Source organism: Denitratimonas tolerans (genome assembly GCF_037203605.1).
Lineage (GTDB): Bacteria > Pseudomonadota > Gammaproteobacteria > Xanthomonadales > Xanthomonadaceae > Denitratimonas > Denitratimonas tolerans.
The window spans coordinates 1-56710 of the sequence record NZ_JBBDHC010000019.1; the positions used below are offsets into that span (position 1 = coordinate 1).

Genomic DNA, 56710 nt, shown 5'->3' on the forward strand with positions numbered 1-56710 from the left:
TGATGGTCAACAACATCAGTCTGGCTCATCGAAGCCGTGTGGGACGCGGGGGGAGTCCATTCGATCATTCAAGCCGACGCCGCTTCGCGGCGCGGCTTACTTCAAGCGTTAGGCCGCAAGGGGAAGCGCGTGGCAGGCCCAAAGAACAAACTCTTGATCGTTGGCGGCGCATTGAGTGGTCTTGCGGCCCTCCTGCACCTCGCATGCTTGTTGGTCGGCGCGCCGCTCTTCCGGCTCTTGGGTGCGGGGGAGCAAATAGCCCAGATGCATACCGCGGGTCATTGGTACCCCACAGTAGTTACGCTCGCGATCGCCGCAGTTCTGGCAGTTTGGGCAGCCTACGCCCTGTCCGCTGCGGGCGTGCTTCGCAAGCTTCCGCTGCGCCGGACGGTTCTCTCTGCCGTTACGGCCATTTACATCGTGCGCGGTGTGGCGTTCGTTCCAGTCATGGCGTACTTTCCAGGCAACAGCGTCACGTTCTGGGTCGTGAGCTCCTCGATCTGTCTCGCTATTGGTCTTGCGCACCTTGCTGGGCTTCGCCAGTCCTGGGGCAGGTTGTGAGGGTTTGCGGCCTAACAATGCGTGTATGGACTCCCTCGTCAACCCCTGACGGCCGGGTTTCATGAAGCGACCGCTTCACGGCGTTGAAACCCTGTTTTTCCTGCTGACATTTCTGCTTCAACTTCGGCAAGGCGGGAGCGGTTGGATTCGTGCATTCGGCTTTGTGCTGGGCTTTGCCCGAGCGGCGAATTCAACCCTCATTCGCAACACCGTTGATGGAATCCTCGAACACATCGAGGGGTGTTTTGAATCCGTGCTTCTTGCGTGGACGAGTGTGGAGGTGAGCCTCGATCCAGCTCAATTCATCCCCGCTGAGGGTGCTGAAGTCCCAATGCTCCCAACTTAAGCCCCCCGATATGCCCGATGCGCAGGCGGTTTGATGCGAGCGGGTCAGGTCGCCTGAGCCTCCTCACAACCGTGAGTGTTGCGAATCAGTATTGAATCCGCCGTGTTGCACTTCATGTCAGAGCCCGCCCGGCGATGGAAAGCTGGAACCACAGCCTCAAGGTCGAGGCGATCCACGGCGAGCGCTTCGCCATGCGCGAGCAGGCGCGTGCGCATGTGTTCGAGCACATCGAGGTTGACTACAATCGAAACCGCCTGCACTCGACACTGGGCTATCTCAGTCCCGAGCAGTTCGAGAAGGCAAACGCTGCTTAGGCGGGTGTCCGTGAAACGGGGGCAGGATCCGTTGGCACCGGGCAGGAGCAGGGCGAACGCCCAGTGATCGGCCTGCAACGGCGCATTGGCGCGGGGGCTGACCCTGATCCGGCTGGCATCGGCCGCGACCACGCGAAGCCCTGCCAGCGATGGCGTGGATGAGTGGTGCGGCCAGGTGCAGCAGATGCGCATTGACCTGATCGAACAGGCGCGCGGAGACCCGGAGGACAGCGCGGTGATTGCCTCATGAGTTACCTGATCATCTGTACCGTGGCATTGCTGGCATCGGCCCTGACGTTCTTCTCCGGCTTCGGTCTGGGCACGCTGCTGCTGCCGGCCTTCGCTCTGTTCTTTCCCATCGAGCAGGCCGTGGCGCTCACCGCGATCGTCCATTTCCTCAACAGTCTGTTCAAGCTTGCGCTGACCGGGCGGCACGCCGACCGGCGCGTGGTCGTCCGCTTCGGCCTGCCGGCCATCGTCATGTCGTTCCTTGGTGCCTGGGCCCTGATCTGGCTCGCCGGCATCACGCCGATGTTCTCCTACTCGGCGTTCGGGCGGGTGGTGTCGGTTACGCCGGTCAAGCTGGTGGTGGGATTGCTCCTGCTGCTCTTCGCCCTGCTGGAGTTCCTCCCGCGCTTTCGCAGCCTGTCGTTTGGGGCGCAGTACATGCCCCTGGGCGGCGCGCTCAGCGGGTTTTTTGGCGGTCTCTCCGGGATGCAGGGGGCGCTGCGCTCGGCCTTCCTGTCGCGGGCGGGGCTGACCAAGGAGGCGTTCATTGCCACGGGCGTGGTCATCGCCTGCCTGATCGATTTTTCCCGCCTCGCCATCTATTCCACCGCGCTCGCCCGCGAGAGCGCAGGCTTCGATTACGGCTTGCTGGCGGCGGCGGTAGTGGCGGCATTCGCCGGGGCGGCACTGGGCAACAGCTACCTCAGGAAGATGACCATGCCGGGCATTCAACGCCTGGTCGCGGTCATGCTGGTCGTGGTTGCGCTGGGCCTTGTTTCAGGGCTGCTGTAGTCGGGCACCTCGCGGGGGCGCCCGGACGATTCACGTGAGGGATCCCCGGCAAATCCGGGGTGCCATGGACGCGCCCGTAACCGGGCGGTACGCGGCTCCGCGTGAACCGCCCGGCGTTTCCGGCGTCGCGAACCGGCGCGCTATTGCCTGACTTCGCCGGCGTGGGTGGACAGGGCCTGCTCCAGGCCGGGCACCTGCGCCGCGCCGGCGGGAACCTGGATGCTGGAGCCGGCGAAGTCTTCGCCGATCGGCTGCACGCGCCCGCCGAGGCACTGCCCGAGGAAGCCTTCCGCGACGGCGTTGAATGCCTTGCCGTTCTCGGGGCGCTGGAAGCCGTGGCCTTCATCCGGGAAGAGCACATAGGTCACCGGAATGTTGCGCGCGGTCATGGCGTTGACGATCTGGTCGCTCTCGTCCTGCTTGACGCGCGGATCGTTGGCGCCCTGCCCGATCAGGAGCGGCTTGCGGATCTGATCGACCCGGGTCAGCGGCGAGCGCTCGGTGAGCCAGGCGCGCCCGGCCTCGGTGCGCGGATCGCCCATGCGTCGCGCCAGCTGCTCGAAGAAGCTGGCCCAGTAGGCGGGCACCGTGGCGAGCAGGGTATTGAGGTTGGAAGGGCCGACGATGTCCACGCCGCAGGCGAACGTCTCCGGCGTGAAGGTGAGGCCGACGAGGGTGGCGTAGCCGCCGTAGCTGCCGCCCATGATCGCGACCTGATCGCGGCGCGTGACGCCCTTCGCGATGGCCCACTCGACCGCATCGAGCAGGTCGTCATGCATCTTCGCCGCCCACTCGCCGTCGCCGGCGTTGGTGAAGGCCTTCCCGAAGCCGGTCGAACCGCGGTAGTTCACGCGCAGCACGGCGTAGCCGCGGTTGGCGAGCCACTGGTCGACGCCGCTGTAGCCGTAGAAATCCCGCGCCCAGGGGCCGCCGTGCACCAGCAGCACCATCGGCACTGCCGCATCGGGTTTGCCGTCTGCATCCGGATCGGCGGCGAGAGGCAGCGAGAGGTAGCTGACCAGGGTCAGACCATCGCGCGAGGGAATTTCCTGCGGCCACATCGGCACCAGCGGCGCGCCCTCCAGCGCCGGGCGCGCGGAAAACAGGCGGGTCAGCGTACCGGCACCGGCCCGCTCGTAGCGGTAGTACTGCGCCGGCGACTCGGCCGCGGAATAGGCCAGGATCCAGGTGCGGTCATCCAGGGTACGGCCGTTGACCGAGACTTCGCCCGGCCCGAGCGCCGCCAGGCGCTCCAGATCGGCGCGAACCGCCTCGTCCAGCGCGGTCCACTCGTCGCGCAGGTAGTTGACCGACACCGCCTGCACCCGGCGCGTCACCGGATCGGCGAGCCAGTCGCTCACGTCCGCGCGCGGATCCTGATGCAGCAGGGTGCGCGCGCCGCTCGCGACGTCGAGCGCGAACAGTGCGGAGGTGTCGCGTTCGCGGGAATCGCGCAGGTAGAGCGTCGCGCCATCGTCGCTCAGGCCGGCCGGACCAGTGGTCATCGAATCCTCGAATCCGATCGTGTCGAACGTCTCCCAGGCATCGCCCTTGCGCCGCAGCACGTCGCTGCCGCCGTCCGTGCGGCTGCGCATGGCAAAGCGCGGCTGCAGCTCGCCGTCGGCGAAGTACTGGCCGATCTGCTGCTCGTTCTTCTCCACCAGGGTGCGCGTACCGTCGCGCAGGTCGACGCGATAGAGGTCATGCCACTGCGGATCGCGGTCGTTCATGCCGACCAGCACGAGATCCGGATGGCGGTGGCTGAGCCCGACCACGCTCGCCGTGGTGGCGGCGAACGGCGTCAGGTCGCGGTTCTCGCCGCTGTCCAGATCCACCGAGAACAGGTGGAAGTCCTCGTCGCCGCCGCTGTCGCGCACGTACAGGAGGGTGCCGGGCCGGTAGGACCAGAAATGATTGCGGATGCCGCGCGCGGTGTCGGCGGTGACGGCGCGCGCGGCGTCCGGATCGCCGATCGGCGCGACCCAGACGTTCATCACGCCCTCGCGCGGCGCGACCCAGCTCAGGTAGGCGCCGTCCGGGCTGATCTGGACGCTGGCGCGCTCCGGGTTTCCGAACAGCACGTCGCGCGAAATCAGCTCGACCGCGGGCGGCGCGGCGGGCGCGGAAGACGACGCGGCGGGATCAGGGGCCTCGGCTTCCCGGCCGCAGCCGGGAAGCAGCATCGAAGCGGCGAGTAACAGGCAGGGGAGAAGAGCGGCTGGCTGGCGCATGAGGCTCGACCTCGGGAACTGGCGGACTACGTTACACCTACCCGCGCGCCCGTGGCGTCCCCGCGAGCCCAGACCGGCACCCCCGGTTCTGACGATACGTCCACGGGGCGTTTGACACGGCCTCGGGTTCGCGCTACTTGGTAGATCGTGCAGCGCACAAAACGACGCCGCGAACCGCCTCCGCAATCCCCCACAAGAAAAGGACATCCGCAATGCCACTCAAGCATACTTCCCTGTCGCTGGCCGTCGTGCTGGCGCTGGCGGTGCCCGCCCAGGCGCAGGAGGCCTCGCGCACCGACGGGGCCAAGGCGCTCGATACCGTCATCGTCACCGGCACGCGCGTCACCGACCGCACCGTGGCGCAATCGCAGTCGCCGATCGACATCATCACGCCCGAACTGCTGCAGGCCACCGGCACCACCGAGCTGGCCACGGCGCTGGCGCGCGCGCTGCCCTCGCTCAACTTCCCGCGTCCGGCGATTGCCGACGGCACCAGCGGCGTGCGTCCGGCGCAGCTGCGCGGCCTGGCACCCGACCAGGTGCTGATCCTGGTCAACGGCAAGCGCCGCCACGTCTCGGCGCTGGTGAACGTCAACGGCACCATCGGGCGCGGCTCCTCCGCGGTGGACCTCAATGCCATCCCGGTCAGCGCCATCGAGCGGGTCGAGGTCCTGCGCGACGGCGCTTCGGCGCAGTACGGCTCCGACGCCATCGCCGGCGTGGTCAACCTGGTGCTCAAGGGTGCGGGATCGGGCGGCAGCATCGCCGCGCGCTACGGCGAGTACTCGGAAGGCGACGGCCAGCAGTGGCAGCTTGCCGCCGACGGCGGAGTGGGCTTCGGCGAGGGTGCCGGCCGCATCCACCTCACCGCCGAAACCGGCCACCAGGACATCACCAACCGCTCCGGTGCCTACACCGGCACCGCGCCACACACCGGCAACTTTCCGGGCGTGGGCGAGGCCACGTTCAAGATCGGCGATCCAGAGGTGGACGCGACCGCGGTGGCGGCCAACGCCAGCCTGCAGGTGGCCGACGACACGCGCTTCTACGCCACCCTGATGGGCAGCAACCGCGACATCGACTCGTTCGCCTTCTACCGTTCGAAGAACCACAGCGGCCAGGGCGCGCTGCTGGCGCAGGTGTATCCGAACGGCTATGTGCCCGAGATCAACCAGAAGTCGCGCGACCGCAGCTTCGTGCTCGGTGCCACGGGCGGCTCGGACGGCGGCTGGAACTGGGACGTGAGCTATGACTACGGCCGCAACACCCTCGACTTCCGCACCCAGAACACCATCAACTACGCGCTGGGTGCCAACAGCCCGCGCAGCTTCCACGACGGCACCCTGACCTACACCCAGCAGGTGATCAACGCGGACTTCTCCCGCCCCGTGGGCATCGGGCTGGACTACCCGGCCACGTTCTCGGCCGGCACCGAATACCGCAAGGAGACCTGGGAACAGGCCGCCGGCGAACCGGATTCCTACTTCGGTTCGGGCGCGCAGGGCTTTGGCGGCTTCACCCCGCGCAATGCCGGCCGCCACGAACGCCACAACCTCGCCGCCTACGCCGGCCTGGAGGCGGACTTCGGCGACAGGTTCTCCGGCGGCGTGACCGGGCGCTACGAAAACTACTCCGACTTCGGCAGCGAATTTTCGGGCAAGCTGTCGAGCCGCTATGCCTTCACCGACGCGGCGGCGCTGCGCGCCACCGTGGCCAGCGGCTTCCGCGCGCCCTCGCTGGCGCAGCAGAACTACCAGGCGGTCACCACCAACATCACCAACGGTGTGGCCTACGAGGCCGGCACCTTCCCGGCGGCCGGGCCGGTGGCGCGCGCGCTTGGTGCCGAGCCGCTGCAGGCGGAAACCTCGCTCTCCTACAGCCTGGGCCTGGTGCTGCAGCCGACCGACGCGCTGTACTTCACCGTCGACGCCTACGAGATCGACATCGACGACCGCATCGTGCTGTCGTCCAATCTCCTGCTCGGAAGCAACCAGGCCGCGCAGGATCTCCTGGCCGGGCTGGGCATCAGCGGCGTCACCAGCGCGCGCTACTTCAACAATGCCATCGACACCCGTACCCGCGGCGTGGACGTGGTGGGCACCTGGTCGATCGCGCTGGATTCCAGCAACCTCGACCTGACCGCCAGCTACAACCGCAACAAGACCACGGTGACGCGCATCGCGCCCAATCCGTCCCAGCTCGATGCGCTGGGCGCCAACCTCGAACGCATGGGGCGCGACGAGCGCGGCCGCATCGAAGAGGGCTTCCCGCGCGACAAGTTCGCCCTGGGCGCGAACTGGACGCTGGACCAGTGGACCTTCAACCTCGGCTCGACCCGCTACGGCGAGTTCACCACGCGCCACGCCAGCGTTCCGGCGCAGGACCAGCGCTTTGGTGCCACGTGGGTGGTCGACCTTTCCGCCAGCTTCCGGCCGAACGCGAACTGGTCCTTCACCCTGGGCGCGGACAACGTCACCGACGCCTATCCGGACAAGGTGATCGCAGCCAACTCCACCTTCGGCCTGATCCCCTACAGCCTGCAGTCGCCGTTCGGCTTCAACGGCCGCTACTACTACGCACGCGCCGGCTACAGCTGGTAGCCACCGCCCGAATTCGTTCAGAAACGAGAACGCCCCGGCCATGCCGGGGCGTTCTGCGTTGCGCCTGCTGCGCTCGCCGCCGGGCGCAGGCGGACCTGCGCCCGGCGGGAAGGTCAGGGCGTGGCAGGCTCTTCGAAGCCGTCCGCGAAGATCGCGTCGGGCAGCGGCGGTACGCCGTCGAATACCACCGCGATGGTGCAGTTGCGCACGATCGGACGGGTGGTGAAGGTGCTGCCGGTGAGCGTGCCTTCGCAGCCTTCGGCCGAAGCGATCGTGCCGCCGGCGTCCGGCATGAGGGTGAAGCCCAGCACGTCCTCGTAGGCCGCCGTGACGGGCGAAGCCGACGGGCCCACCGTGCCCGGGCCGGTCACGTTCACCTGCACCTGGAAGCTCTGGCATTCGGCCGGAACGGTGAAGTCCTGGGTCTGGTCGGTGCGGCTGTTGACGCTGCCGCTGCTGGCAGCATTGCCCAGGCCGCGACGCGCGAAGGCGTGCCAGATGATGCACTTGTTGCTCAGGTACTGCGGATCCGCTGCAGCCAAGGCCGTGTCGGCGCCGAGGATGCCGTTGCGCCCCGCCACGAAGGTCGGTCGGCAACCCTGCAGCTTGAGGCCGTCGGTCACCAGCTGTAGCGCCAGGCCGTTGCCGCCAGCGCGGCTGTGGATGTCCTGCTCATAGCCGTAGCGGTCCACCAGCTTGCAGCTCATGTCCCAGAGCATGGTGGCCCAGACCGAACCCACGCCGTGCGGTACCGACTGCGCGGTATCGGCCACGTCTGCAAAGGTGAACGGATTGACGTTCATGTCCGGGCTGTACGGAAAGCGCCGGATGCCGCGTCCGTCGCCGGGCTCGAAGCTCGAGTAGGTGCCTATGCCGCGCGGCAGGTCGCAGACCGCGTCGGTCATGGTGAACATCAGGCCGTAGAAGTCGCTCCAGCCCTCGCCGGCCTGCTCGTCACCGGACAGGCAGCCGGTCTGGGTGCCGCCGGTCAGGCGGTTCGACACCCCGTGGCCGTACTCGTGCACGATGATGCCGGCATCGAAGTCGCTGTCGCGATCCGGGTAGAGCTTGGGACTCATCGTGACCATGACCGGCGCGCCCGCGGCGGCGGCCAGCAGGGCATCACCGTCCTGGTTGCCGAGCATACCGACCACCGGGATGGTGACGCTGGCACCGCTGGTACCGGCGGCCATGCCTGCGCCGGTGTTGGTGCCGTCGTTGTTGAAGATGATGACGCCGGCGGCACCGTTCTGCTGCGCAACGAGCGCCTTGAGGCCGAACTCGCAGGAGCCGCGCTTCACCAGGGCGATCTTGCCGCTGACCGCAGCGGCATTGGCATAGGGGCCTTCACAGCCCTGGATGCCGGTGGTCGGCCCCTGCACCGGCACCACCTCGCCGCTGAGCGAGGTGAAGGTGCCGCCCCAGTCGTCCGGTACCGGCGACTGGTAGGTGGCGGCGTAGGGCGCGGTGACCTCGACGCCGCCGGGCGATGTCCAGCGGAACATCTGCATCCGTCCCGGACTGCCGTCGCCGGGCGACGAGAAATTGGCGTTGTTGGTTCCCGAGCCGTCGAGCGCGTCGGCGCGCACCGCGTCGTTGCCCGCTCCGCCGCGACCGAAGTTGTTCTGCTGGAAGTTGCCGGACGGCTCATCGAAGCCGTACTGCCACAGCACGTCGTGGATGATGTTGTTCCAGTAAAAGAGATTCACCACCGAGGCCACGCGGTTGGTGGTGGTGGCCGGCTCCTCGCTTTCGACCCAGGGGAAATCGAAGCTCAGCGTCTGGCTGCCCGCGTTCCACACGCCGAGCGGACGGTTGGCATCAACGTCGGTATTGCTGCCACCGAGATCCCACTGCGCGCGCACGTTGTTGCCGCGGGTGTGCAGCGCCTCGGGCGCACCGGCCGGCGGGTTGGTGCGCGTGTCCTGCCAGCCCGAAGGCGAGGCGTTGGCTTCGGGCGGATTGGACACGAGGTCGTGCGAGGCACCGGGGTGACCGGGGCTTTCCACGCCCAGGCCGAAGACGCGGTACTCGGCGTTGTAGGCCGCCGCGGCCGGTGCCGCCGCGCCGTCGGCGATGTCATCGACCCAGTTGTCCTGCGCCAGCAATGCGCCGGTCAGCGCGTCGAAGCGCATGTCCAGATGCTCCTGCCGGGTCTGGTAATGGTCGATCACCACGCGCCAGGCCAGGCGCAGCTCGGTGCCGACGGGTTCGTACACCAGCTCCATGTCGATCGGGGATTCCGACAGCATGCCGCCGGGATAGCGGGCGTGCTGCTAGCGGCCGGTCGGCGCGCGCTCGGGCAGCGGCAGGTTGAAGCGATCGATGCCGAAATGCGCGGCCACCCGGGTGAGCATCTGCGCGGCCGTCAGCGCCGGCTCGCGCGCGGAGGTGCGCGCCTGCACGTTCACCTCGAAGGCGCTGCTCGCGCTCAGCACCCGTCCGTCGGGCAGCACGTTCACCTGTGCGATGGCCTTGTACACCGGGAGGCCATCGACGTACTGCTGGAAGAACTGGTGCGACACGCCGTTGTGGCGGGTGACGTAGCTGCTCTCCTGGTGCCGGTACTCCAGGTCGGAGTCCGCCAGGCCGCGCGCCGCAGCCGACTGGCGCAAATAGTCTTCGGCGATGGTTTCGGGCGCGGCGTCGCGCGCCGGGGTCAGCATCAGCTCGGGGGCCTGCGCGAAGGCGCTGCCGCAGGCAAACGCGACGGCCAGCCCGATGGCCAGCCGTGTCACTGGAAAGGGAAGAGGCATTGGCATGGAGTTCCGTGGAAGGATGAGGTCGGTGCCGAAACAACCGGATTGAGCACGTTCGCACCATCGGCGGCGGCGCGGCACGGGAGCAAGCTGCGCCCGACCCCTCGGCCGATCCGACGCCCTGGCAACAGGTCGCCCGACGTCGGGAATCCCGATGTCCTGCCGAATCCGTGTGCCCCACCCCTGAGTGCGCACCGGATTGTGTCAGCGAGCGGAAGGGCGCGCAAATGCCTCACGTCATGCAACGCCGCTGCGGCCACCCGCGCTTGCGCCATACTCGTGCCCCCGGGCGCAGGCGTCGCCCGTCTTGCGCGGTGTGCGATGCAGTGGATCATGGCGCTCGTCGGGTCGATTCTGGGCCTGGTGGCGGGCGACGGAAGCGCGGCGCTCCTCGGGTTCCTCGCAGGCGCGCTGCTGGGCTGGCAGTGGGGCCGCATTCGCGCGCTGGGCCGACGGCTGGACGCGGTGGAGGCGCGTCTGCGCGCGCTGCGTTCAAGCCAGGTGGCGCGTCAGGGCGCGCAACCGGTCGCGGAAGCGGCAGCGCCCGGTGCCGCGTCGCCCAAGGCTCCGGTCGCGACATCCGACGCCGGCATTCCGCCCGCGCACGAGGCGGGGAGCGGATCGCCGGCACGGCACGCCGAGGTGAATCCAGCCGCGCGCGAAGCCGGCTGCGTGGATTCGACCGGGATGGAAAGTGCGCCCGAACTGCTCGAATCGGTTGTCGCCCCGACGTCGCCTGCCCGCACCGAGCCGATCCGCGCGATGCCGCCGGCGGCCGTTTCCAACGCCCGCGTCCAGACCGGGGTCCCGGCCGGACCCTCTCCGCTGGAGCACGGGTTGCAGCGGGTGCGCGCATGGTTCTTCAGCGGCAACGTGCCGGTGAAGATCGGCATGCTGGTGCTGCTGTTCGGCGTGGCGGCGGCGCTCAAGTATTCAATCGACGCGGGCTGGGTCAGCCTGCCGCTGCCGCTGCGCCTGGCGCTGATCGCCGCCGGCGGCGTGGCGGCGGTGCTGTGGGGCTGGCGCAACCGCATCGAGCGGCCGGCGTTCGGCCTGAGCCTGCAGGGCGGCGGCATCGGCATCCTGCTGCTGACGACTTTCGCGGCGTACCGGCTTTACGCGCTGCTGCCTGCCGGCGTCGCCTTCTCCCTGGTGCTGGTGCTGGTGGCCGGCGCAGCGATGCTGGCGGTGCTGCAGAACGCGGTTGCGCTGGCGGTGCCGGGATTCCTCGGCGGTTACCTGGCACCGGTGCTGCTGTCGACCGGCAGCGGCAGCCACGTCGTGCTGTTTTCCTACTACGCGCTGCTCAACCTGGCGGTCTTCGCCATCGCCTGGGTGCGGCACTGGCGCGCGCTCAACCTCATCGGCTTCGCCTTCACCTTCCTGATCGGGCTGGGCTGGGGCATGCGCTACTACCGCCCCGAGCACTTCACCACGGTCGAGCCGTTCCTGATCCTGTTCTTCGGCTTCTATGTCGCCATCGCCGCGCTGCACGCGCTGCGCGCGCCCGGACGCCTGCGCGGACTGGTCGATGGGCCGATCGTGTTCGGCACGCCGCTGCTCGCCTTCGGGCTGCAGGCCGGGATGCTCCACGACCAGCCGATGCGCCTGGCCTGGAGCGCGATGGCGGTGGCGGTGATTTACGCCGGGCTGGCCGGGTGGCTGCTGCGGCGGCGCGACATGGCCCTCATCGGGCAGTCGTTCGGAATCCTGGCGGCGGGATTCGCGACGCTTGCCATCCCGCTCGCGTTCTCCTCGCGCTGGACCGCGATCACCTGGGCGCTGGAAGGTGCCGCGCTGGTCTGGCTCGGCCTGCGCCAGCGGCGCGCGCTGCCGCAGGCGTCGGGCCTGGCCCTGCAGATATTGGCGGGCGCAGCCTGTTTCATCAGCCTGTTCGACGGCGGCTGGGACGCCGCTGCCGGTGAATGGCCCGTCCTCAACGGCCACGCGCTGGCGGTATCGCTGCTGGCCGCCTCGGCCTTTGCGACCAGCTGGCTGTACGAGCGCGCCGGGGCCGGCCGCCTGGCGGTGTGGCCGGGATTCCTCGTGGGCACGGCCTGGTGGCATCTGGCCGGTGCGCGCGAAATCGACCAGCACGCGCACGGCGGCGGGCTGCTTTCGACGGGCGCAGGCACGCCGCTGGCCTGGCTCGCCTTCGCCGCGCTCACCCTGCTGGCGATGGGCGGCCTGCGCCACCTGCTGCGCTGGCCGCGCCTGGGCTGGAACGTGCTGCTGGCGCTGGCCCTGAGTGCGGCGCTGGCGCTGATCGGCCAGCACGAGGCCGCGCTCGCACTGCACTGGCCGCAGGGCACGCTGTGGCTGGCCTGGGTCGCGGCAGCACTCGCCGGGCTGGCGCTGCTGCGCCGACCCGCGCAGCGCGGGCTGGGCGTCGGGCACCTCCTGTTTCTGGCAACACTCGCACTGGTCTACGGCGGGGCCTTGGCGCAGGTGGCGCGTGCCGCGGCGCTGGGCGAGGACTGGGTGTTCGCGCTCGGGCTGGCACCGCTGATCGCACTGGCGCTGCTGACCTGGCGCCTGCCGGCGCTGGGCGCATTCCCGCTGGCGCGGGAGTTTCCAGGATATGCACGCATCTGGTTCGCGCTGTCGGGCATCGTGCTTGCGCTGGCCTGGGCCCAGTCGCTGCTGCTGTCCGGCGACACCGCACCCCTGCCCTTCCTGCCGCTCGTCAACCCGAGCGAACTGCTGCAGGCGATCGGGCTGATCGTCGCGGCGCGCTGGGCCTGGCAGCGCGTGCCGGAACCGGCACCGGCGCTGGCGGCAGGCGCGGCCCTCCTCGTGCTGAGCCTGGCGGGGCTGCGCGCGGTGCACCACTTCGCCGGGCTGGCGTGGAATCCGATGATCCTCAACCACGGCGTGGCGCAAACGACGCTGACGGTACTGTGGAGCATTCTGGGCGTGGGAGCCTGGCTGCTGGGCTCGCGCCGCCAGCGCTGGAGCCTCTGGCTTGCCGGGGCGATCACCATGGGTCTGGTGCTGCTCAAGCTGGTGCTGGTGGATCGCCAGTACGTCGGCAACATCGCCGGCATCGTTTCCTTCATGGCGGTGGGCCTGCTGCTGGTGCTGGTCGGGCGCATCGCCCCGACGCCGCCACGCCATGAACCCCGTCAGGAGTCCCGCCCATGATCGCGCGCATCCTCCCCTTCGCGCTGCTGCTGATCGCCTCGCTGGCACCGGCCCAGGAATTGCGCAACCTGCCGCCCGCGCCGCAGGACTTCGCCTGGCAGTGGCCGCTCACCGTGGCACCGCAGGAAGACCTCGTGCAGGTCGAGCTGACCCCGGAAGTCTACGCCCGGCTCTGGCGCGACGACGTGGCTGATCTGGTGGTGTTCAACGGCCACGACGAGGCCGTGCCGACCGCCCCGCTCGATGCCGTGCTGGCCCGTGCCGACCTCGCGCGTGCGCCCACGGCACCCGTGGAGGTGCCGATGTTCCGCATCCCGGTGAGCGGCGCGCGTACCGCCAGCGAGCGCCTGCGGCTGGTCGTGGCCCGGCGCACCGACGGGCACCTGGAACGGCTGGACGCGAACCTGGACATGGGCGGGGATGTCGTCACCGAATCCGCCTCCGAGATCCTGCTCGATCTTTCCGCCATGCCCGGCCGAACCCGCGGCCTCACGGTCGAGTTCAGCCCCGGGACCGAAGGTCTGGTGGCGCGGGTGGATGTGCTGGGAAGCCGCGACCTGTCCGCCTGGACGCGGCTGGCCACCGCGCAGGCGCTGGTGGCGCTGAACGACAACGGCCTGCGCCTTGAACGACGCCGGATCGAGTTCTCCGACACGGCGCTGCCCTATGTGCGGCTGGTGCGCACCGATGCGCCGCAGCCGCTTCCCGTCGTCGCCGTCCAGGCGCTGCGCAGCCGCACGCCCGATCCGGTCGCCCGCGCCACCGCCAGCATCGAATTGACCGGGCACACCGAGGCGCGCCTGCCCGGATTCCTGTACCAGGCCAATGGCCCGCTGCCGGTGGAACGCATCCTCGTGACCCTGGCCGAACGCAACGCCGCCGCCAGCGTCATCATCGAGAGCCGGCCGCGCAGCGACCTGCCCTGGCGCGAACGCGCGCGCGGCGCGGTGTTTCACCTGTCGGGGCGCGGCGGCGCGGTCGAATCCAGTCCGTTCGACATCGAGCCGGTGCGCGATCGCCAGTGGCGCGTGCGCACCGATCCGGTACAGCTCAAGACGCCGACGCTGACCCTGTCCTGGCGGCCGGACCGCTTCGCCTTCCTGACCCAGGGCGAGGGCCCGTTCCGCCTCGCCGCCGGCAGCGCGCGCAGCGAGCGCGGCAGTTTTCCGCTCAACGCGGTGCTGCTGGAGGCGCGCAGCGCGCGCGGTGCTGACTGGATGCCGACACAGGCGCGGCTGGGGCGCGGCGCGGAGCTGGGCGGCGGCGCGGCGCTGGCACCGCGACCGGATGCCTCCGGCTCGCCCACGCCCTGGCAGTGGCTGCTCTGGGCCCTGCTGCTGCTGGGCGCGTTCAGCGTGGTGTCGATGGTGCTGAAGCTGCTGCGCCAGTCCGGGGCCTGAGCGCGGGCGAGGCTTTCGCGGGGCGGGCCTCAGCCGGGCTGCGAGCCGCGGATCAGCTGCATGAACTCGGCGCGGGTGCGGGCGTCCTCGCGGAAGTCGCCCAGCATCTGGCTGGTGACCATGCTGACCCCGCGCTTGTGCACGCCGCGCGTGGTCATGCACTCGTGCGAGGCCTCGATCACCACGCCCACGCCGCGCGGCTTGAGCACCTGCTGGATGCAGTGCGCGATCTGCGCGGTGAGCTTTTCCTGCACCTGGAAGCGGCGCGCATAGGCATCCACCACGCGCGCCAGCTTGCTGATGCCCACCACCTTGTCGCTGGGCAGGTAGCCGACGTGCGCGTGGCCGATGATCGGGGCCAAGTGGTGTTCGCAGTGGCTCTCGAAGTGGATGTTGCGCAGGACCACCATGGCGTCGTAGCCGGCCACTTCCTCGAAGGTGCGGTGCAGGTACTCGGCCGGATCGATCTCGTAACCGGAAAACCAGTCGCGGTAGGCGCGCGCCACGCGCGTGGGCGTGTCGAGCAGGCCCTCGCGCGCGGGATCGTCGCCGGCCCAGCGCAGCAGGGTGCGTATCGCGCTTTCGGCCTGCGCCTGCGTGACCGGCGTGTCGTCGTGTTGGCTCATGGATAACTCTCCCCTCGGTGCGGATGCGCGCGTCAGTTTCGCAGCGTATCGAAATCCGGAATCTCGAACTCGTAATCCGGCAGCAGGTAATCGGGCATCTCGCCGCTGCAGTCGATGATCTGGCAGCGGCGGCGCTGCAGGTAGGCGTCGCGGATCAAGAGGTAGCGATCGGCCGCGCCCTCCATCATGGCTTCGTACGGCAGCACCGAGGCGCGCGCGTCGACACCGTACAGGAGACTGACCTCGGCGCCTTCGCGCCCCGCCAGCCAGGTGATCGGGCTGACCGAGGCGTTGACGCCCTTGCCGATGCCGTCGCGCACCGTGCTCGGGCCAAACAGCGGCAGCACGAGATAGCGCGAATCCAGCCACCCCCACTTCGCCAGCGTCTGTCCGAAGCCGCGGTCGCGCAGCGGGATGCCGACGTCGGTCGCCGGATCCAGGACGCCGCCAAGGCCCAGGAACGCGTTCAGCGCGAACCGTCCCAGCGCGCTGCCTGCCTGCCCCGGATGCCCCTGCAGCAGCAGGTTGATGCCGGTGAGGGGCTGCTGCAGGTTGGTGAAGAAGTTGCTGATGCCGGTGCGCAGCGGGCGCGGCGTCACGGTGGCGTAGCCCTTGGCGACCGGCCGCAGCAGGATGCGGTCGAAGGTGTCGTTGAAGGCGAACATGCCGCGGTTGAAGCGCTCCCAGGGATCCTCGGGAGCCAGTCCGTAATGCGGCTTTTCTTCCGCGCCCGCCAGCGCGGCCGAATCGGCGTCGGCGGCCGCCGCATCCCGTCCGGCGTCCGGCGGCGGCGTGCGCGTGCCGTTCCCGGCACACGCGGCCAGCGCCATGAGCAGTGCAACCATCACCAGAGCACGCAGCCCGTTCACGGCCTCATCCTGCCATGTCATCGAGTCGATGCGCGCGGCAGAGCGCGCGATAGCGCCCCGCCGCGTCCTCGCGCACCCGCGAGGGCGCGCGTCCGAGGGCGCGCTGGCGCCCGCGAAGCCAGTGCAGCAGCGCGACGCCGGCGCTGTCGATCTCATTCACGCCGGAAAGGTCCAGATCGCCGATTGCGGTTTCCTTGCCAAGCCACTGCGCATGGATGCCGCCGACGGTTTCGAGGGTGAGCCGCTCGGGAAGCGGCCAGGGGGCTGCGGCGTTCGTGTCCACGGTCAGTCCTCGAGCTGGATTTGCCCGCTGCGCAGGTCCTCGATCACCGCATCGAGGTTGCGCGTGCGCAGGATTTCGTCGAACTGGTTGCGGTAGGTCTGCACATAGGAAATGCCCTCGACGATCACGTCGAACACGAGCCAGGCATCGCCCTTGCGGCGGAACATGTAGTCCACCTGCACCGGCTCGCCGGCGCGGCGCACGATGCGGCTGGCGACGCGCACGATCTGGCCATCGCGCAGCGGCGTGGTCGCCGCGATGCGCACATCGGTGCCCGCGTCCACGTCGAGCAGGGCATCGGCGTAGCGGCGCAGGAGGTTGTCGGTGAGCGCGTCGGCAAACGCCTGGATCTGCTGCGCGCTGGCCCCGCGCGCGTGGCGCGCCAGCACCAGCTGGGCGGCATAGGGCCGGTCCATCACGTCGTTGAGCTGGGACTTGACGAAGCCGCGCAGCGCCGCCGGATCGGCGCGGAACTCCTCGCGCCGCGTGGCGATGGCGTCCAGCACCGCATGGCTGCGCTCGAGCACGAGCTCGCTCGGCTCCATGGAAAACGCCGCGGGCGCGGCACCAACGGTCAGCAGCAGGGCAAGAAAGAGGCGCAGGAGCATGGTTTCTTCTCGTTGTCGAAGGGATCAGCGCGCGGGCGCGCCGCCGCCAGCATCGTCGCTGCGGGCGGAATCGGCGTTGAACAGGAATTTCCCGATCAGCTGCTCCAGCACCACGGCCGGCTGGGTCAGGAGGATCTCGTCCCCGTCCTTGAGCGGCTCGGGATCGCCGCCGGGCGACAGGCCGATGTAGCGCTCGCCCAGCAGGCCGCTGGTGAAGATCGCGGCACCCGTGTCTGCCGGCAACTCGCCGGCAGACTGCTGCAGGCGCAGGGTGACCTTCGCATCGAAGTTCGGATCGAGCGAGATCGACTCGATCTCACCCACCTTCACCCCGGCGATCTTCACCGGCGCGCGCGCCTTGAGATCGCCGGCGTTGGTGAAGCTGGCGGTGACCCGATAGCTGGCACCGCCCATGCGATCGGCCGAGTTGGTCGAGGCGAACGCGAGCACCAGCGCACAGGCAAACCCCATCAGGATGAAGGCACCCACGCTCCACTCGGTCTTGGGACTGGCCATCAGCACACCCTCCGCATCAGTTCATCATCAACGCCGCGCACGCCTCAGTACAAGGTCGCGCTGAGCAGAAAGTCCAGGAACAGCACCATCAGCGAGCCGTACACCACCGCTTGGGTGGTGGCGATCGAGGTGCCTTCCGGGGTCGGTTTGGCGTGGTAGCCCACGTGGGTGGCGATCAGCGCGCAAAACGCACCGAACACGATCGCCTTCACGAAGGCTTGGCCATAGTCCTCGTACAGGTCCACGCTCGACTGCAGCGAGGCCCAGAAGTAGCCCGAATCCACGCCCAGGATGTAGACCGCCTGCAGCCAGCCGGCGAGGATCGAAAAGGCAATGAATACCGCGGTCAGCAGCGGCACGCTGATGAAGCCGGCGAGGAAGCGCGGCACCACCACCTTGCCGACCGGATCGATCGCCATCATCGAGAGCGAGGTGATCTGGTCGGTGGCGCGCATCAGGCCCAGCTCGGCCGCCATCGCGGAACCCGCGCGCCCGCAGAACAGGATCGCCGTGAGCACCGGCCCCAGCTCGCGGAACACGGTGAGCGAGAGCATCGTGCCCAGCGCGTTGCCGGCACCGAAGGTGACCAGGGTGCGGTAGCCCTGCAGCGTCATCACAAGTCCCACGAAGGCACCGCCCACCGCGATGATCGGCACCGAGCGCGCGCCGATGACGTAGATCTGCCGGATGGTGTCGCGCAGCTGCGGCCGCGTGAACCGGATCGCGCCCAGGATGCGCAGCAGGAACAGCCCGAAGGCGCCGAGCGCGGCGAGTTGGCTAGCCATGGTTCGCCTTCTTCGTGGCGCGGTAGTCGAAACCGATCGGTCCGTCCGGCAGGCCGTCCATGAACTGGCGCACCAGCGGATCATCGGTGGCGGCCAGCTCGTCCGGCGCGCCGGCAAAAACGATGCCGCGATTGGCCACGATCAGCACCTGGTCGGCAATGGCAACCACCTCGTGGATGTTGTGCGAGATCACCAGGCTGGTCATGCCGAGTGCCTCGTTGAGGCCGCGGATCAGCTCGACGATGACGCCGCAGGCGATGGGATCCAGGCCGGTCAGCGGTTCGTCGTAGAACATCAGCGGCGGACCCATCACCACCGCACGCGCCAGCGCCACGCGCCTGGCCATGCCGCCGGACAGCTCGTTGACCTCCAGCGCGCCGGCCTCGGCCAGCCCGACCGCGGCGAGCTTCATCCGCACCAGCTCGACGATCAGCGCCTCGGGCAGCCGGGTGTGGGTGCGCAGCGGCAGCGCCACGTTTTCGAACACGTCGAGGTCGCTCAGGAGGCCGTTGCCCTGCAGCATCACGCCCATGTGGCGGCGCAGCGCGAACAGGCTGCGCACGCTCGGGCGCGGCAAGGGCGCACCCAGCACGGTGATGCGCCCGGCGGAAGGATCCAGCTCGCCCACCGCGGCGCGCAGCAGGGTGGACTTGCCTGCGCCCGACGGCCCCAGCACGGCGGTGATGCTGCCGCGCGGCATCGCCATGTCCACGCCCGACAGGATCGTGCGCGGACCGTAGGCCAGCGTGACCCTGTCGAAAACGACGGCGGCATCTTCAGGTGGGGTCATGGATCTCGGAACGCCTCGCAGAACGGCCCGCAGCACCCCGCCGCACCTGTCGTGCGCGTACCGGGCGATTGCATGAAAGGACTGGCGATTATCGTTCGCCGGCGTTCTCCACGCCAGCGGACAGGCTCAGGCGCAATTCATGTGCGCGCCGTCACTCACGCACCGCATGGGCACCGTCGGCCGACGATCCCGGACGCCGCGCGGCCGGTGGTTCAACAGCAGCCGCTTCATCATGCTGCGGGCGCGGATCGGCCCGGCTCAGGCGCTGGATGTCCTGCTCCAATCGCAGCTGCCGCCGGAACGACAGCTCCCGATCCAGTTCCTCGACGAATTTTCGCGCCATCGCGCGGCTGTCGCGTGGCACCTTCAGCGCAAGCTTGCCCGAATAGCCCGCCGGCACGCTGCTGACCAGCTTGAAGTCGGAAAACTCCAGCTCGATCTTCGGGCTCATCCAGAGAAACCCGGACCGGTAGCGCACGCTCGCCACCGCATCCAAGCCAGCCACCAGCTCCTTGCTGGCCGACCGCAGCAGGCCCAGCACGGCGTCGCCGGTCTGGTACTCCAGCCGCAGCCGGCCCTCCTCCAGATGCACGACGCCGTGCAGCATGCCCCAGCCACCGTGGGCATCGCAGTGAACCGGAATGCTGTACATGACTTCTCGTTTCCCCGGAGCATGTGGAACCTGTCGATGCGCGCGACCATGAGGCCTTCGGCGCGGCACCGACGCGACATTATCACCGCGCCGGCGCCCGCGGTGGCGCGAACCGGACCGACGCCGCCGGCTACACTGATTCGCGATACGGCAAGCCACTGACCAGAAAAGGAACCGACTGTGACCGACTTCGACGGCATCGAACGCCAGACCGGCCCCGCACCGGCGTGGGCAGTGGTCTGGCTGCACGGCCTGGGGGCCGACGGCCACGACTTCGAACCCATCGTGCCGGAACTCGTGCAGCGCGACTGGCCCGCCATCCGCTTCGTCTTCCCGCACGCGCCGGTGCAGCCGGTCACGATCAACGGCGGCGCCCGGATGCGCTCCTGGTACGACATCCTTGGCGTGGACCTCGATGTACGGCAGGACGAGGCCGGCATCCGCGCCTCGGCGGCCTTTGTCGACCGCCTGGTGGAACGCGAGATTGCGCGCGGCATCGCCGCCGGGCGCATCCTCCTGGCCGGGTTCTCGCAGGGCGGCGCCATCGTGCTCACCGCCGGCCTGCGCCAGAGCAACGCGCTGGGCGGCATCATCGCCCTGTCCACCTACCTGCCTTTGGCCTGGACGCTGGAAGCCGAGGCCGCTTCGGCCAACCGGGAAACCCCCATCTTCATGGCTCACGGCAGCATCGACCCGGTGATCCAGATTCCCCGCGCCGAAGCCAGCCGCGATGCGCTCAGCGCGCTCGGCTATCGGGTGGAATGGCACCGCTACCCCATGCCCCACGCCGTTTGCGCCGAGGAAATCCGCGACCTTGCGGGGTGGATGCAGGCGCGGTTTGCGGCCGATCCGGCCTGATCGACGCCGCGCGCGTCGCAGCAGCCGTCCACACGCGCGCAAACGCCCCGCGGCAATCAAGCCGCGGGGCACTTCGAGTGGAACGGCATCACTTGGTGCGCGGGGTGCCGCCAAGCTCGATGCGGTCGCGGTTCTTTTCCACCGTGGCCAGCCCGATGCCCTTCACCGCAGCGAGCTGGTCGGCGCTCTTGAACGGCCCGTTGGCCTGGCGGTATTCGACGATGGCCTGCGCCTTGGCCGGGCCGACGCCGGTGAGGCCGGCGGCCAGCGCCGGCGCGTCGGCGGTGTTGATGTTGACCGCGCCGGCGGCGAACGCCGAGGCGCTCAGCACGAGGGAAAGGAACAGGGACTTGAGGACGAGGGCAAAACGGTTCATGGCGTGTCTCCGGTGTGTGAGTGCGAATCCGTCGGGAGGCTTCCCGGCCGGTGGAGACAGTGTGCGAAACGCGCCGCTGCGCACCCATCGGCGCACGCCGGACGCACGCATCGGAACCTGCGGGGAGCTCGCCTAGGAAAAACACCCGCACGCGACTGCGAAGTTCGCCCGCGGCGCTGTGGCAGCGACTCCGCGCAGGCGACGGATCAGCTCGCGCAGGCGCTCGCATCGCGCGTCTTCCTGGCCCGGACGGTCGGCGAACCGGTGGCGCGCCGTGCAGCACGGCTGGACGATCACGTCATCCCTCGAACCCGTCGACAAACAGCGCGTTCGCGTCGCGCTCCAGCGCGCCGATGTCGAGCGTGCCGCTGGCGAGGCGCGGCGTGCAGTCCGGTCCACGCTGCGGCTGCAGCGTCGGCGGGAACAGCGTATCGGGCACGGCGTAGCCGGGAATGGGCTGCGGCGCGGGGTTGGCCGCATCCAGCAGCGGGCTGCCGGCGGTCGGGATGAAGTTGAGGCCGCCGGCGTTGACGAAGCCGGCGCTGGTCCCCAGCAGCGTGCCGATCCATTCCGGCGGCAGATAGGTCGCATCGCTCTGCACCCAGTTGTTGCTGCCGCCGACCTGGCGCCCGTTCGTCCACTGCGCTTCCACCGTGCGCTCCACCCGCAGGGTGCCGCCGCTGGGCGCGGCCAGCACGTTGTTGTGCGCCTCCACCGCCTGGATGCCGTCGAAGATGCGGAATACGGTCGCGTCCCTCCCGCTGGTGACCGCGATGGTGTTGTTGGCAAAACGCACCCGGCCGCGGCTTTCCCCGCTGCCGTCGCCGCCGACGCGGATCACCGCGCCGAAGCCCGGATTGGAGTGCACGATGACGTTGCCGACCACGTCCTGGTCCTCGCGCACGAGGCCCGGGGTCCAGCCGGGCAGCTGCGTCACCGCATCCGGGCCGATCAGCTCCAGCTCGTGGTAGGCCGCGCCTTCGAACCAGTTGTAGTGGATCTCGCTGCGCTCGTGCCGGCTCTTGAGCAGGTTGCCTCCGGTGCCGGAGTGGACGTAGTTGCAGCGCATCCGGAAAACCGAGCCGGGATGGGTCATTTCGTCGCTCTGGATGTAGAGCGCGTGGCGCGTGGTGCCGCTCCCGGCGGAATGGATCTCGCTGAATTCCAGCGTGAGGGTGCCCGAATGGCTGTCGGCGCTGAGGACGCCGTGGCTCGGGCAGTCGTGGATCAACAGATCGCGCAGGGTGATCTCGTGGGCGACAACGAAGACGCAGCGCGAGCTGCCGCCGGTGACCTCGAATCCTTCGAACACGACGTGGTCGGCGCGGCGGAACTCGATGGTGTTGGTGCCGCCGGAAAGCACCGGACGCAGGCCGCTGGCGCGCAGGCCGCGGATCACCACCGGATTGCCGGGGCTGCCGCCGTCCGCCGGCGGCACGATCACGCCGCCGGCGTAGGTCACGCCGCCATCGACCTCCACCACGTCGCCACCCGCCAGATCGACGGCGGCAAACAGCGCATCGAGCGTGGCGTGGGGCCGCGTCGGGCCGACCTGATGGGTGGCACTCCAGGCACCGGGCGCGGCGAGCAGCAGGAGCAGCGGCAGGGCGGAACGCAGGCGCATGAGAGGTCTCCCGGATGGGCAGCCACCCGCCGCCGCGGCGAGCGCGCGTTGCGGGAGTCTACGACTCCGGCCGCAGCCACAGCCAGATGGCGACGATCAGCATGATCGCGCTGCCCGTGGCCCAGGCCCAGAAGGGCGAAGGGCTGAGGGCCATCAGCAGCGAGCACAGCGCCATCATCGCGCTCGCCAGCCACTTGGCGCGGCGGCTGACCGCGCCGCGGTCTTCCCAGTTGCGGATCATCGGCCCGAAGCGGCGGTGCCGGCGCATCCACACGTGCAGCTTGCGCGAGCCGCGCGCGGCGCAGAACGAGGCGGCGAGAATGAAGGGCACGGTGGGCAGGCCCGGCAGCGCGATGCCGAGGATGCCCAAACCCAGCGCGAGCCAGGCCAGCGCGATCCACAGCCAGCGGAAGCGGCCGGGCTGGACGCGCCGGCGGCGCGGCAGGGCGGTGGACGCGGAAGTCTGCGGGTGATCCATGCGCGCTATTGTGGCGCGGTGCCGCCCTGCGCGCGCATTCCATCGATCTGCTCGCGAAGGGTCCGGAATCCCTCGGCCAGATCCGGCGCGGCGGCCGCGTGCGCCTGGCGCTGGGCGTCCACCTCGCGCCAGAGCGCCTCGGCCTCGTCGAGCCGGTCCATGGCCAGCAGCACGCCGATTTCCTGGAAGCGCATGGCGAACACGTCGTGATGCCATTCCCCGAAGAAGTGCTGCATGCGCGGAACGGCGCGGCGCAAGATGTCCCGGCTCTCGCCGAACCGGCCGAGCGCGGACAGGAGCTGGGCCTCCATCACGTCGACCTGCACGTCGTAGACGTGCTCCGTACCGTGCTTTTCCCGCACCGCTTCGCGCATTTCTCCGATCAGCGCCTGCGCGTGGGCCGGGTTCTGCGCCGCGGGCAGGGCCTGGAGCAACTGCAACAGCGCGATGATGCGTTCGTCGCTGCCGGGGAAACGCCCGCGCAAGAGGGTGACGGCGCGCCCCAGCAGGGCGACGGCCTCGTCGACCCGGCCCTCGCGATCCGCCAGTACGCCGCGGTATTGCCATATCAGGGCCTGGGTCAGCGAATCGTGCTCGTTGGCGGCATCCAGCAGCGCCTGGGCGCGCTCCAGCAGCGCCGGCACCGGCGCGTTCTCCGCTTGGTTGAGATGCACGCCCGCCAGCAGCGTCAGCGCCGGCACCACCCGCACATCATCGGTGCCGAAGGCGCGCTCGGCCTGTTCGAGGCGCTCGCGCGCCAGCGCCGCAGAGCGTTCGGAGCGGTAGTTGGCGTCGTAGATTTCCACCAGGGTGGTGTAGATCTCGTCGCGCACCTCGGGCAAGCCGGCCAGCTCCTCCTTGAGACGATCGGCACTGGCATCGAGCAGGTCGATCACGCGCTGGTCCAGCACGCCCACGCCCGCGGCGTTGATGCGCCCGGCGTCGAACAGGCTGACCAGGTAATCCTTCATCGCGGTGGCGCGCTGCGCTTCCTGCCGCGCCACCCGGGTTTGCTGCAGGCTGACGACGAGCCCGATGCCCAGCGCCAGCAGCGCCGCGAGCAGCGCCGCCGCGGCCAGGCGGTTGCGCTGCACCCACTTGGAGAAGCGATACAGCTCGCCATCGGGACGCGCGGTCACCGGCCAGCCGGCGAGGTAGCGTTCCACATCGTCGGCCAGCAGATCGGCGCCGCCGTAGCGGCGCGCGGGATCGACCGCCAGCGCGCGTGCGGCAATGGCATCCAGGTCGCCGCGCAGCTGCGCTGCCGGCAGCGCAATCGCCGCCGGATCGTCGCCGGCACCCACCGCGTGCGACGGCCGCGTGGTGGCGTCGCCGTCGCGATGCATCGCGCTGTAGCGCCGCCCGGTCAGAAGTTCGAACAGGATGGTGCCGAGCGCATACACGTCCGTGGCGGTGCTGATCGCTCCGCCCGCGATCTGCTCGGGCGCGGCGTAGGCCGGGCTGGCGAAGCGCTGTACGGTCTGGATGCCACCGGCGGCGTCGCCCTGCAGGATGCGTCCAATGCCGAAGTCCAGCAGGCAGGGCGTGCCGTCGGCCTGCACGATGACGTTGCCGGGCTTGATGTCCTGATGCACCACGAGCTGGCGATGCGCATAGGCCAGCACGCGGCAGAGCGAGGCAAACAGTTCCAGGCGGCGGTGCAGCGGCGGTGCCTGCTGCAGCCAGAGGTCGAGCGGTTCGCCTTCCACGTAGCGCATCGCGAACCAGGGCCGTACCGAGGCATCGACGCCGCCATCGATCAGGTGCGCGATCTGTGGATGCTGCAGCCGCGCCAGAAGGCTGCGCTCCCGCTCGAAGGCGCGCAGCACGGCGGCGCTGTCCATGCCCGGTTTGATCGTCTTGAGCGCCACGGTCTGGGCGAACGCGCCGTCGGCACGCTCGGCCAGCCAGACGCTGCCCATGCCGCCCTCGGCCAGATGCCGCAGGATGCGCCAGGGCCCGATGGTTTCGCCGCTGCGATCGACCATGGGCGGCGCGGGTGCCGCGTCGCCGGCAAACGCATCGGCCAACAGCGCATCGACACCGCCGTCGAGCAGGGTATCGCCCTCGGCGTCCAGCACGACGAGGTCGAGCAGGCGCGCGCGCCGCGCCGGATCATCGGCACAGCGGCGCTCGACGAATGCCCGGCGTTCGGACTCCGGCAGTTCCAGCGCCTCGCGCAGCAGCGCGATCTCGTCCAGGCTCACTGCGCCTGGGCCATGTGCAGGCGCAGGAGCGCGCGCGCCGCGCGCCAGTCGCGCGCCACCGTGCGTTCCGACAGCGCCACAAGCTCGGCGATCTCGGCAAAGCCCAGGCCTGCGAAAAAATGCAGCTCCACCACCTGCGCCAGGCGCGCATCCTCACGCGCCAGCGCGGTGAGCGCGGCGTCCAGCGCGAACAGGTCGGTCGCGGCGTCCGGATCCGCTGTTGCCACGTCCTCGGCCGCGCCGAGCGTGACGCACAGCTGCCCGCCGCCGCGCTTGGCGGCGACGCGGTCGCGCATCGCGTTGAGCAACACCTGGCGCATCGCTGCTGCGGCGATGGCGTGGAAGTGGGCGCGGTCCTGCGGCGCGAGGCGGCCACCGGCGAGCTTGAGATAGGTTTCATGCACCAGCGCGGTGGTCGAGAGCGTCGCACCCTCGGACTGGCGCAGCAGGCGGTGGGCGCGCTGGCGCAGGTCGTCGTACACGGCGGCGAAGAGCCGGTCGCGCGCCGCTGCGTCGCCTTCCGCGCAGCGCCGCGCCAGCTCGCAGGTCTGATCCGTGTCGATGTCGCGCCCAGCATCCATCAGAACCTCTCCGGGGCCTGCCGCCGCGCCCGCCGCGCAATCCAGTGCATGAAGTATGGCAACCCTCTGCCGGCTGCGCCAAGCGCGCGGCAGCCATCCGCACCGGGATGGCGAGACCGCGCCTTGCCGGCAGGATCATTCGGCCAGCGCGGCCTGCTGCGCCCCGAACAGCGCACGCGCTCCCGCTTCGCCCAGCGCCAGCAGCGCGTCGAGCTCGTCGCGCCGGAAGGCATGGCCCTCGGCCGTGCCCTGCAGCTCGATGAAGCCGCCGCCGTCGTTCATGACGAGGTTCATGTCGGTGTCGCAGTCCGAATCCTCGGCGTAGTCGAGATCCAGCACCGGCACGCCGCGATAGACGCCCACCGACACCGCGGCGATGGCACCGAAGATCGGCGAGCGCGCGATCTCGCGGCGCGCCATCAGCCAGCCCACCGCATCGTGCAGCGCGACGTAGGCTCCGGTGATCGCTGCGGTGCGGGTGCCGCCGTCGGCCTGCAGCACGTCGCAATCGAGCGTGATGGTGCGCTCGCCCAGCAGGCGCCGATCGACGCAGGCGCGCAGCGCGCGGCCGATCAGGCGCTGGATCTCCAGGGTGCGACCGCCCTGCTTGCCGCGTGCGGCTTCGCGGTCGTTGCGGGTGTGGGTGGAGCGCGGCAGCATTCCGTATTCGGCCGTCACCCAGCCCTCGCCCTTGCCGCGCAGGAACGGCGGCACGCGCGCCTCCACGCTGGCGGTGCACAACACCTGGGTGTCGCCGAAGCAGACCAGCACCGAACCCTCGGCGTGGCGGGTGTAGCGACGCTGGATGCGGACCGGCCGCAACTGGTCCGGCGCGCGGCCGCTCGGGCGGGAAAACGAGGTCATGGGGAAGGTCCGTGTGAAAACAGGCACCTTACCATCCGGACGCGACCGCGTTGCCGCCGGCCACCGCGGCGCGCCGCCGCCATGGCGATGCGCCGCCGCATGCCCGACAATGCAGCATTGCGCTTTGCACTCACGGAGACACCGCATGATCCGCAGCATGACCGCCTTCGCCTCGGCCGAACGCCAGACTCCGTGGGGCACACTGGGGTGCGAGCTGCGCGCGGTGAACCACCGCTATCTGGAGCTTTCGGTGCGCGCGCCCGAAGAGCTGCGCGTGCTGGAGCCGGCGCTGCGCGAGCGCATCGGTGCCAAGGTCCAGCGTGGCAAGCTGGAGCTCAGCCTGCGCCTGCGCGCCGCGCCCGATGCCGCCAGCGCGACGCTGCGGCTCAACGAGCCCCTGCTCGATCAGCTCGCCGCCGCCTCGCGCACCTTCGGCCCGCGCTTCCCCGGCCTCACCGTCGACTTCGCCACGCTGCTGGCGCTGCCGGGCGTGATGCAGCAGGACGGCATCGACAGCGCCGGCCTGCAGGGCGAGGCGCTGGCGCTGGCCGAGGAAACCATCGCCGAGTTCCTTCGTGCCCGCGAGCGCGAGGGTGAGATGCTCGCCGCCACGCTGCGCGAGCGCCTCGCCGGCGCCGAAGCGGCCTGCGCGCAGGTGCGCCAGTGGCTGCCGGAGATCCGCGCCGGCCTGCGCACCCGCCTTGAGGCGCGCTTCGCCGAGCTGGCACCCGCGCTCGATCCCGGCCGCCTGGAGCAGGAATTCGTGCTGTGGCTTCAGAAGCTCGACGTGGACGAAGAGCTCGACCGCCTCGCCACCCACATCGCCGAAGCCCGCCGCGTGCTCGGCCTGCGCGAAGCCGTCGGCCGTCGCCTCGACTTCCTCATGCAGGAATTCAACCGCGAAGCCAACACCCTGGGCTCCAAGTCCGTCGACGCCCGCACCAGCCAGGTCGCGGTGGAGCTGAAGGTGCTGATCGAACAGATGCGCGAGCAGGTGCAGAACTTGGAGTGACATGAAGAACGCCGCCGCCTCGCGCTCCGGCCACCGCGACGCCGGCCCGGACGCTCCGCTCGAACTGTCTCCGCCTGAGGCCTGGGCGCGCGTCCGCGCGGGCGTGCCGCTTCTGGACGTGCGCAGCGAGGGCGAGCGCGCCGCGGGCACGGCCGAAGGCGCGCGCGCAGTGGCGCTCGACGAACTGCTGGCCGATCCGGCTGCCGCGCTGCCCGCCCCGATGCAGGAAGTCGGCCTGCTGTGCGCCAGCGGCCAGCGCACCGCGCGCGCCGCGGCGCGGCTGCGGGAGCTGGGCCATGCGCGAGTCTGGTCGGTCGCCGGCGGACTGGCGCGCTGGCGCGCCGAGGCGCTGCCCGTCACCGCGCCGAACGAGACGCCCGACTTCCTCGAACGCTTCGGCCGCCATCTGCTGCTGCCCGAGGTGGGGCTGGAGGGCCAGCGCCGGCTGCGCGATGCGCGCGTGGCGCTGGTCGGCGCGGGCGGCCTCGGTTCCCCGGTCGCGCTGTATCTGGCGGCGGCCGGCGTGGGCCACCTCAGCCTGATCGACGACGACCGCGTGGACCGCAGCAACCTGCAGCGCCAGGTATTGCACGGCGAGGCCGATATTGGCCGCCCCAAGGTCGCCTCGGCCGCGGATCGCCTGGCGGCGCTGTGGCCGGGCATCGCGCTGCGGCAGGACGCGGTCCGGCTCGGCCCCGGCAACGCGGACGCGCTGCTGGCGGATCACGATGTCGTGGTGGACGGTGCCGACAACTTCCTCACGCGCTACCTGCTCAGCGACGCCTGCGTGCGCCTCGGGCTGCCGCTGGTGCACGGCGCGGTGGATCGATTCCGCGGGCAGGTGGCGCTGTTCTGGCCGGCGCGCCGGCCCGAGGCGGGCTGCTACCGCTGCCTGTTTCCCGCGCCGCCGCCGGCCGAGCTGGTGCCCAACTGCGCGCAGGCCGGCGTGCTGGGCGTGCTGCCCGGCCTGGTCGGGATGCTGCAGGCGACCGAGACGCTCAAGCTGCTGCTGGGCATCGGCGAGCCGCTGCTGGGCACCCTGCTCTGCGTGGATGCGCTGACGATGCGGTTCGACCGGCTCGCGCTGCATCGGCACAGCGACTGCGCGGTCTGCGGCGACGGGCGTCACGCGCTGTCGAACGCGCCGTTGCCCGGCGCAGGCTGTGGCACAGGTGCGCCATGACGCCGATCCCGCGCGGGCTGTGCGCCCTGCTCCTGCTCTGCCTGGCGGCGGGATCGGGCCTCGCGCGGGCGGGCGAGGCGCGTGCCGCGGTCGCCTCCAACTTCCTGCATACCTGCGAGGCGCTGGCCGAGGATTTCCACGCCCGCACCGGCCACCGCCTGCGGATCAGCTCGGCTTCGACCGGCAAGCTCTACGCCCAGATCCGCGCCGGCGCGCCCTTCGACCTCCTGCTCGCGGCCGACGCCGCGACGCCGCGGCGGCTGGTGTCCGAAGGTTTGGCCAAGGCCGATTCAGTCCATGACTACGCCCTCGGGCGGCTGGTGCTGTGGAGCCGCGATCCGGGCCGGATCGGCGACGGCGAGGCCCTGCTGCGCGGCGGAGACATCCCTCGGCTGGCGATCGCCAACCCGGCGCTGGCACCCTACGGCGCGGCAGCGCGCGAAGTGCTGCAGCGGCTGGGGCGCTGGGAGGCGCTGCAGCCGGCGCTGGTGCAGGGCGAGAACGTGGGCCAGGCGATGCAGTTCGTGGCGACCGGCGCCGCGCCGCTGGGGCTGTTGCCGCGTTCGCAGGTTCAGGAGGCCGAGCGGCAGGCGCGCGGGTCCGGCTGGGAGATTCCCGCGGACTGGCACGCGCCCATCGTGCAGAGCGCCGTGCTGCTCATCCGCGGCAGCGACAATCCGGCCGCGCGCGCATTCTCCGACTACCTGCGCAGCGCGCCGGCGCGCGCCATCGTGCGTGAGCACGGCTATGACCGGGTGGACTGACCCGATGCAGTGGCCGTCCTGGGTGCTGGCGGCGTGGGTGACACTCAAGCTCGCCGGCCTCACCACGATCATCCTGCTGGCGCTGGGCACGCCGCTGGCGTGGTGGCTGGCGCGCACCGGCTCGGCCTGGCGCGCGCCGGTGGGCGCGCTGGTGTCGCTGCCGATGGTGCTGCCGCCCACGGTGCTGGGTTTCTACCTGCTCATCGCGCTGGCACCGGACGGGATCATCGGTCGCACCACCGATCTCCTCGGGCTGGGATCCTGGGCCTTCACCTTCCAGGGCCTGCTGCTGGCTTCGGTGCTCTACTCCCTGCCCTTCGTGGTGCATCCGCTGCAGGCCGGCTTTTCCGGCCTCTCCGCGCCGGTGCTGGAGGCGGCCGCGACGCTGCGCGCCGGGCCACTCGACCGCTTCTTCAGCGTGGCGCTGCCGCTAGTGCGGCCTTCGGTTCTCACCGCCACCCTGCTCGGCTTCGCCCATACCGTTGGCGAGTTCGGCGTGGTGCTGATGGTGGGCGGCAGCATCGAGGGCCAGACGCGGGTGCTGTCGGTGCTGCTCTACGACCAGGTCGAGGCGATGGCCTACGGCGAGGCGCACCGGCTGGCCGCGGGCCTCCTGCTGTTTTCGTTCGGCCTGCTGCTGGTGATGCAGTGGCTCGGTCGCCGCACGGCGGTCACCGATGGCTGAGCCGGCGGGCATCACTCTCCAGACCCGGCTCGCGCGCGGCAGCTTCACGCTCGACGTGGACCTGCGCCTGCCGGCGCGCGGCACCACTGTCCTGTTCGGCCCCTCGGGCAGTGGCAAGAGCAGCCTGCTGCGGATCGCCGCCGGACTGGAGCCCGCCGCGCGCGGCTGCGTGCGGATCGGCGGGGAAACGTGGCAGGACGCGGATTCCTTCCTGCCGCCGCACCGTCGCGCGCTCGGCGTGGTGTTCCAGCACGCGGCGCTGCTGCCGCACCTGAGCGTGCTGGACAACCTGCGCTACGGCTGGAAGCGTGCCGGTGCGGCAACCGCCACGCTCGACGCCTGGATCGAGCGCCTGGCGCTTTCGGCGCTGCTGCCGCGCCGCCCGGAAACGCTGTCCGGAGGCGAGCGCCAGCGCGTGGCGCTGGCCCGCGCGCTGGCGTGCGAGCCGCGCTGGCTGCTGCTGGACGAGCCGCTCAGCGCGCTGGATGCGGCGCGCCGCGCGGAGGTGCTGCCATTCCTTGAAACCGTGCGGCGCGAGGCCGGCCTGCCGATCCTCTACGTCACCCATGCGATCGAGGAGGCGGTGCGCCTGGCCGATCATCTGGTGCTGCTGGAAGACGGCCGCGCCAGCGCCTGCGGGCCGGCGCTGGAGGTGCTCAACCGCGCTGACCTGCCGCTCGCGCTGCGCGAGGACGCCGGCGTCGTGCTCGACGCCACGGCCGACGCGCGCGACGCGCACGGGCTGGTGCGGCTCGCCACCGCGGCCGGCGCGCTGTATGCACACGGCGCGACGCTGGCCGCCGGCACGGCGCTGCGCGTGCGCATCCAGGCGCGCGACGTCAGCCTGGCGCTGAGCCGACACGGGGATTCCAGCCTGCTCAACCTCGTGCCGGCACGCCTGGTCGCACTCGACCCGCTGCCCGGCGGGCAGGTGCAGGCGCGGCTGGAGGCGTCGGGCACGCCGCTGCTGGCGCGGATCTCGCATCGCTCGGTCGAGCGCCTGGCGCTGCAGCCGGGAATGATGCTGTGGGCGCAGGTCAAGGCGGTCGCGCTGCTGGTCTAGGCCGGAAGCGGGTTTGACTTCCATCAAGTCCACGCCGGCCCGGCGGCCCTAGTCTGCCGATCGCCTGCCCGGGTTTCGCCCGGTGCGCCATCCGTTCGGGGGAATTCGCCGCGATGCCCAGCCTGCTGCGCCACCTGCGCCACGCCACCGCGTCGCTGTCACCGGGCTATTTCAGCATGGTGATGGCCACCGGCATCATGTCGATCGCCGCCCATCTGCTGGGCGTCCCGGTGCTGGCGAAGGCCCTGCTCGCGCTCAACTGGCTGCTCTTCATCGTGATCGGCGCGCTGGCGCTGGCGCACCTGGTCTGGCACCCGCGACGGGTGCGCGACGACCTCTTCAACCACCTCAACGCGCCGGGTTTCTTCACCTTCGTGGCGGCGTGCGGGGTGCTGGGGAGCCAGAGCCTTCTGATCGGCGGCGACCTGCGCGTGGCGGCGACGCTGGGCACCGTCGGGCTGCTGGCCTGGATCGGTTTCACTTACACCATTTTCACCGTGCTCACGGTCAAGCAGGAGAAACCGGAGCTTGCGCGCGGCATCAACGGCGGCTGGCTGCTGGCGGTGGTGGCGACCCAGTCGATGGCGGTGCTGGCGGCGCTGATCGCTCCCGCCGTCGGGCAGCCGCTGCGCATGGAACTCAATTTCTTCGCCCTGTCGATGTGGCTGTGGGGCGGGATGCTCTACATCTGGATGATGTCGCTGATCTTCTACCGCTACACCTTCTTCACCTTTTCTCCCGCCGATCTGTCGCCGCCGTACTGGATCAACATGGGCGCGATGGCGATCTCCACCCTGGCCGGTTCGCTGCTGATCCTCAACGCCCCGCACGCGCCGTTCCTGCACTCGATGCTGCCCTTCCTCAAGGGATTCACCGTGTTCTACTGGGCCACCGGCACCTGGTGGATTCCCATGCTGGTGGTGCTGGCGATCTGGCGCCACGGCGTGCGGCGCTTTCCCTTCACCTACGACCCGATGTACTGGGGCGCGGTGTTCCCGCTGGGCATGTACGCGGCCAGCACGCATCGCATGATCGACGCGCTGCAGCTTCCCTTCCTCGCGCGCCTGCCGCAGGCGATGTTCGCCATCGGCATGGCGGCCTGGGCGCTGCTGTTCGCCGGGCAGCTGCGCGCGCTGTACCGGCAGTGGCGGACGGCGGAAAACTGACGTGGATCAATCCGCGAGCGCGGCGCGGGCGCTATCCTGTTTACGGTATGTACTCAACTTCATAACGAGGAGGCTCCCATGAAGATCCACGCGCTCCTGCTCGCGCTGCTGCTGGCTCCGGCCCTGTCGGCGGCACCCGCCGACCATCCGGAAACCGGCGCGCCCAGCCATTCGGTCCGCGTCACGGGCGCGGTGAAGGCCCCCGCCGAGTTCGACGTGGCCGCGCTCCAGGATCTGGTGGCGCGCGACACCGGCCCGGTGGACGTGGTCTGCGCCTCCGGTGCCACCGTGGGTTCGGTGCAGAACTTCCGCGGCGTGCGCCTGACCGACGTGATCGACCGGGTCGGCATCGACGTGCAGGGCCACAAGGACGCGCGCCGCATGGTGATCCTGGCGCGCGCCACCGACGGCTACCTCGTCACCTTTTCCTGGAACGAGCTGTACAACAGCCCCATCGGCAAGGACGTGCTGGTGGCCTGGGAGAAGGACGGAAAGCCGCTGGAAGCGCGCGAAGGCCAGCTGCTGCTGATCTCCGGCCAGGACATCAAGACCGGCCCGCGCCACGTGCGCTGGCTCAGCGGAATCGAAGTGATCCGCATGGAATGACCCCGCGCGGCGGCTGCGCATAGCGCTTCACCCCGCCGCCGCCCCGCGCCCCGACCAGCCCCGCGCCCGTCCGCCCGACGCCAGGGAGGACGGCAAGGGCGCGTCGTGCCCGCGATTTACGTTTTCCCAACCCAGAGAAGAGCCATGTCCCACTCCCATGCAACGCTTCATCGGCGCGCTGGTCACCGCCCTGCTCGCCGGCCTCGCCGGCCTCGCCGCGGCCCACGCCGAAGACGCCGCCGGCAAGACCGTCAAACCCTTCGAGCTCGGCCGCGTGGTCGTGCTGGGCCAGCGGACCGCGCAGCCGCCAGCCGGGGAATCGGCCATCACCCGCGAGCAGCTCGACGCGCTCAACCGCGACACCGTGGGCGAGGCGGTGGCCATCGCGCCCGGCGTAGCGCTGTCCAACAACAGCCGCAACGAATCGCTGGTGTACGTGCGCGGCTTCGACCCGCGCCAGGTGCCGGTGTTCCTCGACGGCATCCCGCAGTACGTCCCCTACGACGGCTACATCGACTTCGGCCGCTTCACCACCTTCGACCTGGCCGAAATCCGCGTCGCCAAGGGCGCGGCCTCGCTGCTGTACGGCCCGAACACGCTGGGCGGCGCGATCAACCTCGTCTCGCGCAAGCCTACCCAGCCGCTGGAAGGCGACGTGCGCCTCGGCGCGGGCAGCGGCGGTGAGCGCAAGGCGGCGGCCAACCTCGGCATGCGCCACGGCGACTGGTACCTGCAGGCCGGCTGGTCGTGGCTGGATGCCGACGGCTTCCCGCTGCCGGACGGCTTCATCGACTACAAGGCCAATCCCACCGACACGGGCGACGAGCGCGAGAACGCCTACCGCAGCGACCGCCGCGCCTCGATCAAGATCGGCTATGCGCCCAGCGAGCGCAGCGAGTTCGCCATCGGCTACGTGAAGCAGGACGGCGAGAAGGGCAATCCCGTCTACACCGGCCGCACCGGCAGCGGCATCCGCTACTGGCGCTGGCCGTGGTGGGACAAGGAAAGCCTGTACTTCATCGGCAACCTCGGCCTGGGCGAAAGCAGCAGCCTGAAGCTGCGCGCCTACGAGGATCGCTACGGCAACGGGCTGGAGGCCTACAGCGACGGCACCTACGCCACCCAGCTCAACACCACCAGCTTTCCCAGCGTGTACGAGGACAAGACCCGCGGCGTCAGCGTGGCGCTGTCCACCCAGGCCATCGCCAACCACGACCTGCAGCTTGCGCTGCACCACAAGGACGATCGCCACCGCGACACCAATCCCAAGTCGCCGACCAAGAACTATCGCGACGTGACCACCTCGCTGGCGCTGGAGGACAGCATCACCTTGGGCGACCGCTACGGACTGCGCCTGGGCGCGAGCCACGAGCAGCGCGACGCCAGGGAGGTCTATTTCTGGCCGATCGGGAAAACCAGCGCCAACAACGCGCTCGTCGAACTGCAGCGCGATGTCGGCGAGAACGGCCAGCTGTTCGCCAGCGTCTCGCGCAAGACCCGCTTCCCGACCATCAAGGATCGCTACTCGGCGCGCATGGGCGCGGCCCTTCCCAATCCCGACCTGAAGCCGGAAACCGCGCGCCACGTCGAGCTGGGCTGGCGCGGGCAGCTGTGGTCCGGCGCGCAGGCGGAAGCGGCACGGTTCCACAGCCGCATCGACGAGCTGATCCAGGATGCGCAGGTGGCATCCGCGGAATGCGGCAGCACGGTCTGCAACCAGGCACAGAACATCGGCAAGGCGCGCAGCCGCGGCGTCGAGCTGTCGCTGCAGCAGGACGTGGGCGAACGCGGGCAGTTTGGCGCGGCCTATACCTGGATGGATCGCGACAACCTCGGAAATCCCGCCGTGCTGCTGACCAACAGCCCGCGCCAGCGCCTCTTCGCGCACGCGCAGTGGGCGCTTTCGCCGCGGTGGAAGGCGCTGGCCACCGCCGAGGCCGAACAGGGCCGCATCGTCACCTGCAGCGGCCCCGGCAACCAGGGCGGCTTCCTGCGCCTTGGCGGCTACGCGACGCTCGGCGCCAAGCTGGTATGGTCGCCGCGGGACGGGCTCGACATCGAGGTCGGCGGGCGCAACCTCGGCGACAAGTGGTACGAGCTGGCCGAGGGCTACCCGATGCCGGGACGGACCTGGTTCCTCAACGTCAGCTACGGGTTCTGACGGCGGAGAGCCTCGAAAAATCTGGCGAAAGCCTCAAGGGTGCGGTGTAGGAGCGAGCTTGGTCGCGATGGAGGGCACGGCAACCGGTAGCGCTTGGCGATGCGTCCGACGCTTTGATCGCGACCAGGGTCGCTCCTACAAAAAAGACGGTCATTCCGGCTTTCGCCGGAATGACGCGGACTGGGGGGTTTTTCGAAGCTCCCGGTGCTTCCCGCTCCCGCCGGCGGCATGCCGGCGGGAGCGATCAGACCGCCACGGCAAGGATCACGTGCGAGGACTTGATCAGCGCCAGCATCGGCACGCCCTCGCTGATGTCGAGCTCACGCGCGCTCTCGTTGGTGATCGTGGCCACCACGCGGCGGCCGCCGGCCAACTGCAGTTCCACCTCGGCATTGACCGCGCCCTCCCGGCACGACAGCACGCTGCCGGCCAGCGCGTTGCGCGCGCTGGTGCGCACGCCCGGCTCGCCCAGCACCACGAACGAGGACTTCACCAGCGCGATCGCGCTGCCGCCCTCGCGCAGGCCCAGATCGTCCACGCTGGTGTTGGTGACGATGGCGACCAGCCGGTCGCCGCCGCCGAGGTCGAGGATCACCTCGCTGTTCACCGCGCCGCGCTGGATGGTCTGCACGGTGCCTTCGTACTGGTTGCGCGCGCTTGTCCTGAGCATGAGATTTCCCAGCCTCCTCAGCAGTTGATCGAGATCGTCGGAGCAGGCGGATTCCCCCTGCCCCGCCAGCAGCCGCTGTTGCAATGCGGTCAGCGCCTGGTGAAAGGCCAGCACGCGCCGCCCCGTGTCGGTCAGGCGCGCGCCGCCGCCGCCGCTGCCGCCGGCTTCGGCGCTGACCAGCGGCTCGCCGACGAAATCATTGAGCGCGGCCACGGCATCCCACGCGCCCCTGTAGCTCATGCCCACCGCACGCGCGGCGGCACTGATCGAGCCGTGCGCGTCCAGCGCGTGCAGCAGCTGCGCCCGCTGCGGCGTCAGGCTGGTGCCCGCGCCGCGCAGGTCGATCAGGGGCTGGAGCTGCATCGGGACCATGCGTGAATCCGTGCCGGAGGCACCCCAGCTTACGCCACCCCTGCCCGCAAGGCGCGCGCCGTGCGGTGATGCCCCGCCGCGCGGCGGGGGCGTTCGCTTCACGCCGCGCGCGCGCCGCGCTCGACGTCGTACAGCAGGCCCTTGCGGCGCGTGTAGGCGTACCAGGTCAGCCCGATGCAGGTCAGGTAGAACACGAAGAACGACCACAGCGCGGCGTCGGCGTTGCCGGTCAGAGCGATCGAGGAGCCGTAGCTCTTGGGGATGAAGAATCCGCCGTAGGCCGCGATCGCCGAACTGAAGCCGATGATGGCCGCGCTTTCCTTGTCGGCCTGCCGGGTGCGTTCTTCCGGCGTCATGCCCGGCATCAGCCGGTCGATTTCCTTGCGCATGATCACCGGGATCATCTGGAAGGTGGAGGCATTGCCCACGCCGCTGACGAAGAACAGGAACAGGAACACCGCGAAGAAGCCGGCAAAGCTCTGCGCGTGGAGGAAATACACCACGCCCAGGACGCCTGCCGCCATCCCGACGAACACCCAGAACGTCACCCTCGCTCCGCCCCAGCGATCGGAAATCCAGCCGGTGAACGAGCGGCTGAGCGCGCCCACCAGCGGCCCGAGGAAGGCGAGCTTGAGCACCGGCACGTGCGGGAACTGGATCTTGGCCAGCAGCGGGAAGGCGGCGGAGTAGCCGATGAAGGAACCGAAGGTGCCCAGATACAGCCAGCACATGATCCAGTTGTGGCTGCGACGGAAGATCACCGACTGCTCGGCGAAGGACGCCTTGGCGGTGGTGAGGTCGTTCATGCCGAACCACGCGCCGATCGCGGACAGGGCGATGAAGGGCACCCAGATGAAGCCGGCATTCTGCAGCCACAGCGGCTGGTGATCGGCCACGCCGTCCGAACTCATCAGCGGCTCGCCGCCGAGGGCCCCGAAAACCCCGACGGTGATCACCAGCGGCACCAGGAACTGCACCGCGCTCACGCCCAGGTTCCCGAGCCCGGCGTTGAGCGCCAGCGCATGGCCCTTCTCGGACTTGGGGAAAAAGAAGGAGATGTTCGACATCGAGGAGGCGAAGTTGCCGCCGCCGAAGCCGCAGAGCAGGGCCAGAAGCAGCAGGATCCAGTACGGCGTATCCGGATTCTGCACCGCGAAACCGATGCCCAGCGCCGGGATCATCAGCGACCAGGTCGCCAGCGTGGTCCAGAAGCGCCCGCCGAAGATCGGCACCACGAAGGAGTAGAAGATGCGCAGGGTCGCGCCCGACAGCGCCGGCAGCGCCGCCAGCCAGAAGAGCTGGTCGGTCGTGAGCCGGAAGCCGACCGCGGGGAGCTTGGCGACCACCACCGACCACACCATCCAGACCGCGAACGACAGCAGCAGGGAGGGAATCGACAGCCACAGGTTGCGCCGGGCGATGCGCCGCCCGGTGGCCTCCCAGAAAACGGGATCCTCCGGCCGCCAGTCCTCCAGCAGGTGGCTGCCCAGCACGCCCTCGTGCTCGGGCTTGTGGATGGGCTGCATTTCCGGCAGTTCCGGCAGCTTGCGCAGCTCCTTCTCGGCGACCCCGCGCTCCATCGCGCGGATCGAGACGTGCATCCACACCAGCGACGCCAGCACGACCACGAAAAGCAGCGCAAAGCAGCTTTGCCAGATGCCCACCAGATCATTCAGCGCGCCGAACGCGATCGGCAGCAGGAAGCCGCCGAGGCCGCCGACCAGGCCGACGATGCCACCGACCGCGCCCACGTGCTTGGGGTAGTACACCGGGATGTGCTTGTACACCGCGGCCTTGCCCAGGCTCATGAAGAAGCCCAGCACGAACACCAGCACGATGAATCCCGTCACGCCGGTACTGAGGGTGAACCGGATCGGTCCTTCGATGCCGTGGATGACGTAGTCCGTCGGCGGATAGGCCAGCAGGAAGCAGCAGGCGATGGACACGCCGAAGGTCCAGTACATCACCCGGCGCGCGCCGAACTTGTCGGACAGCACGCCGCCGTATACCCGGAACAGGCTGGCCGGGATCGAATAGGCGGCTGCCACCATGCCCGCGGTGCGGATGTCCATGCCGTAGACGCCGATCAGGTAGCGCGGCAGCCACAGCGACAGCGCGACGAAGCCGCCGAAGACGAAGAAGTAGTAGAGCGAAAAGCGCCAGACCTGCACGTTCTTGAGCGGCTCCAGCATGCTGGCCAGGCTCGGCGGCTTCGCGCCTTCCCGACGGCGCTGTTCCTGCTCCGGGTCGTCGCTGGTGGTGAACCAGAAAATCACCGCCATCACCGCCAGTCCGATCGCCCAGTACTGAGCCACCGCCTGCCAGCCGAGCGCGACCATCACCATCGGGGCAAGCAGCTTGGTGACCGCCGCGCCGACGTTGCCGGCACCGAAGATGCCCAGCGCCAGGCCCTGACGGCTGGCCGGGAACCAGCGCGAGACGTAGGCCACGCCCACCGAGAAGGCACCGCCGGCGATGCCCACGCCGACCGCCGCGAGGAGGAAGCTGGCGTAGCTGTCGGCGTAGGTCAGCATCCAGGTGGCCGCCGCCGCCGCCAGCATCACCAGCACCTGCACCAGGCGACCGCCGTGCTGGTCGGCCCAGATGCCCAGAATCAGCCGGATCAGACTGCCGGTCAGGATCGGCATGCCGATCAGCAAGCCGAACTGGGTTTCGCTCAGCCCCAGCTGCTTCTGCACCTCGATGCCGATGATCGAGAAGATCGTCCACACCGCGAAGCACGCGGTGAAGGCGGCCGTGGACATCCACAGCGCCCGCTGCTGGGGGCCGCGCTCGATGGCTGTTGAGTCCTGCATGGAATGTCTCGACTGTGAGTTGGGGGAACCGGAACCCGGCGCGCCGGAGTGGCGGTCAGGCCGCCGCTTCGATCGCCTCCAGCCCGCGTACCGTGTAGCGGTGCTGGAGTTCGAGCAGGTATTGCTGGAGCGCCTGCTGGCGCACCTGCAGTTCGAGGTAATCGCGGATGCGCTGGTGCACGGCGTCGAATTCGAGCGCCTCGCCGTCGGCGATCCCGTCGACCTGCACGACGTGATAGCCCCAGCGCGACTCGACCGGAAAACCGGCCAGCCCCTGGCGCAGGCGGAACACCTGGCGATCGAACTCGGGCACGGTCTGGCCGCGCTCCAGCCAGCCCAGATCCCCGCCCTCGTCCTTCGAGGGGCAGTCCGAATGGCGCAGGGCGAAGTCGGCGAAGAGCTGCGGCCGCGTCTTCAGCTCCGCGATCAGTTCTTCGGCGCGGCTGCGCGCGCTGAAGCGGCCGTTCACGTCATCCGCCGCCGCGGCCAGCAGGATGTGGCGCGCGCGCAGGCGCAGCGGCGCATGGAAGCGCCCGGGATTCTGCTCGAAGTAGCGCCGGCAGTCTTGCTCGGACGGCATGCGGCTCTCCGCCTCGCGTTCGAGCAGGACGCGGATGCAGGCCTCCTCGAGCGGCTCGCCGGGATGGGGCTGCAAATCCTGCGCAATGCCCAGCCGCTCCGCCTCGCGGCGCAGCAGCTCGCGCACCACCAGCGCACGCGCCGCGCTGGCACGCGACTGTTCGGGCTTCATGGCGCGGTGGAACTGCATTTCCCCGGCGATCTGCGCCTCGCTGATCGCCGTATCGCCGACGAACAGGAACGCCGGGGCGCGCTGGCCCAGCGTGCGCGGGCCTTCGCTGGCGTCGCGCGCGCGGTCGGCGTGGGCGTCATCGGCGACCGGTGCCTGCGAGTCGATCAGGGTGATGGCAAGCGGGCGGCTGCGTTCCATCATCAGGCCCTCGGGCCGTAGCGCAGCGGCGACTGGCGGCGGCGCACCACCTGATAGGGCCGCCACAGGTAGCTGAGCGGGATGCTCCACACGTGCACCAGGCGGGTGAAGGGCGTCAGCAGGAACAGGGTCAGGCCGAGGAAGATGTGCGCCTTGTAGACCCAGCTCACGCCGGCCACGAACTCGGCCGCGCCGCCGCGGAAGGTGACGATGCGCTGCGCCCATTCGGCCAGCGCCATCATCACGCCACCGTCCATGTGCTTGCTGGATTCGACGATGGTGTAGAGGCCCAGCAGCAGCTGCGCGAACAGCAGCAGCAGGATCGCGGTATCTGCGAACGTGCCGGTGGCCCTGACCCGCGGATTGGTCAGCCGGCGCAGGGTGAGGATGCTGATGCCGACCAGACAGACCGCGCCGAACGCGCCGCCCACCACCATCGCCAGCAGCTGCTTCTGTGGCACGGTGATGAAGGGCTCGTATACCCAGTGCGGCGTCAGGAGGCCGACGAGGTGGCCGGCGAGGATCGCCAGGATGCCGATGTGGAAGAGGTTGCTGCCCCAGCGCATGCCCTTGTCGGACAGGAGCTGGCTGGAGCCGGCGCGCCAGGTGAACATGGCGCGGTCGAAGCGCGCCCAGCTGCCGATGAAGAACACCGCGAGCGCGATGTAGGGATAAATCTGGAAGGCGAAGGTATCCACGTGGCTCATGGCTGCACCTGCGGGTTGGCATGGCTGGGCGCGGCCGCCGGACGCGGCGCGCGGGTGGCGGAAGGATCGCAGTCCTGGGCGGGGGCCTCGGCACCGAAGCGCACCGCCTCCTCCTCCCAGAGCTGGTCCATGACCTCGGGCGTGTCGTCGCGCGGCTCCTGCCGCGCGCGGCGGCGCAGCGCGTCGATATCGACCACACCGCTGGCGTACTCCACCAGGGTTTCGAGCAGCACGGCGTGGCTGCTTCCGCGCTCGCCCGCGCGCGCGGCCAGAAGGCCGATGATGTGGCTGACGTGCTGCAGCCAGTCGCGCGCCTCCTCCGGCGGGCGTTGGCCCAGGTACTCCAGCAGCAGCGGCAGGTAGTCCGGCAGCTCGCGCGCGGACAGCTCGTAGCCGTTCCTGCGGTAGGCCTCGATCAGGTCGACCATCGCCTGGCCGCGATCCCGGGATTCGCCGTGGATGTGTTCGAACAGCAGCAGGCTCATCGAACGGCCACGGTCGAACAGCGCCAGCCAGCGCTCCTGCGCCTCGAGCGGCTCGGTGGCGAGCAGGTCGCGCACGTATTGCACCAGCGCCATCCGGCGCGCCGGCGGCAGGGCGTCGTCCTGCGCTGCGGCGAGGAGTTCCTCACCGTGCTCCCAGAGCGCGTCCCGCGGATAGTCGAGCAGTACGCCGATGAGCTTGAGCAGGCTCATCGGGTCACCTCGAGCGATTTTTCCTGCCGGTTCGGATGCACTGCGTAGCTGGTGCTCTTGCGCTGGCCGAAGAGGTCCGCCGGCGAATCGCCGCTGCAGCCGTTGCCGAAGGTGAAGCCGCAGCCGCCGCGCTCGCCGAAGGCATCGTTGGCGTACTCGCGGTGCGCCGAGGGAATCACGAAGCGGTCCTCGTAGTTGGCGATGGCCAGATAGCGGTACATGTCCTCGGCCTGGGCCACGGTCAGCCCGGCCTGCTTCAGCACGGCGTGATCCTCGACCCCGTCCACGTTCAGCGAACGCCGCCAGGCACGCATCGCCATCATCCGCTCCAGCGCGCGCACCACCGGCGCTTCGTCGCCGGCGGTCAGCATGTTGGCCAGATAGCGCACCGGGATGCGCAGCGAGGCGATGTCGGGCAGTTCGCCGTTCATGCCCACCCGGCCGCGCTCGGCCGCGGACTGGATCGGCGACAGCGGCGGCACGTACCAGACCATCGGCAGGGTGCGGTATTCCGGATGCAGCGGCAGCGCCAGCTTCCAGTCGATGGCGAGCTTGTAGGTGGGCGAATTGACCGCCGCTTCCAGCCAGCTGTCGGGGATGCCTTCCTTGCGCGCGGCCTCGATCACCGCCGGGTCGTTGGGGTCGAGGAAGATGTCCAGGTGGGCCTGGTACAGGTCTTTCTCGGCCGGCACGGACGCCGCTTCCTGGATGCGGTCTGCGTCGTACAGCAGCACGCCGAGATAGCGGATGCGGCCCACGCAGGTTTCCGAGCACACCGTGGGCTCGCCCATCTCGATGCGCGGGTAGCAGAAGATGCACTTCTCGGATTTGCCCGACTTCCAGTTGTAGTAGATCTTCTTGTACGGGCAGGCCGACACGCACATGCGCCAGCCGCGGCACTTGTCCTGGTCGATCAGGACGATGCCGTCCTCCTCGCGCTTGTAGATCGCGCCCGACGGGCAGGCGGACACGCACGCCGGGTTGAGGCAGTGCTCGCACAGCCGCGGCAGGTACATCATGAAGGTCTTCTCGAACGCGCCGTAGATCTCCTTCTGCACGTTGTCGAAGTTGCGGTCCTTGCTGCGCTTGGCGAACTCGGTGCCGAGGATCTCCTCCCAGTTCGGGCCCCAGTGGATCTTCTGCATGCGCTGGCCGGAGATCAGCGAGCGCGGGCGCGCGGTCGGCTGGTGCTTGCCGTCCGGCGCCTCGTGCAGGTGCTGGTAGTCGAAGTCGAACGGCTCGTAGTAGTCGTCGATCTGCGGCAGGTCGGGGTTGGCGAAGATCTTCGACAGCATCCGCCAGCGCCCGCCGGCGCGCGGCACCAGCTTGCCGCTGCGGGTGCGCACCCAACCACCGTTCCACTTGTCCTGGTTCTCCCATTCCTTGGGATAACCCACGCCGGGCTTGGTCTCGACGTTGTTGAACCAGGCGTACTCCACGCCCTCGCGCGAGGTCCAGACGTTCTTGCAGGTGATGGAGCAAGTGTGGCAACCGATGCACTTGTCCAGGTTCAGCACCATCGCGATCTGTGCGCGGACCTTCATCACACCACCTCCTGGGCATTGGCAGGCACGGGCTCGCCGTCCAGCCAGTCGATCCTGTCCATCTTCCTCACCACCACCAGTTCGTCGCGGTTCGTGCCCACGGTGCCGTAGTAGTTGAAGCCGTAGGCATACTGCGCATAGCCGCCGATCATGTGGGTGGGCTTGAGCACCACCCGGGTGACCGAGTTGTGGATGCCGCCGCGGGTGCCGGTGATCTCGGAGCCGGGCGTGTTGATGATGCGTTCCTGCGCGTGGTACATCATCGCGATGCCGTTCATCATGCGCTGGCTGACCACCGCCCGCGCCGCGATCGCGCCGTTGACGTTGAACAGCTCGATCCAGTCGTTGTCCTCGATCCCGGCGCTGCGCGCGTCGTCCTCGCTCAGCCACACGATCGGGCCGCCGCGGGACAGCGTCTGCATGATCAGGTTGTCGGAATAGGTGCTGTGGATGCCCCACTTCTGGTGCGGGGTGATCCAGTTCAGCACGATCTCCTTGTGGCCGTTCGGCTTCTTGCCCAGGATCGGCGCGATGGTCTTGGTGTCCACCGGCGGGCGGTACTGCATGAACCCCTCGCCGAAGGCCAGCATCCATTCGTGGTCCTGGTAGAACTGCTGGCGACCGGTCAGGGTGCGCCACGGGATCAGCTCGTGCACATTGGTGTAGCCGGCGTTGTAGCTGACGTGCTCGTCCTCCAGCCCCGACCAGATCGGCGAGGAGATGATCTTGCGCGGCTGCGCCTGGATGTCGCGGAAGCGGATCGCCTCGTGCTCCTTGCCCACCGCAAGATGGGTGTGGTCGCGGCCGGTGAACGTGCCCAGCGACTCCCAGGCCTTGACCGCCACATGGCCGTTGGTTTCCGGCGCCAGGTGCAGGATCACTTCGCAGGCGTCGATAGCCGAATCGATCTGCGGCCGGCCGTGGCTGACGCCCTCCTCGCGCACGCGGTGGTTGAGCTCGCCGAGGAAATGCACCTCGTCCTTGGTATCCCAGTTCATGCCCTTGCCGCCGTTGCCCTGCTTGTCCAGCAGCGGGCCCAGCGAGGTGAACTTCTTGTACAGGTTCGGGTAATCGCGCTCCACCACCACCATCGACGGCATGGTCTTGCCTGGGATCGCCTCGCACTCGCCCTTCTTCCAGTCGGTCACGCCCAGCGGCATCGCCAGCTCGTTGGGGGTGTCGTGCAGGGTCGGCACCAGCACCAGGTCCTTGACCACGTCCAGCACGCCGGGCGCCAGTTCGCTGACGGTCCTGGCGATGCCCTTGAAGATGTCCCAGTCGCTGCGCGACTCCCATGCCGGGTCCACCGCCTTCGACAGCGGGTGGATGAAGGGGTGCATGTCGGAGGTGTTGAGGTCGTTCTTCTCGTACCAGGTCGCGGTGGGCAGCACCACGTCGGAATACAGCGCGGTGGTGCACATGCGGAAGTCCAGCGTGACCAGCAGGTCGAGCTTGCCCTCGGGTGCCTCGTCGCGCCACCTCACTTCCTCGGGCTTGGTCGCGCCGCGCTCGCCCAGGTCCTTGCCCTGCACGCCGTGGCGGGTGCCGAGCAGGTGGCGCAGCATGTATTCATGGCCCTTGCCGGACGAGCCCAGCAGGTTGGAGCGCCAGATGAAGAGGTTGCGCGGGAAGTTCTGCGGCGCGTCCGGATCGGCGAAGGCGAAGTCCAGCGCGCCGGACTTCAGCTGCGCCACCGCGTAGTCGACCGGTGCCACGCCGGCCGCCTCGGCCTCGCGCACCACCTCGATCGGATTGCGGTCCAGCTGCGGCGCGCTGGGCAGCCAGCCCATGCGCACCGCGCGCAGGTTCAGGTCGGCCATCGAGCCGGTGAACTTCGCCGGGTCGGCCAGCGGCGAAAGGATCTCCTTCACGTCCAGCTTCTCGTAGCGCCATTGGTCGGAGTTGAAGTAGAAGAACGAGGTGCCATTCATGTGGCGCGGTGGCTTGCTCCAGTCCAGCGCGAACGCCAGCGGCTGCCAGCCGGTCTGCGGGCGCAGCTTTTCCTGCCCGACGTAGTGCGCCCAGCCGCCTCCCGTCTGACCCACGCAGCCGCACATGACCAGCATGTTGATCAGGCCGCGGTAGTTCATGTCGTTGTGGTACCAGTGGTTCATCGCCGCGCCGACGATGATCATGCTGCGGCCACGGGTCTTGTCGGCGGTGCGGGCGAACTCGCGGGCGATCTCGATCACGTCCAGACGCGGCACGCCGGTGATCGTTTCCTGCCAGGCCGGGGTGCCCGGCAGGTTGTCGTCGAAGCTGGTGGCCACGTTGCCGCCGCCGAAGCCGCGGTCCACGCCGTACTGCGCCAGCAGCAGGTCGTACACCGTGGCGACCAGGGTTTCCGCGCCATCGGCGGTCTGCAGCCTGCGCACCGGGATGTTGCGCTCCAGCACGTCCTCGAACTTGACGGCGGTCCACTTCTCGTGCTCGATGCCGCCGAAGTACGGAAAGCTCACCGCCTCGATGCCGTCATGGGCGTCCTTGAAGCTCAGCCGCAGGCGCGTCTCGCGACCGGCGCTGTCCTTTTCCTCGATGTTCCACTTGCCCTTTTCGCCCCAGCGGAAACCGACCGAGCCGTTCGGCACGGTGACGGCACCGGTGGTCTCGTCGAACGCCAGGCTCTTCCATTCGGGATTGTTGGCCTCGCCCAGCCCGCCGAGGTCGGAGGCGCGCAGGTAACGCCCCGCCACCAGCCGGCCATCGTCGCGCCGCTCCAGCCGCACCAGCAGCGGCATGTCGGTGTATTGCCGGCAATAGTCGGTGAAGTACTGCGAGGGCCGGTCGACGTGGAACTCCTTCAGGATCACGTGGCCGAACGCGAACGCCAGCGCGGCGTCGGTGCCCTGCTTGGGGTGCAGCCAGTGGTCGGTGAGCTTGGCGACTTCGGAATAGTCCGGGGTGATCGCCACCGTCTTGGTGCCGTTGTAGCGCGCCTCGGTGAAGAAGTGCGCGTCGGGCGTGCGGGTCTGCGGGACGTTGGAGCCCCACGCGATGATGTAGCGGCTGTTGTACCAGTCGGCCGATTCCGGCACGTCGGTCTGCTCGCCCCACACCTGCGGCGAGGACGGCGGCAGGTCGCAGTACCAGTCGTAGAACGACAGGCAGGCACCGCCGAGCAGCGACAGGTAGCGCGCGCCGGAGGCGTAGGACACCATCGACATCGCCGGGATCGGCGAGAACCCGACCACGCGATCCGGGCCGTACTTTTTCACCGTGTAAAGGTTCGAGGCGGCGATCAGCTCGTTGGCCTCCTCCCAGCGCACCCGCGCGAAGCCGCCCATGCCGCGGCGCGACTTGTAGTCCGCCGCCTTGGCCGGGTCTTCCACGATGCTGGCCCAGGCGTCCACCGGTGCCATGGTCTTGCGCGCCTGCCGCCACAGGCGCAGCAGCGCGCCGCGGATCAGCGGGTACTTCAGGCGGTTGGCGCTGTACAGGTACCAGGAATAGCTGGCCCCGCGCGGGCAGCCGCGCGGCTCGTGGTTGGGCAGGTCGGGCCGCGTGCGCGGGTAGTCGGTCTGCTGGGTTTCCCAGGTCACCAGGCCGTTCTTGACGTAGATCTTCCAGCTGCAGGAGCCGGTGCAGTTCACCCCGTGGGTGGAGCGCACGATCTTGTCGTACTGCCAGCGCGCACGGTAGCCGTTCTCCCAGTCGCGGCTTTCGGTCTTGGTGAAGCCGTGGCCGTCGGCGAACGGCTCCGCCTGGCGCTTGAAGAACTGCAGGCGGTCAAGGAAATAGCTCATCGGGAAACCCTCTCGGCAGACGGACGCGGCAGGGCGTCGTGAGACTGGCCGTCAGGCTTCGACTGGCGCACTCGCCGCGACCACGCATGCTGGTCCGAGTGCTGATCCGCCGTTTGACTGACGTCAATTTCTCCGAAATCGGCAGCGGATTTCCCGTGCGCCAGCGATACTCACGCCGCGCGCGACTCACTCCGCCGTCGGATCGGGCGCGGTTCCGGTGCCGCGCCGACGCGGGCCGCGGCGACGCACGCTGTCGCGCACGTCCACCTCGATGCCTACATACAGGGGCGCATCCGCGGCACCGCCGGGCAGGACATAGGCCAGCGCGTCGCGGCAGGGAAGGCGCGCGACGTAGTCCAGAAGATCCGCGCGCGGCAGCCGCAGGCTCCACGCGCCCGGCTCGACCTGCAGCGCCGCTCCGTCCGGCGCGTCCCCCAGAACGATGCGCTGGACCAGCCGAACGCCCGGCGACAGGTGGCTGCTGCGAGTCAGATGGCCGCTGTCCAGAAGTTCGGCCAGGGCATCCTCGTCGATGCGGAAGCGCAGCTGCTGCCCATTGATCTGGATCTTCATGATGCCAGCGCCGCCCATTCGTCCGGCGTGTTGCAGTTTGCGAGCAAGCGCACGTCGCCCGGCGCAAGCGGCAGGATGGTGCCGTTGCAGGCCGCATGCAGCGCCCGCAGCGAGCGCTGCTCCGGCGGAAGCTGCGGGCTCTGCGCGAGCCAGGCGCGCAGCGCCGCGTCCAGCGCCAGCCGCAGCGGCAGGACGTGGCCGCGATAGTGCGCGCAGCGCGCCGGGGCCTGCGCCAGCGCGGCGAGCAGCGCGGGCGCGACCTGCGGCATGTCGATCGGAAGCACCACGAGCGGTCCGTCCTCCAGCACGGCGCTGACCGCGAGGAGGCCGCCCAGCGGTCCCTGGTCGGACACGGCGTCGGGGATGCCCTGTGCCTGCGGATAGTCGCCGCTGACCACCACGCGCTGCGCGCCGGCGTCCATCAGCAACTGCGACTGGTGCTGCAGCAGGGTGCGTCCGTTCCAGACCAGCCCGGCCTTGTCCCGGCCCATGCGGCGCGAGCGCCCGCCGGCCAGCAGCACGCCCGTCCAGGGCGCGTCAGTGCGCATGCCCTTCATGCAGCGGGGCCGCCTCCTCACGCTCGCACAGCGAACAGCCCTCGCTCCAGATGCTGTCGCCGTCGGTGTAGTGCTCCTGCTTCCAGATCGGGCTGCTGTGCTTGACCGCCTCGACCACCTGCCGGCAGGCGCGGAAGGCCTCGTCGCGGTGCGGGGTGCCGGCGACCACCACCATCGCCACATCGCCGATCCCCAGGCGGCCCTTGGCGTGGCCGATGTAGAGCTTCAGCCTGCCATCGAAGTCGCGCTCGGCCTTGGCCGCGATCTCGGCGAAACCGTTGAGCGCCAGCGGCACGAACATGTCGTAGCTGACCCCGAGCACCGCGCGGCCGTGGTTGAGGTCGCGCACCCGCCCGACGAACATCGCGATGCCGCCGAAACCGGGGTCGGACACGAAATCCAGCGCCGCAGCCGGATCGAGCCCGCCTTCGGCAATGTCGCGCACGATCAGTCGATGGGCATCCACGCTCAGCCTCCGCTGACCGGCGGCAGCACCGCCATGCGGCCGTCCTCGGGCACGGGATCGGCTTCGCGCAGCACGGCCTTTTCGCTGGCGAAGGCCGAGTACTTCAACAGTTTCGGGCAAAACGCCGGCCAGTGCGCGCTGGCGTAGGCTTCCAGCGCCAGGCGCAAATCGTCCACGCGCGCACCCGGGGCCAACTCCAGGTGGACGCAGCCATCGGGCTGGTGGTCGCGGAACGCGCCGAACAGCTTCACTTCCACCTTCACGGCTGTACTCCTTCCAGCGTCAATCCGAGCAGGTGCCCGGGGCCGCAGACCTCCACCGGCGCGCCTTCGGGCAGGTCACCCGCGCTTCCATCGATCACGACCCAGGCATTGGCCTGCGCCAGCGGCGCGATCCGGAACGATTCCTGCCCAGGCAGCGCCTGCGCCCACAGGCGTCCGTGTGCATCCAGTTCCACCCGCGCCTTGAGGAAGACGCGCAGGGCATGATGCGCGCGGCGGCCGCCGCGCAGCGGAAGGCGCAGGGCGCGCTCGGGGGCCAGGCCCAGCATCGCGCGCAGCGCCGGCTCCACGAAAAACCGCAGCCCCACCGCGCTCGACGCCGGATTGCCCGGCAGGCCGAAGAACAGCGCGCCGTTGGGCAGGGTGGCGAACAAGAGCGGCTTGCCGGGGCGGATCGCCACCTTGTGGAAATGGATGGTCGCGCCGAGCTTGCGCAGCGCGTCGGGGATGAAGTCGTAGCGGCCCATCGACACCGCGCCGGTGCTCAGCACCAGTTCGGCACCGGCCGAGCGCGCCTCTTCCATCGCGATGAAGAACGCATCCACCTCGTCGCTCACGGTCTGGCGCAGCACCAGTTCGGCCCCGGCCTGTTCGACCCGCTGCGCCAGGTACGGACCGTTGCTGTTGCGGATTTCGCCCGAGGCCAGCGGCCGCGCGGGATCGTCCACCAGCTCGCGGCCGGTGTTGATCAGCGCCACCCGCGGGGCCGCGCGCACGTCCACCAGCGACACGCCCAGCGCGGCCAGCAGCATCAGCTGCGGCGCATCCAGGCGGGTACCGGCGGCAAGGAAGCGGTCGCCCTTGCGCACGTCCTCGCCATGCCGGCGCACATGCTGGCCGCGCGGCACCTCGGCTTGCAGGCGGATGCGCGCCGGCTTGCCGTCGTCATCGCGGGCCAGCACTTCGACCTGCTCGACCGGGATCACCGCATCCAACCCGTCCGGGATGCGCGCGCCGGTCATGATTTCCCACGCGCCCGCCGGCGCGGAAACCCGTTCGTCGCCGGCCGCCTGCGCGCCCAGCACCTCGAACTCGGCACCCGCCGCAATGCCCGCATCGCCCACTCGCAGGGCGAAGCCGTCCATCGCGGAATTGTCGAACGGCGGCAGGTCTTCGCGGCTGTGCACCGGCTCGGCCAGCACCTGTCCCGGCACCGGCGTGCGCGGCACCACCGGCAGCGGTTTGGCTTCCCGCAGGATGTGCGCCAGCGCCTCGTCGTAGCCGATCACGGGTGCGGCCTGCCGTCGAGCATCGCCAGCGCGTGCGCCAGCAGCGGGCTGAGCATGTCCATGCACTGCTGCGCCGCGCGCGGGCTGCCCGGCAGCGCGAACGCCAGCATGCCGCCGATCTGCACCACCTCGGCGCGGCTGAGCCAGGCCAACGGCGTGTGTTTCGCGCTCTCGGCCCGCAGCATTTCGGCCAGACCGTCGACCGGGCGATCGGCCACCCGCCGCAGTGCTTCCGGGGTCACGTCGCGCGGACCCAGGCCCGTTCCGCCGCTGCACAGGCACAGGCGCACGCCCTTGGCGGCCAGCGCGCGCAGGCGTTCGGCCAGCGGATCGATGCCATCCGGCAGTACTTCGATGTGGCCGACCTCGGCACCGAGTTTGCGCAGCCCTCCCACCAGCACCGGGCCGGAGCGGTCCTCGTAGTCGCCGGAGCTGGCGCGGTCGCTCAGGGTGATGACCGCGCAGGGCACGCCGTCGAGGCGGGCCAGGCCGCGCGGCCGGTAGTGCGCGCGCTCTTCGTCGCTCATGCCATCGGGATGCACCCACAGCCCCTTCTTGCCGCCTTCCTTGAACAGCAGGCGCACGCCGTTGATGGCAAGCGCCGGCTGCACCGGCTTGGTCAGGTCGTAGAGCGTGAGCAGGGCCGCATTGACCCCGGCCAGCGCTTCCATCTCGACCCCGGTGCGGGCCTCCAGCGCGCATTCGCAGTACACCCGGATGGCGTGGCGCGCCGGCACCGGCACGCAGCGCACGCGCACCAGCTCCAGCGAGATCGGGTGGCACAGCGGCATCAGCTGCGAGGCCATCTTGGCCCCCTGCAGGCCGGCGATTTCCGCCATCACCAGGGCATCGCCCTTGGGCAAGCGGCGCTCGACCACGGTGGCGAACGCTTCGGCACCGGGCAGGAATTCGCCCACCGCCACCGCGCGCCGGCGGGTCGGGCGCTTGTTGCGGATATCGGCCATGTGGAAAGCCGCGTCGGATTGCGTCGTCATGGGTGCCTGCCTATCCACCGATCGAAGCCAGGTGCGGAGTGATGCCGGTGTTGCCCTGGTGCAGGCCGTGGCCGGCGGCCTTCAGGCCGAGCTGGGAGGCGATGCGCGCGGCCAGCGCCTCGTGGTCGTCGTCCGACTGCAGCAAGGGCCGCAGCGGGATGCCGAAATCGCCGAACAGGCACAGCCGCAGGTCGCCGCGCGCGGTGACGCGCAGGCGGTTGCAGCCGGCGCAGAAGTCCTTGGAGTACGGGGCGATGATGCCGATCCGTCCGCGATAGTCCGGGTGCGCGTATTCGCGCGCCGGGCCGGCGTCGGGCGCGCGCGGGCGCAGCATCCACCCGGTATCGATCAGCTGCTGCTCCAGCGCCTCGGCGCGATAGTGGTGGCGCTCGAAATAGGCCAGGTTGGTGCCGGTACGCATCAGCTCGATGAAGCGGATGGCGACATCGCGGTCGCGCAGGAAGTCCATCCACGCCGGCAGCTCGTCGTCGTTCAGCCCGCGCAGCAGCACCGCATTGAGCTTGACCGCAGCGAAGCCCAGGCCCTGCGCGATCTCGATGCCTTCCATCACCTCATCGAAGCGGTCGTGCCCGGTGATCGCGGAAAATCGCGCCGGCTGCAGGCTGTCCAGGCTGACGTTGAGCGCGGTCAGCCCGGCTTCGCGCCACAGGCGCACGTGCCGGGGCAGCAGGCAGCCGTTGGTGGTCAGGGCGATCTTCTGCACGCCCGGCGTCGCCGAGACGGCGGCGATGATCGACGGCAGGTCCTTGCGCAGGCTGGGCTCGCCGCCGGTCAGGCGGATCTTGCGCATCCCCACCGCTGCGAAGCCGCGCACCAGCCGCCGAACTTCCTCCAGCGTCAGGAAGGTGGGGCGTCCATCGGCCTGGTAGCCATCCGGCAGGCAGTAGCTGCAGCGGAAGTTGCAGGCTTCCGTCAGCGACAGCCGCAGATAGGGAAACGTGCGGCCGAAGCCGTCCACGAGGGTTGCCATGTTGTGCTCCAGTCCAAGCGCGGGAGGCCGACCCGTTTCCGGTTCCGACCCGGTGGCCGCCCCGTTTCCGGCGCGGCCACGGCCCGTCTGCCGTATCACGAGGACCCAGGCAGCCGGGCTTGGAGTCGAGGCGACCAGCGTGCCGGTGCCCCACGCGTATCCTAGCGGCATGCGGCAGGCCCGCGCTTGACCACCGTCAAGTTGACGGACGGCCGGGGCAAGGCACCATGTCGCCTCCGGATCGCCGCGCGCGTCGCGCATGATCCCTGCCGGAGCACCCGCCGATGCACCTGACCCGCTTCCAGGACCTGCTGGACGCCGCCCTGCAGCAGGCCGAACCGCAGCGCCTGCTGTTCGTCTTTGCCCGCATCGGCCTGCCGGAAAACGCCACGCCTGAGCAGCGCGAGCGCTTCGAACGGCGCGAAGGCGGCACGATTTCGCCCTGCCTGTGCGTGGACAAGGTGCCGGGCGAGGTGGCCGGCTTTGCCGCGCTTGTCGAGGAGTCCGCCGCCACCGGACAGGACTGGGACCTGGTCTTCGTCGGCGCGCTCGCCGGCCGCGGCGGCATCGCACCCGGCAGCGACGAGGCCGCCCAGCCGCTGCGCTTCATGGTCAACGCGATCAACAACGGCCGCGTCGCCGATTTTGCGGTGTTCGACCGCGACGGCGAGGTGATGCAGTTCCACTGAACCGGGAGCACCGGCGCGCGCTGGCGGGACGCGCTAGCGGCCGGATAGACTTTGCTCCCCCCAATCGGCCGGAGCGGCACGATGCGTCTGACGGGCGAGCTGCCGGTCACGGGCTGGCGCGAGTGGGCGACCCTGCCCGCACTCGGGCTGGTCAGGATCGCGGCCAAGATCGACACCGGCGCGCGCAGCTGCGCGCTGCACGTCGAGTGGCAGCGCGAGCGGGTCGAAAACGGCATCGCGCAGGTGGCGTTCGCGCTGCGCGAATCCCCGGAGGCTCCGCTGCGGGAGCTGTGCGCGCCGATCGCGGGGCGACGCACGGTGGCGGACACCGGCGGCGGGCGCGAGTCGCGGATCTTCATCCGCAGCCGCCTGCGCCTGGGCGACTGGGAGCACGAGGTGGACATCGGGCTGGCCAACCGGCACGGGCTGCGCCATCGGCTGCTGATCGGTCGTGCGGCGCTCGCCGGGCACTGGTGCGTGGATCCCGGGCGAACCTTCCTCCTGGGCGACGGCGAGGCCTCCGCGTGAAGCTGGCGATCCTTTCGCGCAACACCGCGCTCTATTCCACCCGCCGCCTGGTCGAGGCGGCGCGCGCGCAGGGCCACGTGGTACGCGTGCTCGACCCGCTGCGCTGCTACCTGCGCATCGTCCCGGGTGCGTTCGAGCTGCACCACAAGGGCCGCGCCCTGCGCGGCTACGACGCGGTGATCCCGCGCATCGGGGCGTCGATCACCCGCTACGGCACCGCGGTGGTGCGCCAGTTCGAGCTGATGGGCGTGTATTCGCCCAACGGCGGCGATGCGATCGCCCGCGCGCGCGACAAACTGCGCTGTCACCAGCTGGTGGCGGCCTGCGGGCTGGGGATGCCGCTGACGGTGGCCGGCGACAGCCCGGACGACACCGCCGATCTCCTCGCGCTGCTCGGGCCGCCGCCGCACATCGTCAAGCTCAATCAGGGCAGCCAGGGCCTGGGCGTGGTGCTCACCGATACGGTGCAGGCCTCGCGCAGCGTGACCGAGGCCTTTCGCGGGCTGTCGGCGGATTTCCTGGTGCAGGAGTTCGTGGCCGAGGCCGGTGGTTCGGACCTGCGCTGCCTGGTCGTAGGCGAACGTGTGGTGGCCGCGATGCAGCGCCAGGCCGGCAGCGGCGAGTTTCGCGCCAACCTGCACCGCGGCGGCAGCGCGCAGGCGGCGAGCCTGGACGCGGCCGAGGCGGATGCGGCGGTGCGCGCGGCCCGGTCGGTCGGGCTGGAAGTAGCGGGCGTGGATTTGCTGCGCTCGCACCGCGGCCCGCTGGTGCTGGAGGTGAACGCCTCGCCCGGCCTCGAAGGCATCGAGGCGGCGAGCGGAATGGACGTGGCGGCGGAAATCATCCGCCACGTCGCACGGCACGCCGCGCAGCGCCCGGCGGCCGGCACCAGCCCGCGCCGCGCGCGGCGGCCGATTAACGAAACCCTGAAATCCCCTTAACGATCTTCTTCGCCCGCCGCACGTAGCCTGTCGTCACCTGGATCTTCCTCGACACTCCTGAGGATTGCGTGACAGGTAGATTGCGGTAATCGGGGCAACACCTTCGGCCCGCGTGTACCGGCGTCCCCCCGCCGCGACCGCGGGCCTTTTTGTTGCCCGCGCGCCGCCGTTCGGTATCCGGCACGGCATGAGGCCGCGCGATGCGGCTATGCTGGCGGCGGGCTCCCTCACCCGGCACATATCCCATGCGCATCCTGGTCATCGAAGACAACACCGACATCGCGGCCAACCTCGGCGATTATCTGGAGGACCGCGGTCATACCGTGGATTTTGCCGCCGACGGCATCACCGGCCTGCACCGCGCTGTCGTCGACAGCTTCGACGCCATCATCCTCGATCTCAACCTGCCGGGCATGGATGGGCTGGAGGTATGTCGCAAGCTGCGCCAGGAGGCGCACAAGGACACGCCGGTGCTCATGCTGACGGCGCGCGACGCGCTCGAGCAGAAGCTGGCCGGGTTCGAATCGGGGGCCGACGACTATCTGGTCAAGCCGTTCGCACTGCAGGAGCTGGATGCACGCCTGGGCGTGCTGCTGCGGCGCGGGCGCGGCAGCCATTCGCGCGTGCTGACCGTATCGGATCTGGAATACAACCTCGATACCCTGGAAGTGGTGCGCGCCGGCACGTCGATCACGCTCAATCCGACCGCGCTCAAGATTCTCCAGGTGCTGATGGAGGCGTCTCCCGCCGTGGTGACGCGGCAGGATCTCGAAACCCGCGTCTGGGGTGAAGAGCTGCCCGATTCGGACAGCCTGCGCGTGCACATCCACGGCCTGCGTGCGGCCATCGACAAGCCGTTCGACCGGCCGCTGATCCATACCCGGCACGGCATCGGCTACCGGCTGGTGGATCTCGAACCGTCCGCGTGAGCGACACCGTGGCGGGTTTGCCCGAACGACCGATTCCCCGCCAGCGCCTGCGCGCGCGCATCGTGGCGTCCTTCGTGCTGCTGGGCTTCGGCCTCACCGCGCTGTTCGCCGCATCCACCCTGGCGCTGCGCGCGCGCATCGAAAACCAGCTCGTCGGTGCATGGCTGGGGGCGGAAGCGACCAGCTACCTGGAGTTCAAGCGCGCCCATCCCGAACCCAGCGCGGCCTATGGCCTGCAGGAGCAGCAGATCGAGATGTTCGCATTCCGGCCCGAAAGCCCGCAGATCCCGCTGGCCTGGCGCGATCTTCCGTCCGGCGTGCACGACTGGCGCGATCCGGATGCGCGCGGCCGCAATGCCGACTTCAAGCTCGCCGTGGCGCGCGCGCCGGACATCGTCACCTACATCAAGTACGGCTACGGCCGCCAGGCGCTCAGCGCGCAGCAGCTGATGACGGTCCTGGGCGTCAGCGTGGTGGCCTTCACCCTGCTGGCCTGGCTGATCGGGCTGTGGTCCTCGCGCCGGGTGATGCGTCCGGTGGCGGATCTTGCGGCGCGCGTGGAGGGCTTTGGCGGCGACGTCGCGCGCACCGCGCTGGCACCGCACTTCGCGCAGGATGAAGTCGGCCAGCTCGCCCAGGCGCTGGACGACTACGCCGACCAGCTCACCGAACGGGTCGCGCGCGACCGCGAGTTCAACGCCGACGTGAGCCACGAGCTGCGCACCCCGCTGGCGGTGATCCGCGGTGCCACCGAGCTGCTGCTGGCCACTCCCGATCTCTCCGAAAAGATGCGCCAGCGCCTGCTGCGCATCGAGCGCGCCACCCAGCAGAGCACCGACCTGACCACGGCGCTCCTGATGCTCTCGCGCAACGAGCGCGGCAGCGGGCGCAGCGACGTGCGGCGAATCGTCGAAGCCCAGGCCGAGGCCAACCGCGTGCACCTGCTGAACAAGCCGGTGCGCCTGCGCGTGGACGGCCAGCGCGACGTCTTCGTCGACGCGCCCGAGGCGGTGCTGTCGGTGGCGCTCAACAACCTGATCGGCAACGCCTGCAAGTACACCCTCGAAGGCGAAGTCGCGGTGACGGTGCTGGCGGACCGGGTCGAAGTCGCCGACAGCGGGCCGGGCATAGCCCACGAGGATGCCGAACGCCTCTTCGAACGCGGCTACCGCGGCAGCAGTTCGGCCGGCAGCAAGGGGGCCGGCATCGGCCTTGCGATCGTCCGCCGGCTGTGCGATCTCTACGGCTGGCGCGTGCGGCTGGAGCCGCGCACGGATCGCCAGGGCAGTCGCGCCATACTGGAATTCGAACCAGGCCCGGAACCGGGCCACGCCTGATCGCGGCTCAGAAGCGCAGCCACCAGCAGCCGGCGTGGCGGACCACCCCCAGCGTCGCCAGCGGCGGCGGCGAAGGCTCGCTCAGCCCGCTCCCGTGGAACGCGCCGATGCGCACCGCCTCGGGATCTTCCGGCGGGATGCCGGGATAAGCCTCCGGATCGAACACGACGAAGGCGGCCTCGGGATACACCAGCTCGGCCGAACCGTCGGAGCGTGCGGCGATGGTCTCCAGACGATCCATCACCGCACGCGCGCTCCACTTTCCCGTGCCGGGCCAGTGGTAGAGGCCCGAAAGGCCGTTCACGTCGCGCAGCTCCAGCAGGTGGCGCAGGCTCATCAGCAGGGCCTCGGGCGTGCGCGCGCAGTCGACGGCGACCGGACCGTAGGACGCCAGCGGCGGCGCTGAGCTCCCGTCGATTCCACTTTCCGCGCTGGTGGCCGGGAGGCCCGAGTCGGGCACCGGATCCGTGCGTGCCTCGCGCGCATCGAAGTGCTCGCAAGCGCGGTCGGTGTAGATGAGCGTGCCGTCCTCGGCCACGCAGCGCCGCACCGCGGCAGTGGCATCG

Annotated in this window: 50 protein-coding genes, 3 pseudogenes and 1 riboswitch (1 of these 54 cut by a window edge); of the genes and pseudogenes, 20 read left to right on the forward strand and 33 right to left on the reverse strand. The window is 69.8% G+C overall.

The annotated features are described in order from the left end of the window. Positions 1 to 622 precede the first annotated feature (622 nt). The 3 genes and pseudogenes from WB794_RS11865 (at position 623) to WB794_RS11875 (ending at position 2241) form a co-directional block, all read left to right on the forward strand. Complete coding sequence (locus tag WB794_RS11865) at positions 623 to 907, forward strand: hypothetical protein (RefSeq protein ID WP_337336072.1); 285 nt, start codon at positions 623 to 625, stop codon at positions 905 to 907. Between the two features lie 137 nt (positions 908 to 1044). Beyond that, positions 1045 to 1221 (forward strand): annotated as a pseudogene (locus WB794_RS11870) (IS3 family transposase); the annotation flags it as partial. Positions 1222 to 1467: 246 nt separating this feature from the next. After that, positions 1468 to 2241: a sulfite exporter TauE/SafE family protein gene (locus WB794_RS11875; protein ID WP_337336073.1), complete on the forward strand. Its 774-nt coding sequence runs from the start codon at positions 1468 to 1470 to the stop codon at positions 2239 to 2241. A gap of 140 nt (positions 2242 to 2381) precedes the next feature. Here WB794_RS11875 and WB794_RS11880 read toward each other — a convergent pair whose 3' ends face one another. Then, positions 2382 to 4472: a S9 family peptidase gene (locus tag WB794_RS11880; RefSeq protein WP_415926689.1), complete on the reverse strand. Its 2091-nt coding sequence runs from the start codon at positions 4470 to 4472 to the stop codon at positions 2382 to 2384. Positions 4473 to 4684: 212 nt separating this feature from the next. Between WB794_RS11880 and WB794_RS11885 the strand changes: the two genes are divergently transcribed. Beyond that, positions 4685 to 7072: a TonB-dependent receptor plug domain-containing protein gene (locus tag WB794_RS11885; protein WP_337336075.1), complete on the forward strand. Its 2388-nt coding sequence runs from the start codon at positions 4685 to 4687 to the stop codon at positions 7070 to 7072. A 113-nt stretch (positions 7073 to 7185) separates the two neighbouring features. Here WB794_RS11885 and WB794_RS11890 read toward each other — a convergent pair whose 3' ends face one another. Next, positions 7186 to 9324 (reverse strand): M36 family metallopeptidase, encoded by a 2139-nt coding sequence (locus tag WB794_RS11890; RefSeq protein ID WP_337336076.1) that lies wholly within the window; start codon positions 9322 to 9324, stop codon positions 7186 to 7188. A 24-nt stretch (positions 9325 to 9348) separates the two neighbouring features. Next, positions 9349 to 9834, reverse strand: coding sequence for a hypothetical protein (locus WB794_RS11895; protein WP_337336077.1), 486 nt, complete (start codon positions 9832 to 9834; stop codon positions 9349 to 9351). 330 nt (positions 9835 to 10164) lie between these two features. Here WB794_RS11895 and WB794_RS11900 point away from each other — a divergent pair, with 330 nt between their 5' ends. Further along, entirely contained in the window at positions 10165 to 12975 is a 2811-nt protein-coding gene (locus WB794_RS11900) for a DUF2339 domain-containing protein (RefSeq protein WP_337336078.1), read from the forward strand. Further along, positions 12972 to 14375, forward strand: a complete 1404-nt coding sequence (locus WB794_RS11905) for a DUF3999 family protein (protein WP_337336079.1) — start codon at positions 12972 to 12974, stop codon at positions 14373 to 14375. The genes WB794_RS11900 and WB794_RS11905 overlap by 4 nt, the downstream gene beginning before the upstream one ends. A gap of 29 nt (positions 14376 to 14404) precedes the next feature. Here WB794_RS11905 and folE read toward each other — a convergent pair whose 3' ends face one another. The 8 genes and pseudogenes from folE to WB794_RS11945 form a co-directional block, all read right to left on the reverse strand. Then, positions 14405 to 15001 (reverse strand): GTP cyclohydrolase I FolE, encoded by a 597-nt coding sequence (gene folE, locus WB794_RS11910; protein WP_337336080.1) that lies wholly within the window; start codon positions 14999 to 15001, stop codon positions 14405 to 14407. A gap of 32 nt (positions 15002 to 15033) precedes the next feature. Then, on the reverse strand, positions 15034 to 15870 hold the full coding sequence (locus WB794_RS11915; RefSeq protein ID WP_337336081.1) for an MlaA family lipoprotein: 837 nt from the start codon (positions 15868 to 15870) through the stop codon (positions 15034 to 15036). A gap of 4 nt (positions 15871 to 15874) precedes the next feature. After that, the gene (locus WB794_RS11920) at positions 15875 to 16153 is read right to left on the reverse strand and encodes an STAS domain-containing protein (protein ID WP_337336082.1); all 279 of its coding nucleotides are present in this window, start codon (positions 16151 to 16153) and stop codon (positions 15875 to 15877) included. 2 nt (positions 16154 to 16155) lie between these two features. Beyond that, a complete protein-coding gene (locus WB794_RS11925) occupies positions 16156 to 16761 on the reverse strand; it encodes an MlaC/ttg2D family ABC transporter substrate-binding protein (RefSeq protein WP_337336083.1) in 606 nt (201 codons plus the stop codon). Positions 16762 to 16785: 24 nt separating this feature from the next. Further along, complete coding sequence (mlaD, locus tag WB794_RS11930; protein ID WP_337336084.1) at positions 16786 to 17277, reverse strand: outer membrane lipid asymmetry maintenance protein MlaD; 492 nt, start codon at positions 17275 to 17277, stop codon at positions 16786 to 16788. Between the two features lie 44 nt (positions 17278 to 17321). Continuing rightward, positions 17322 to 18062 (reverse strand): MlaE family lipid ABC transporter permease subunit, encoded by a 741-nt coding sequence (locus tag WB794_RS11935; protein WP_337336129.1) that lies wholly within the window; start codon positions 18060 to 18062, stop codon positions 17322 to 17324. Next, a pseudogene (locus tag WB794_RS11940) lies at positions 18057 to 18852 on the reverse strand (ABC transporter ATP-binding protein); the annotation flags it as partial. The pseudogene WB794_RS11940 and the gene WB794_RS11935, both read right to left, overlap by 6 nt. A gap of 151 nt (positions 18853 to 19003) precedes the next feature. Then, complete coding sequence (locus WB794_RS11945; RefSeq protein WP_337336085.1) at positions 19004 to 19504, reverse strand: hypothetical protein; 501 nt, start codon at positions 19502 to 19504, stop codon at positions 19004 to 19006. A gap of 180 nt (positions 19505 to 19684) precedes the next feature. Here WB794_RS11945 and WB794_RS11950 point away from each other — a divergent pair, with 180 nt between their 5' ends. Continuing rightward, positions 19685 to 20362 (forward strand): alpha/beta hydrolase, encoded by a 678-nt coding sequence (locus WB794_RS11950; RefSeq protein ID WP_337336086.1) that lies wholly within the window; start codon positions 19685 to 19687, stop codon positions 20360 to 20362. Positions 20363 to 20450: 88 nt separating this feature from the next. On the opposite strand, the gene WB794_RS11955 is transcribed toward WB794_RS11950, so the two are convergent. The 6 genes from WB794_RS11955 to rph all read right to left on the reverse strand — a co-directional run bounded on the left by WB794_RS11955 (position 20451) and on the right by rph (position 26492). Then, entirely contained in the window at positions 20451 to 20738 is a 288-nt protein-coding gene (locus WB794_RS11955) for a ComEA family DNA-binding protein (protein ID WP_337336087.1), read from the reverse strand. Positions 20739 to 21036: 298 nt separating this feature from the next. Continuing rightward, on the reverse strand, positions 21037 to 22362 hold the full coding sequence (locus WB794_RS11960; RefSeq protein WP_337336088.1) for a right-handed parallel beta-helix repeat-containing protein: 1326 nt from the start codon (positions 22360 to 22362) through the stop codon (positions 21037 to 21039). Positions 22363 to 22420: 58 nt separating this feature from the next. Further along, positions 22421 to 22840, reverse strand: a complete 420-nt coding sequence (locus WB794_RS11965; protein WP_337336089.1) for a YbaN family protein — start codon at positions 22838 to 22840, stop codon at positions 22421 to 22423. Between the two features lie 5 nt (positions 22841 to 22845). Next, positions 22846 to 25047, reverse strand: a complete 2202-nt coding sequence (locus tag WB794_RS11970; RefSeq protein ID WP_337336090.1) for a serine/threonine protein kinase — start codon at positions 25045 to 25047, stop codon at positions 22846 to 22848. Continuing rightward, a complete protein-coding gene (locus WB794_RS11975) occupies positions 25044 to 25628 on the reverse strand; it encodes an ECF-type sigma factor (RefSeq protein ID WP_337336091.1) in 585 nt (194 codons plus the stop codon). The genes WB794_RS11970 and WB794_RS11975 overlap by 4 nt, the downstream gene beginning before the upstream one ends. Before the next feature lie 135 nt (positions 25629 to 25763). Further along, positions 25764 to 26492 (reverse strand): ribonuclease PH, encoded by a 729-nt coding sequence (rph, locus tag WB794_RS11980; protein ID WP_337336092.1) that lies wholly within the window; start codon positions 26490 to 26492, stop codon positions 25764 to 25766. Positions 26493 to 26637: 145 nt separating this feature from the next. Here rph and WB794_RS11985 point away from each other — a divergent pair, with 145 nt between their 5' ends. The 8 genes from WB794_RS11985 to WB794_RS12020 all read left to right on the forward strand — a co-directional run bounded on the left by WB794_RS11985 (position 26638) and on the right by WB794_RS12020 (position 35132). After that, the gene (locus tag WB794_RS11985; RefSeq protein ID WP_337336093.1) at positions 26638 to 27504 is read left to right on the forward strand and encodes a YicC/YloC family endoribonuclease; all 867 of its coding nucleotides are present in this window, start codon (positions 26638 to 26640) and stop codon (positions 27502 to 27504) included. 1 nt (position 27505) lies between these two features. Continuing rightward, entirely contained in the window at positions 27506 to 28687 is a 1182-nt protein-coding gene (gene moeB, locus WB794_RS11990; RefSeq protein ID WP_337336094.1) for a molybdopterin-synthase adenylyltransferase MoeB, read from the forward strand. Next, positions 28684 to 29451, forward strand: a complete 768-nt coding sequence (modA, locus tag WB794_RS11995; protein ID WP_337336095.1) for a molybdate ABC transporter substrate-binding protein — start codon at positions 28684 to 28686, stop codon at positions 29449 to 29451. Before moeB ends, modA begins: the two co-directional genes overlap by 4 nt. A 4-nt stretch (positions 29452 to 29455) precedes the next feature. Then, on the forward strand, positions 29456 to 30136 hold the full coding sequence (gene modB, locus WB794_RS12000) for a molybdate ABC transporter permease subunit (protein ID WP_337336096.1): 681 nt from the start codon (positions 29456 to 29458) through the stop codon (positions 30134 to 30136). After that, positions 30129 to 31199, forward strand: coding sequence for a molybdenum ABC transporter ATP-binding protein (modC, locus tag WB794_RS12005; protein ID WP_337336097.1), 1071 nt, complete (start codon positions 30129 to 30131; stop codon positions 31197 to 31199). Before modB ends, modC begins: the two co-directional genes overlap by 8 nt. 113 nt (positions 31200 to 31312) lie before the next feature. Then, positions 31313 to 32365, forward strand: coding sequence for a tellurite resistance/C4-dicarboxylate transporter family protein (locus WB794_RS12010; RefSeq protein WP_337336098.1), 1053 nt, complete (start codon positions 31313 to 31315; stop codon positions 32363 to 32365). A 78-nt stretch (positions 32366 to 32443) separates the two neighbouring features. Continuing rightward, positions 32444 to 32971 carry a molybdopterin-dependent oxidoreductase gene (locus tag WB794_RS12015; protein ID WP_337336099.1) on the forward strand — a complete coding sequence of 176 codons (528 nt, stop codon included), beginning with the start codon at positions 32444 to 32446 and terminating at the stop codon, positions 32969 to 32971. Positions 32972 to 33128: 157 nt separating this feature from the next. Beyond that, entirely contained in the window at positions 33129 to 35132 is a 2004-nt protein-coding gene (locus tag WB794_RS12020) for a TonB-dependent receptor plug domain-containing protein (protein WP_337336100.1), read from the forward strand. 244 nt (positions 35133 to 35376) lie between these two features. Here the strand turns inward: WB794_RS12020 and WB794_RS12025 are convergent, their stop codons facing one another. The 15 genes and pseudogenes from WB794_RS12025 to moaA all read right to left on the reverse strand — a co-directional run bounded on the left by WB794_RS12025 (position 35377) and on the right by moaA (position 51720). Then, a complete protein-coding gene (locus WB794_RS12025; protein ID WP_337336101.1) occupies positions 35377 to 36174 on the reverse strand; it encodes a TOBE domain-containing protein in 798 nt (265 codons plus the stop codon). Positions 36175 to 36272: 98 nt separating this feature from the next. Further along, on the reverse strand, positions 36273 to 37754 hold the full coding sequence (locus WB794_RS13545; protein ID WP_415926690.1) for a NarK family nitrate/nitrite MFS transporter: 1482 nt from the start codon (positions 37752 to 37754) through the stop codon (positions 36273 to 36275). Further along, positions 37746 to 38990: pseudogene (locus WB794_RS13550) on the reverse strand (MFS transporter); the annotation flags it as partial. The gene WB794_RS13545 and the pseudogene WB794_RS13550, both read right to left, overlap by 9 nt. A 55-nt stretch (positions 38991 to 39045) precedes the next feature. Beyond that, a complete protein-coding gene (locus WB794_RS12035; RefSeq protein WP_337336103.1) occupies positions 39046 to 39942 on the reverse strand; it encodes a peptidylprolyl isomerase in 897 nt (298 codons plus the stop codon). Further along, on the reverse strand, positions 39942 to 40646 hold the full coding sequence (gene narI / locus WB794_RS12040) for a respiratory nitrate reductase subunit gamma (protein WP_337336104.1): 705 nt from the start codon (positions 40644 to 40646) through the stop codon (positions 39942 to 39944). Before narI ends, WB794_RS12035 begins: the two co-directional genes overlap by 1 nt. Further along, positions 40643 to 41341: a nitrate reductase molybdenum cofactor assembly chaperone gene (gene narJ / locus WB794_RS12045; RefSeq protein ID WP_337336105.1), complete on the reverse strand. Its 699-nt coding sequence runs from the start codon at positions 41339 to 41341 to the stop codon at positions 40643 to 40645. The genes narI and narJ overlap by 4 nt, the downstream gene beginning before the upstream one ends. Further along, entirely contained in the window at positions 41338 to 42885 is a 1548-nt protein-coding gene (gene narH, locus WB794_RS12050; protein WP_337336106.1) for a nitrate reductase subunit beta, read from the reverse strand. The genes narJ and narH overlap by 4 nt, the downstream gene beginning before the upstream one ends. Beyond that, positions 42885 to 46628, reverse strand: a complete 3744-nt coding sequence (locus WB794_RS12055; protein WP_337336107.1) for a nitrate reductase subunit alpha — start codon at positions 46626 to 46628, stop codon at positions 42885 to 42887. The genes narH and WB794_RS12055 overlap by 1 nt, the downstream gene beginning before the upstream one ends. Positions 46629 to 46814: 186 nt before the next feature. Beyond that, positions 46815 to 47201 (reverse strand): hypothetical protein, encoded by a 387-nt coding sequence (locus tag WB794_RS12060; protein ID WP_337336108.1) that lies wholly within the window; start codon positions 47199 to 47201, stop codon positions 46815 to 46817. Further along, on the reverse strand, positions 47198 to 47749 hold the full coding sequence (gene mobA, locus WB794_RS12065) for a molybdenum cofactor guanylyltransferase (RefSeq protein WP_337336109.1): 552 nt from the start codon (positions 47747 to 47749) through the stop codon (positions 47198 to 47200). Before mobA ends, WB794_RS12060 begins: the two co-directional genes overlap by 4 nt. After that, entirely contained in the window at positions 47739 to 48224 is a 486-nt protein-coding gene (locus WB794_RS12070; RefSeq protein WP_337336110.1) for a molybdenum cofactor biosynthesis protein MoaE, read from the reverse strand. The genes mobA and WB794_RS12070 overlap by 11 nt, the downstream gene beginning before the upstream one ends. Positions 48225 to 48226: 2 nt before the next feature. Continuing rightward, on the reverse strand, positions 48227 to 48487 hold the full coding sequence (locus tag WB794_RS12075; RefSeq protein WP_337336111.1) for a MoaD/ThiS family protein: 261 nt from the start codon (positions 48485 to 48487) through the stop codon (positions 48227 to 48229). Beyond that, positions 48484 to 49734 (reverse strand): molybdopterin molybdotransferase MoeA, encoded by a 1251-nt coding sequence (locus tag WB794_RS12080; RefSeq protein ID WP_337336112.1) that lies wholly within the window; start codon positions 49732 to 49734, stop codon positions 48484 to 48486. Before WB794_RS12080 ends, WB794_RS12075 begins: the two co-directional genes overlap by 4 nt. After that, positions 49731 to 50729: a bifunctional molybdenum cofactor biosynthesis protein MoaC/MoaB gene (gene moaCB, locus WB794_RS12085; protein ID WP_337336113.1), complete on the reverse strand. Its 999-nt coding sequence runs from the start codon at positions 50727 to 50729 to the stop codon at positions 49731 to 49733. The genes WB794_RS12080 and moaCB overlap by 4 nt, the downstream gene beginning before the upstream one ends. A gap of 10 nt (positions 50730 to 50739) precedes the next feature. Further along, positions 50740 to 51720, reverse strand: coding sequence for a GTP 3',8-cyclase MoaA (gene moaA, locus WB794_RS12090; protein WP_337336114.1), 981 nt, complete (start codon positions 51718 to 51720; stop codon positions 50740 to 50742). Continuing rightward, positions 51710 to 51857: riboswitch (molybdenum cofactor riboswitch) on the reverse strand. It overlaps the preceding gene by 11 nt. Before the next feature lie 147 nt (positions 51858 to 52004). On the opposite strand from moaA, the gene WB794_RS12095 reads away from it, so the two are divergent. From WB794_RS12095 to WB794_RS12115, 5 genes are all read left to right on the forward strand, one after another. Next, a complete protein-coding gene (locus WB794_RS12095; protein ID WP_337336115.1) occupies positions 52005 to 52409 on the forward strand; it encodes a ribonucleotide reductase subunit alpha in 405 nt (134 codons plus the stop codon). Between the two features lie 81 nt (positions 52410 to 52490). Further along, on the forward strand, positions 52491 to 52937 hold the full coding sequence (locus tag WB794_RS12100; RefSeq protein WP_337336116.1) for an ATP-dependent zinc protease family protein: 447 nt from the start codon (positions 52491 to 52493) through the stop codon (positions 52935 to 52937). Further along, on the forward strand, positions 52934 to 53878 hold the full coding sequence (rimK, locus tag WB794_RS12105) for a 30S ribosomal protein S6--L-glutamate ligase (protein WP_337336117.1): 945 nt from the start codon (positions 52934 to 52936) through the stop codon (positions 53876 to 53878). Before WB794_RS12100 ends, rimK begins: the two co-directional genes overlap by 4 nt. Before the next feature lie 245 nt (positions 53879 to 54123). Then, on the forward strand, positions 54124 to 54807 hold the full coding sequence (locus WB794_RS12110; protein WP_337336118.1) for a response regulator transcription factor: 684 nt from the start codon (positions 54124 to 54126) through the stop codon (positions 54805 to 54807). After that, the gene (locus WB794_RS12115; RefSeq protein ID WP_337336119.1) at positions 54804 to 56144 is read left to right on the forward strand and encodes a HAMP domain-containing sensor histidine kinase; all 1341 of its coding nucleotides are present in this window, start codon (positions 54804 to 54806) and stop codon (positions 56142 to 56144) included. The genes WB794_RS12110 and WB794_RS12115 overlap by 4 nt, the downstream gene beginning before the upstream one ends. Before the next feature lie 7 nt (positions 56145 to 56151). On the opposite strand, the gene WB794_RS12120 is transcribed toward WB794_RS12115, so the two are convergent. Further along, a protein-coding gene (locus WB794_RS12120) for a hypothetical protein (protein WP_337336120.1) crosses the window boundary here: on the reverse strand, positions 56152 to 56710 show its 3' portion. Its footprint extends 53 nt past the window's final position; the window shows 559 of its 612 coding nt (coding positions 54-612); its start codon lies beyond the right edge, outside the window; its stop codon occupies positions 56152 to 56154.

Coding starts and splice junctions, on each gene's coding strand:
- WB794_RS11880 (WP_415926689.1), bottom strand. CDS start 4,472: ATGCGCCAGCCAGCCGCTCTTCTCCCCTGCCTGTTACTCGCCGCTTCG.
- mlaD (WP_337336084.1), bottom strand. CDS start 17,277: ATGGCCAGTCCCAAGACCGAGTGGAGCGTGGGTGCCTTCATCCTGATG.
- WB794_RS11895 (WP_337336077.1), bottom strand. CDS start 9,834: ATGCCAATGCCTCTTCCCTTTCCAGTGACACGGCTGGCCATCGGGCTG.
- modC (WP_337336097.1), top strand. CDS start 30,129: ATGGCTGAGCCGGCGGGCATCACTCTCCAGACCCGGCTCGCGCGCGGC.
- WB794_RS11965 (WP_337336089.1), bottom strand. CDS start 22,840: ATGGATCACCCGCAGACTTCCGCGTCCACCGCCCTGCCGCGCCGCCGG.
- WB794_RS12035 (WP_337336103.1), bottom strand. CDS start 39,942: ATGATGGAACGCAGCCGCCCGCTTGCCATCACCCTGATCGACTCGCAG.
- WB794_RS12110 (WP_337336118.1), top strand. CDS start 54,124: ATGCGCATCCTGGTCATCGAAGACAACACCGACATCGCGGCCAACCTC.
- narI (WP_337336104.1), bottom strand. CDS start 40,646: ATGAGCCACGTGGATACCTTCGCCTTCCAGATTTATCCCTACATCGCG.
- WB794_RS11975 (WP_337336091.1), bottom strand. CDS start 25,628: ATGGATGCTGGGCGCGACATCGACACGGATCAGACCTGCGAGCTGGCG.
- WB794_RS11945 (WP_337336085.1), bottom strand. CDS start 19,504: ATGTACAGCATTCCGGTTCACTGCGATGCCCACGGTGGCTGGGGCATG.
- moaCB (WP_337336113.1), bottom strand. CDS start 50,729: ATGACGACGCAATCCGACGCGGCTTTCCACATGGCCGATATCCGCAAC.
- WB794_RS12025 (WP_337336101.1), bottom strand. CDS start 36,174: ATGGTCCCGATGCAGCTCCAGCCCCTGATCGACCTGCGCGGCGCGGGC.
- WB794_RS11955 (WP_337336087.1), bottom strand. CDS start 20,738: ATGAACCGTTTTGCCCTCGTCCTCAAGTCCCTGTTCCTTTCCCTCGTG.
- WB794_RS11905 (WP_337336079.1), top strand. CDS start 12,972: ATGATCGCGCGCATCCTCCCCTTCGCGCTGCTGCTGATCGCCTCGCTG.
- WB794_RS11960 (WP_337336088.1), bottom strand. CDS start 22,362: ATGCGCCTGCGTTCCGCCCTGCCGCTGCTCCTGCTGCTCGCCGCGCCC.
- WB794_RS11885 (WP_337336075.1), top strand. CDS start 4,685: ATGCCACTCAAGCATACTTCCCTGTCGCTGGCCGTCGTGCTGGCGCTG.
- WB794_RS12015 (WP_337336099.1), top strand. CDS start 32,444: ATGAAGATCCACGCGCTCCTGCTCGCGCTGCTGCTGGCTCCGGCCCTG.
- WB794_RS11935 (WP_337336129.1), bottom strand. CDS start 18,062: ATGGCTAGCCAACTCGCCGCGCTCGGCGCCTTCGGGCTGTTCCTGCTG.
- WB794_RS12095 (WP_337336115.1), top strand. CDS start 52,005: ATGCACCTGACCCGCTTCCAGGACCTGCTGGACGCCGCCCTGCAGCAG.
- narJ (WP_337336105.1), bottom strand. CDS start 41,341: ATGAGCCTGCTCAAGCTCATCGGCGTACTGCTCGACTATCCGCGGGAC.
- WB794_RS11865 (WP_337336072.1), top strand. CDS start 623: ATGAAGCGACCGCTTCACGGCGTTGAAACCCTGTTTTTCCTGCTGACA.
- mobA (WP_337336109.1), bottom strand. CDS start 47,749: ATGCGCACTGACGCGCCCTGGACGGGCGTGCTGCTGGCCGGCGGGCGC.
- rph (WP_337336092.1), bottom strand. CDS start 26,492: ATGACCTCGTTTTCCCGCCCGAGCGGCCGCGCGCCGGACCAGTTGCGG.
- WB794_RS11875 (WP_337336073.1), top strand. CDS start 1,468: ATGAGTTACCTGATCATCTGTACCGTGGCATTGCTGGCATCGGCCCTG.
- folE (WP_337336080.1), bottom strand. CDS start 15,001: ATGAGCCAACACGACGACACGCCGGTCACGCAGGCGCAGGCCGAAAGC.
- WB794_RS12010 (WP_337336098.1), top strand. CDS start 31,313: ATGCCCAGCCTGCTGCGCCACCTGCGCCACGCCACCGCGTCGCTGTCA.
- WB794_RS11890 (WP_337336076.1), bottom strand. CDS start 9,324: ATGCTGTCGGAATCCCCGATCGACATGGAGCTGGTGTACGAACCCGTC.
- WB794_RS11900 (WP_337336078.1), top strand. CDS start 10,165: ATGGCGCTCGTCGGGTCGATTCTGGGCCTGGTGGCGGGCGACGGAAGC.
- narH (WP_337336106.1), bottom strand. CDS start 42,885: ATGAAGGTCCGCGCACAGATCGCGATGGTGCTGAACCTGGACAAGTGC.
- moaA (WP_337336114.1), bottom strand. CDS start 51,720: ATGGCAACCCTCGTGGACGGCTTCGGCCGCACGTTTCCCTATCTGCGG.
- WB794_RS11925 (WP_337336083.1), bottom strand. CDS start 16,761: ATGCTCCTGCGCCTCTTTCTTGCCCTGCTGCTGACCGTTGGTGCCGCG.
- WB794_RS12060 (WP_337336108.1), bottom strand. CDS start 47,201: ATGAAGATCCAGATCAATGGGCAGCAGCTGCGCTTCCGCATCGACGAG.
- WB794_RS12020 (WP_337336100.1), top strand. CDS start 33,129: ATGCAACGCTTCATCGGCGCGCTGGTCACCGCCCTGCTCGCCGGCCTC.
- WB794_RS11985 (WP_337336093.1), top strand. CDS start 26,638: ATGATCCGCAGCATGACCGCCTTCGCCTCGGCCGAACGCCAGACTCCG.
- WB794_RS13545 (WP_415926690.1), bottom strand. CDS start 37,754: ATGGAGCGCGGGGTCGCCGAGAAGGAGCTGCGCAAGCTGCCGGAACTG.
- moeB (WP_337336094.1), top strand. CDS start 27,506: ATGAAGAACGCCGCCGCCTCGCGCTCCGGCCACCGCGACGCCGGCCCG.
- WB794_RS12055 (WP_337336107.1), bottom strand. CDS start 46,628: ATGAGCTATTTCCTTGACCGCCTGCAGTTCTTCAAGCGCCAGGCGGAG.
- modA (WP_337336095.1), top strand. CDS start 28,684: ATGACGCCGATCCCGCGCGGGCTGTGCGCCCTGCTCCTGCTCTGCCTG.
- modB (WP_337336096.1), top strand. CDS start 29,456: ATGCAGTGGCCGTCCTGGGTGCTGGCGGCGTGGGTGACACTCAAGCTC.
- WB794_RS12100 (WP_337336116.1), top strand. CDS start 52,491: ATGCGTCTGACGGGCGAGCTGCCGGTCACGGGCTGGCGCGAGTGGGCG.